The sequence below is a fragment of the Kitasatospora sp. NPDC059160 genome (assembly GCF_042755465.1).
GTDB lineage: Bacteria > Actinomycetota > Actinomycetes > Streptomycetales > Streptomycetaceae > Kitasatospora.
Genome location: NZ_JBHZCN010000021.1, coordinates 1 through 57,141, shown reverse-complemented (window position 1 = coordinate 57,141; position 57,141 = coordinate 1). Strand labels below are relative to the sequence as shown.

At 73.4% G+C, this 57,141-nt stretch carries 47 protein-coding genes, 1 tRNA gene, 1 pseudogene and 2 riboswitches (1 of these 51 only partly in view); of the genes and pseudogenes, 21 read left to right on the top strand and 28 right to left on the bottom strand.

All coding sequences use genetic code 11. From position 1 onward, the window contains the following. Together ACFXOZ_RS11655 and ACFXOZ_RS11650 are read right to left on the bottom strand one after the other, a co-directional pair. Positions 1-1,771 carry the 5' portion of an ABC transporter ATP-binding protein gene (locus ACFXOZ_RS11655; RefSeq protein WP_380589604.1) on the bottom strand. It extends 8 nt beyond the left edge of the window, so 1,771 of the gene's 1,779 nt are visible here — the first part of the coding sequence; it begins with the start codon at positions 1,769-1,771; its stop codon lies beyond the left edge, outside the window. Between the two features lie 43 nt (positions 1,772-1,814). Next, the gene (locus ACFXOZ_RS11650; protein WP_380589601.1) at positions 1,815-3,575 is read right to left on the bottom strand and encodes an ABC transporter transmembrane domain-containing protein; all 1,761 of its coding nucleotides are present in this window, start codon (positions 3,573-3,575) and stop codon (positions 1,815-1,817) included. A 452-nt stretch (positions 3,576-4,027) separates the two neighbouring features. Here ACFXOZ_RS11650 and ACFXOZ_RS11645 point away from each other — a divergent pair, with 452 nt between their 5' ends. After that, a complete protein-coding gene (locus ACFXOZ_RS11645; protein ID WP_380589598.1) occupies positions 4,028-4,891 on the top strand; it encodes an aldo/keto reductase in 864 nt (287 codons plus the stop codon). Positions 4,892-5,111: 220 nt separating this feature from the next. Here ACFXOZ_RS11645 and ACFXOZ_RS11640 read toward each other — a convergent pair whose 3' ends face one another. Next, positions 5,112-5,978, bottom strand: coding sequence for a MarR family winged helix-turn-helix transcriptional regulator (locus tag ACFXOZ_RS11640; RefSeq protein ID WP_375885276.1), 867 nt, complete (start codon positions 5,976-5,978; stop codon positions 5,112-5,114). A 402-nt stretch (positions 5,979-6,380) separates the two neighbouring features. Here ACFXOZ_RS11640 and fabG point away from each other — a divergent pair, with 402 nt between their 5' ends. Both fabG and ACFXOZ_RS11630 read left to right on the top strand, forming a co-directional pair. Further along, positions 6,381-7,148, top strand: coding sequence for a 3-oxoacyl-ACP reductase FabG (gene fabG / locus ACFXOZ_RS11635; RefSeq protein ID WP_380522623.1), 768 nt, complete (start codon positions 6,381-6,383; stop codon positions 7,146-7,148). A 231-nt stretch (positions 7,149-7,379) separates the two neighbouring features. Continuing rightward, complete coding sequence (locus ACFXOZ_RS11630) at positions 7,380-8,138, top strand: phosphatase PAP2 family protein (protein ID WP_375885269.1); 759 nt, start codon at positions 7,380-7,382, stop codon at positions 8,136-8,138. A gap of 52 nt (positions 8,139-8,190) precedes the next feature. Here the strand turns inward: ACFXOZ_RS11630 and ACFXOZ_RS11625 are convergent, their stop codons facing one another. Further along, the gene (locus tag ACFXOZ_RS11625) at positions 8,191-8,409 is read right to left on the bottom strand and encodes an I78 family peptidase inhibitor (RefSeq protein WP_375885266.1); all 219 of its coding nucleotides are present in this window, start codon (positions 8,407-8,409) and stop codon (positions 8,191-8,193) included. A gap of 77 nt (positions 8,410-8,486) precedes the next feature. Here ACFXOZ_RS11625 and ACFXOZ_RS11620 point away from each other — a divergent pair, with 77 nt between their 5' ends. After that, entirely contained in the window at positions 8,487-8,759 is a 273-nt protein-coding gene (locus ACFXOZ_RS11620) for a DUF6343 family protein (protein ID WP_380589595.1), read from the top strand. Positions 8,760-8,839: 80 nt separating this feature from the next. Here ACFXOZ_RS11620 and ACFXOZ_RS11615 read toward each other — a convergent pair whose 3' ends face one another. The 15 genes from ACFXOZ_RS11615 to ACFXOZ_RS11545 all read right to left on the bottom strand — a co-directional run bounded on the left by ACFXOZ_RS11615 (position 8,840) and on the right by ACFXOZ_RS11545 (position 26,513). After that, positions 8,840-10,240: an aspartate aminotransferase family protein gene (locus ACFXOZ_RS11615; protein WP_380522621.1), complete on the bottom strand. Its 1,401-nt coding sequence runs from the start codon at positions 10,238-10,240 to the stop codon at positions 8,840-8,842. Then, positions 10,230-12,140 (bottom strand): 1-deoxy-D-xylulose-5-phosphate synthase, encoded by a 1,911-nt coding sequence (dxs, locus tag ACFXOZ_RS11610; RefSeq protein WP_380589592.1) that lies wholly within the window; start codon positions 12,138-12,140, stop codon positions 10,230-10,232. The genes ACFXOZ_RS11615 and dxs overlap by 11 nt, the downstream gene beginning before the upstream one ends. Positions 12,141-12,276: 136 nt before the next feature. Next, positions 12,277-13,305, bottom strand: coding sequence for an adenosyl-hopene transferase HpnH (gene hpnH, locus ACFXOZ_RS11605; RefSeq protein ID WP_360238793.1), 1,029 nt, complete (start codon positions 13,303-13,305; stop codon positions 12,277-12,279). Between the two features lie 2 nt (positions 13,306-13,307). Then, positions 13,308-13,988, bottom strand: a complete 681-nt coding sequence (locus ACFXOZ_RS11600; RefSeq protein WP_380400457.1) for a 1-hydroxy-2-methyl-2-butenyl 4-diphosphate reductase — start codon at positions 13,986-13,988, stop codon at positions 13,308-13,310. Further along, positions 13,985-16,066, bottom strand: a complete 2,082-nt coding sequence (gene shc / locus ACFXOZ_RS11595; protein ID WP_380589589.1) for a squalene--hopene cyclase — start codon at positions 16,064-16,066, stop codon at positions 13,985-13,987. Before shc ends, ACFXOZ_RS11600 begins: the two co-directional genes overlap by 4 nt. 7 nt (positions 16,067-16,073) lie before the next feature. After that, on the bottom strand, positions 16,074-17,162 hold the full coding sequence (locus ACFXOZ_RS11590; RefSeq protein WP_375885251.1) for a polyprenyl synthetase family protein: 1,089 nt from the start codon (positions 17,160-17,162) through the stop codon (positions 16,074-16,076). Positions 17,163-17,344: 182 nt separating this feature from the next. After that, positions 17,345-18,787 (bottom strand): hydroxysqualene dehydroxylase HpnE, encoded by a 1,443-nt coding sequence (gene hpnE, locus ACFXOZ_RS11585; RefSeq protein WP_380589586.1) that lies wholly within the window; start codon positions 18,785-18,787, stop codon positions 17,345-17,347. A 139-nt stretch (positions 18,788-18,926) separates the two neighbouring features. Next, entirely contained in the window at positions 18,927-19,784 is an 858-nt protein-coding gene (gene hpnD, locus ACFXOZ_RS11580; RefSeq protein ID WP_375885318.1) for a presqualene diphosphate synthase HpnD, read from the bottom strand. Positions 19,785-19,825: 41 nt separating this feature from the next. Next, positions 19,826-20,773, bottom strand: coding sequence for a squalene synthase HpnC (gene hpnC / locus ACFXOZ_RS11575; protein ID WP_380522616.1), 948 nt, complete (start codon positions 20,771-20,773; stop codon positions 19,826-19,828). A gap of 316 nt (positions 20,774-21,089) precedes the next feature. Continuing rightward, the gene (locus tag ACFXOZ_RS11570) at positions 21,090-21,899 is read right to left on the bottom strand and encodes an ABC transporter ATP-binding protein (protein WP_375885244.1); all 810 of its coding nucleotides are present in this window, start codon (positions 21,897-21,899) and stop codon (positions 21,090-21,092) included. Beyond that, positions 21,892-22,833, bottom strand: a complete 942-nt coding sequence (locus ACFXOZ_RS11565; RefSeq protein WP_375885242.1) for an ABC transporter permease — start codon at positions 22,831-22,833, stop codon at positions 21,892-21,894. The genes ACFXOZ_RS11570 and ACFXOZ_RS11565 overlap by 8 nt, the downstream gene beginning before the upstream one ends. 141 nt (positions 22,834-22,974) lie before the next feature. Next, positions 22,975-23,883: a glycosyltransferase family 2 protein gene (locus ACFXOZ_RS11560; protein ID WP_375885241.1), complete on the bottom strand. Its 909-nt coding sequence runs from the start codon at positions 23,881-23,883 to the stop codon at positions 22,975-22,977. Beyond that, positions 23,880-24,617: a CDP-alcohol phosphatidyltransferase family protein gene (locus ACFXOZ_RS11555; protein ID WP_375885317.1), complete on the bottom strand. Its 738-nt coding sequence runs from the start codon at positions 24,615-24,617 to the stop codon at positions 23,880-23,882. Before ACFXOZ_RS11555 ends, ACFXOZ_RS11560 begins: the two co-directional genes overlap by 4 nt. Positions 24,618-24,708: 91 nt before the next feature. Then, complete coding sequence (locus ACFXOZ_RS11550; RefSeq protein WP_375885238.1) at positions 24,709-25,770, bottom strand: iron-containing alcohol dehydrogenase family protein; 1,062 nt, start codon at positions 25,768-25,770, stop codon at positions 24,709-24,711. Next, entirely contained in the window at positions 25,758-26,513 is a 756-nt protein-coding gene (locus ACFXOZ_RS11545) for a sugar phosphate nucleotidyltransferase (protein WP_375885235.1), read from the bottom strand. The genes ACFXOZ_RS11550 and ACFXOZ_RS11545 overlap by 13 nt, the downstream gene beginning before the upstream one ends. Before the next feature lie 494 nt (positions 26,514-27,007). On the opposite strand from ACFXOZ_RS11545, the gene idi reads away from it, so the two are divergent. Then, on the top strand, positions 27,008-27,655 hold the full coding sequence (gene idi / locus ACFXOZ_RS11540; protein ID WP_380522615.1) for an isopentenyl-diphosphate Delta-isomerase: 648 nt from the start codon (positions 27,008-27,010) through the stop codon (positions 27,653-27,655). An 89-nt stretch (positions 27,656-27,744) separates the two neighbouring features. Here idi and ACFXOZ_RS11535 read toward each other — a convergent pair whose 3' ends face one another. Then, positions 27,745-28,254 carry an ATP-binding protein gene (locus ACFXOZ_RS11535; protein WP_375885231.1) on the bottom strand — a complete coding sequence of 170 codons (510 nt, stop codon included), beginning with the start codon at positions 28,252-28,254 and terminating at the stop codon, positions 27,745-27,747. Positions 28,255-28,673: 419 nt separating this feature from the next. Here ACFXOZ_RS11535 and ACFXOZ_RS11530 point away from each other — a divergent pair. Together ACFXOZ_RS11530 and ACFXOZ_RS11525 are read left to right on the top strand one after the other, a co-directional pair. Continuing rightward, a tRNA-Leu gene (locus tag ACFXOZ_RS11530) sits at positions 28,674-28,758 on the top strand. 296 nt (positions 28,759-29,054) lie between these two features. Next, positions 29,055-30,704: an APC family permease gene (locus tag ACFXOZ_RS11525; protein ID WP_380589583.1), complete on the top strand. Its 1,650-nt coding sequence runs from the start codon at positions 29,055-29,057 to the stop codon at positions 30,702-30,704. A gap of 96 nt (positions 30,705-30,800) precedes the next feature. Here ACFXOZ_RS11525 and ACFXOZ_RS11520 read toward each other — a convergent pair whose 3' ends face one another. Then, positions 30,801-31,772, bottom strand: a complete 972-nt coding sequence (locus ACFXOZ_RS11520; protein ID WP_380589580.1) for a class I SAM-dependent methyltransferase — start codon at positions 31,770-31,772, stop codon at positions 30,801-30,803. A gap of 280 nt (positions 31,773-32,052) precedes the next feature. Between ACFXOZ_RS11520 and ACFXOZ_RS11515 the strand changes: the two genes are divergently transcribed. Further along, positions 32,053-33,483, top strand: a complete 1,431-nt coding sequence (locus ACFXOZ_RS11515) for an aldehyde dehydrogenase family protein (RefSeq protein ID WP_380522611.1) — start codon at positions 32,053-32,055, stop codon at positions 33,481-33,483. Between the two features lie 140 nt (positions 33,484-33,623). Here the strand turns inward: ACFXOZ_RS11515 and ACFXOZ_RS11510 are convergent, their stop codons facing one another. Then, positions 33,624-35,090 carry a glycine hydroxymethyltransferase gene (locus ACFXOZ_RS11510; protein WP_380589577.1) on the bottom strand — a complete coding sequence of 489 codons (1,467 nt, stop codon included), beginning with the start codon at positions 35,088-35,090 and terminating at the stop codon, positions 33,624-33,626. A gap of 21 nt (positions 35,091-35,111) precedes the next feature. Next, a riboswitch (ZMP/ZTP riboswitch) is annotated at positions 35,112-35,206 on the bottom strand. A gap of 305 nt (positions 35,207-35,511) precedes the next feature. Here ACFXOZ_RS11510 and ACFXOZ_RS11505 point away from each other — a divergent pair. The 6 genes and pseudogenes from ACFXOZ_RS11505 to ACFXOZ_RS11480 all read left to right on the top strand — a co-directional run bounded on the left by ACFXOZ_RS11505 (position 35,512) and on the right by ACFXOZ_RS11480 (position 42,060). After that, on the top strand, positions 35,512-36,495 hold the full coding sequence (locus ACFXOZ_RS11505; protein WP_380589575.1) for an ABC transporter permease: 984 nt from the start codon (positions 35,512-35,514) through the stop codon (positions 36,493-36,495). A gap of 94 nt (positions 36,496-36,589) precedes the next feature. Beyond that, positions 36,590-38,344: an ABC transporter substrate-binding protein gene (locus ACFXOZ_RS11500; protein WP_380589572.1), complete on the top strand. Its 1,755-nt coding sequence runs from the start codon at positions 36,590-36,592 to the stop codon at positions 38,342-38,344. Positions 38,345-38,442: 98 nt separating this feature from the next. Then, positions 38,443-39,435, top strand: coding sequence for an ABC transporter permease (locus tag ACFXOZ_RS11495; RefSeq protein ID WP_380522607.1), 993 nt, complete (start codon positions 38,443-38,445; stop codon positions 39,433-39,435). Positions 39,436-39,482: 47 nt separating this feature from the next. After that, positions 39,483-41,162: a dipeptide ABC transporter ATP-binding protein gene (locus tag ACFXOZ_RS11490; RefSeq protein ID WP_380589569.1), complete on the top strand. Its 1,680-nt coding sequence runs from the start codon at positions 39,483-39,485 to the stop codon at positions 41,160-41,162. A 23-nt stretch (positions 41,163-41,185) separates the two neighbouring features. Then, positions 41,186-41,359 (top strand): annotated as a pseudogene (locus ACFXOZ_RS11485) (cytidine deaminase); the annotation flags it as partial. Between the two features lie 137 nt (positions 41,360-41,496). Continuing rightward, the gene (locus ACFXOZ_RS11480) at positions 41,497-42,060 is read left to right on the top strand and encodes an EF-hand domain-containing protein (protein WP_380522605.1); all 564 of its coding nucleotides are present in this window, start codon (positions 41,497-41,499) and stop codon (positions 42,058-42,060) included. A gap of 114 nt (positions 42,061-42,174) precedes the next feature. Here the strand turns inward: ACFXOZ_RS11480 and ACFXOZ_RS11475 are convergent, their stop codons facing one another. Beyond that, entirely contained in the window at positions 42,175-43,236 is a 1,062-nt protein-coding gene (locus ACFXOZ_RS11475; protein WP_380589566.1) for an EamA family transporter, read from the bottom strand. A gap of 133 nt (positions 43,237-43,369) precedes the next feature. On the opposite strand from ACFXOZ_RS11475, the gene ACFXOZ_RS11470 reads away from it, so the two are divergent. The 6 genes from ACFXOZ_RS11470 to ACFXOZ_RS11445 all read left to right on the top strand — a co-directional run bounded on the left by ACFXOZ_RS11470 (position 43,370) and on the right by ACFXOZ_RS11445 (position 47,980). Beyond that, complete coding sequence (locus ACFXOZ_RS11470; RefSeq protein ID WP_380522603.1) at positions 43,370-43,813, top strand: gamma-glutamylcyclotransferase family protein; 444 nt, start codon at positions 43,370-43,372, stop codon at positions 43,811-43,813. A gap of 185 nt (positions 43,814-43,998) precedes the next feature. Beyond that, positions 43,999-45,240 carry a precorrin-6y C5,15-methyltransferase (decarboxylating) subunit CbiE gene (gene cbiE, locus ACFXOZ_RS11465; RefSeq protein WP_380589563.1) on the top strand — a complete coding sequence of 414 codons (1,242 nt, stop codon included), beginning with the start codon at positions 43,999-44,001 and terminating at the stop codon, positions 45,238-45,240. Beyond that, complete coding sequence (cobM, locus tag ACFXOZ_RS11460; RefSeq protein WP_360238836.1) at positions 45,237-45,998, top strand: precorrin-4 C(11)-methyltransferase; 762 nt, start codon at positions 45,237-45,239, stop codon at positions 45,996-45,998. Before cbiE ends, cobM begins: the two co-directional genes overlap by 4 nt. Continuing rightward, on the top strand, positions 45,995-46,762 hold the full coding sequence (locus tag ACFXOZ_RS11455) for a cobalt-precorrin-6A reductase (protein ID WP_380522601.1): 768 nt from the start codon (positions 45,995-45,997) through the stop codon (positions 46,760-46,762). The genes cobM and ACFXOZ_RS11455 overlap by 4 nt, the downstream gene beginning before the upstream one ends. A gap of 129 nt (positions 46,763-46,891) precedes the next feature. Then, positions 46,892-47,395, top strand: a complete 504-nt coding sequence (locus ACFXOZ_RS11450) for a DinB family protein (RefSeq protein ID WP_380589560.1) — start codon at positions 46,892-46,894, stop codon at positions 47,393-47,395. A gap of 78 nt (positions 47,396-47,473) precedes the next feature. Then, positions 47,474-47,980, top strand: a complete 507-nt coding sequence (locus ACFXOZ_RS11445) for a protein phosphatase (protein ID WP_380522600.1) — start codon at positions 47,474-47,476, stop codon at positions 47,978-47,980. 25 nt (positions 47,981-48,005) lie between these two features. Here ACFXOZ_RS11445 and ACFXOZ_RS11440 read toward each other — a convergent pair whose 3' ends face one another. Both ACFXOZ_RS11440 and ACFXOZ_RS11435 read right to left on the bottom strand, forming a co-directional pair. Next, positions 48,006-49,535 (bottom strand): UDP-N-acetylglucosamine 1-carboxyvinyltransferase, encoded by a 1,530-nt coding sequence (locus ACFXOZ_RS11440; protein ID WP_375885038.1) that lies wholly within the window; start codon positions 49,533-49,535, stop codon positions 48,006-48,008. Positions 49,536-49,709: 174 nt separating this feature from the next. Then, positions 49,710-50,891: a cobalt-precorrin-5B (C(1))-methyltransferase gene (locus ACFXOZ_RS11435; RefSeq protein ID WP_380589557.1), complete on the bottom strand. Its 1,182-nt coding sequence runs from the start codon at positions 50,889-50,891 to the stop codon at positions 49,710-49,712. A gap of 302 nt (positions 50,892-51,193) precedes the next feature. Here ACFXOZ_RS11435 and ACFXOZ_RS11430 point away from each other — a divergent pair, with 302 nt between their 5' ends. After that, positions 51,194-52,933 carry a TIGR03767 family metallophosphoesterase gene (locus ACFXOZ_RS11430; protein WP_375885033.1) on the top strand — a complete coding sequence of 580 codons (1,740 nt, stop codon included), beginning with the start codon at positions 51,194-51,196 and terminating at the stop codon, positions 52,931-52,933. Positions 52,934-53,012: 79 nt separating this feature from the next. Here ACFXOZ_RS11430 and ACFXOZ_RS11425 read toward each other — a convergent pair whose 3' ends face one another. Genes ACFXOZ_RS11425 through ACFXOZ_RS11415 form a run of 3 tightly spaced genes read right to left on the bottom strand, consistent with a single transcriptional unit; the run spans position 53,013 to position 56,454 of the window. Then, a complete protein-coding gene (locus tag ACFXOZ_RS11425) occupies positions 53,013-54,551 on the bottom strand; it encodes a precorrin-2 C(20)-methyltransferase (RefSeq protein ID WP_380589553.1) in 1,539 nt (512 codons plus the stop codon). Further along, complete coding sequence (locus ACFXOZ_RS11420; RefSeq protein WP_375885028.1) at positions 54,548-55,174, bottom strand: precorrin-8X methylmutase; 627 nt, start codon at positions 55,172-55,174, stop codon at positions 54,548-54,550. Before ACFXOZ_RS11420 ends, ACFXOZ_RS11425 begins: the two co-directional genes overlap by 4 nt. Continuing rightward, positions 55,171-56,454 carry a hypothetical protein gene (locus ACFXOZ_RS11415; RefSeq protein WP_380589550.1) on the bottom strand — a complete coding sequence of 428 codons (1,284 nt, stop codon included), beginning with the start codon at positions 56,452-56,454 and terminating at the stop codon, positions 55,171-55,173. Before ACFXOZ_RS11415 ends, ACFXOZ_RS11420 begins: the two co-directional genes overlap by 4 nt. A gap of 283 nt (positions 56,455-56,737) precedes the next feature. After that, positions 56,738-56,823, top strand: a riboswitch (cobalamin riboswitch). Positions 56,824-57,141: the final 318 nt, after the last annotated feature.

Here is a 57,141-nt window from a genome sequence, read left to right as displayed (position 1 = left end):
GGCGCTCGTCCCGCCAGGAGCGCCAGAGCGCCGCGTACGGGCCGCCGGCCGCGACCAGCTCCGGGTGGCTGCCGTACTCGCTGATCCGCCCGCCCTCGACCACCGCGATCACGTCCGCGTCGTGCGCGGTGTGCAGCCGGTGGGCGATCGCGATGACCGTACGGCCCTCCAGCACCCGGGACAGCGACCGCTCCAGGTGCCGGGCGGCCCGCGGGTCCAGCAGCGAGGTGGCCTCGTCCAGCACCAGGGTGTGCGGATCCGCCAGCACCAGCCGGGCCAGGGCGAGCTGCTGCGCCTGCGGCGCGGTCAGCGCGGTGCCGCCGGAGCCGACCTCGGTGTCCAGGCCGTCCGGGAGGGCGTCCACCCAGGCCCCGGCGTCCACCGCGTCCAGCGCGGCCCGCAGTCCGGTGTCGTCCGCCTCGGGCGCGGCGAGCCGCAGGTTGTCCCGCAGGGTGCCGACGAACACGTGGTGCTCCTGGTTGACCAGGGCGACCTCCGCCCGCACCCGCTCCGCGGGCATCCGGGACAGCGCCGCCCCGCCGAGGGTGACACTGCCGCGGCCGGGCGCGTAGATCCCGGCCAGCAGCCGCCCGAGGGTGGACTTGCCCGCCCCGGACGGGCCGACCAGCGCGACCCGGCTGCCCGGGGCGACGTCCAGGCTGATCCCGTGCAGCACGTCCGCGCCCTCGCGGTAGCCGAAGCGGACGTCCCGGGCCTCGACCCGGCGGCCCTCCGGGCGGGCCGACTCGTCGCCCTGGTGCTCCGGCACCTCGTGCACGCCGACCAGCCGGGCCAACGAGGCCTGCCCGATCTGCAGTTCGTCGTACCAGCGCAGGATCAGGTCGACCGGGCCGGTGAGCATCTGCGCGTACAGCACGCCGGTGGTCAACTGGCCGACGGTGAGCCAACCCCGGAGGGTGAGCAGCCCGCCGACCACCAGGGTGGCCAGCACCGCCAAGGTGTAGACGGCGTCGATGGTCGGGAACCAGACCGAGCGCAGCCACAGGGTGTAGCGCTCCCAGGCCAGCCACTCGCGCAGCTTGCGGTCCGTCAGCCGGACCCGCTGCTCGCCCAGGCGCAGTGTCTCGACCGTCCGCCCGGCGTCCACCGTCTCGGCCAGCACGTTGCTGACCGCCGCGTACCCGGCCGCCTCGTTGCGGTAGGACTGCGGGGCGCGCCGGAAGTACCAGCGGGAGCTGGCCAGCAGCAGCGGCAGCCCGACCAGTGAGGTCAGCGCGAGCAGCGGCGAGGTGACCAGCAGGGCGCCGAGCACCAGCAGCAGGGACACCACCGCGACGGCGAGTTCGGGCACCGCCTCGCGCACCGACTTGTCCAGCCGGTCGATGTCGGTGGTGCCGCGGGAGACCAGGTCCCCGGTGCCGGCGCGTTCCAGCACGCCGGTCGGCAGCGCGACCGAGCGGACCAGGAAGTCCTCGCGCAGGTCGGCCAGCACCCGCTCGCCGAGCACCGCGCCGCGCAGCCGCGACCAGCCGGTGAACGCGGACTGCACGACCAGCGCCAGCAGGTACCAGCCGACCGCCACCGCGATGGTGGCCCCGGCGGTGCCGGTGGCCAGCGACTCGACCAGGTTGCCGAGCACCCAGGGCCCGACCAGCCCGGCCAGGGTGGCCACCGAGTGCAGCGACACCACCGTGGCGAACCCGCCCCGGTGCCGCCGGGCCAGCACCCCCAGGTAGCCGCGCACGGCGGCCGGGGAGCCGACCGGCAGGGTGGTGACCGGCCCCTGCTCCTGGTGGACGGGGGGCTTCATGACGTACTCCTCGCGTACGGGATGGGACGGTTGACGGCGGTGCTCATACCTGCGCGGCCTCCTCGTCCCGGGTGACCACGGCCCGGTAGGCCGGCTCGGTGCGCATCAGTTCGCGGTGCCGCCCGGCCGCCACCACCCGCCCCTCCCGCAGCAGCACCACCCGGTCGGCCCGGTCGAGCAGCAGCGGACTGGTGGCGAACACCACGGTGGTGCGCCCGGCCCGGGTGTCCCGCAGGCCGGCGGCGATCCGGGACTCGGTGTGGGCGTCCACCGCGCTGGTGGGCTCGTCCAGCACCAGGACGGGCGGGTCGGCCAGCAGCGCGCGGGCCAGGGCGAGCCGCTGGCGCTGCCCGCCGGAGAGCGAGCGCCCGCGTTCGGTGATCCGGGCCCGCATCGGGTCGCCCTCGCAGTCCGGCGAGCCGTCCACCAGCGCCTCCAGCACGTCCTCGGAGCGGGCCGCGGCGAGCGCGTCCGCGACCGGAACCCGGCCGGAGGAGGGCACGTCCAGCAGTTCGGCCAGCGTGCCGGAGAGCAGCACCGGCTCCTTGTCGTGGACCAGCACCGCCGCCCGGGCCTCGGCCAGCGGCACGGTGTCCAGCTCGGTGCCGCCGAGCCGCACCGAGGGCAGGGCCCGCTCGCCCTCGGCCAGCGGGACGTGGCCGCCGAGCCGCTCGGCGAGCGCCCCGGCGAAGTCCGGGTCCCCGCAGACCACCGCGGTCAGCTCGCCGGCCCGGACGGTCAGCCCGGTGGTCGGGTCGTGCAGGTCGGACCGGCCCGGACCGGTCAGCACGCCGTCGGCCCCGCCACTGGTCCGGCTGAGCGAGAGCACCCGCACGGCCCGCCCGGCGGAGACCCGGGCGACGCTCCAGGCGTGCGCCGCCTCGCCCAGGATCCGCAGCGGTGCGGCCAGGAAGGCGGTCGCGCCGTACACCCCGATCAAGGTGCCCACGCCGAGCTCGCCGGAGGCCGCCAGCCGGGCGCCGTACCACGTCACCCCGACCACGAACAGCCCGGGCAGCAGCACCTGTTGGGCCTGCATCAGCGACCACAGCCGGGCCGAGCGGACGGCCGCCGCCCGGACCTTCTGGGAGGCCGCCCGGTACCGCTCCAGGAAGAGGTCCTCGCCGCCGATGCCGCGCAGCACCCGCAGCCCGGCCACCGTGTCGGCGGCCAGCTCGGTCGCCTTGCCGCCGAGCTCGCGCTGCTCGGTGTAGCGCCGCTCGAACGGCCCGATCAGCGGCCACACCGAGGCCGCCAGCACCGGGACGCCGAGCAGCACCCCGATCCCGAGCACCGGTTCGACCACCAGCACCACCGCGCTGACGGCCAGCCAGACGATCACCGCGGCCCGGACCCGGGCGACCAGTTCGACGTACCAGCCGATCCGCTCGACGTCCCCGCTGCCGACCGCGACCACCTCGCCGGTGGCGATCCGCCGGGACAGCCCGGCACCCAGGTGCGAGGCCTGCCCGGCGACCAACTGCCGCACGTGGCAGGCGGCGTGGATCCAGTTCCAGACCGCCTGCCGGTGCAGCAGCACGGTGCCGACCGAGGCGGTGGCGGCCAGCAGCAGGGCCAGCGCGCCGGCCCGCCAGATCCCGCCGGCGTCACCGTCGACGGCGGCCTGGACGCCGCGCCCGAGCGGCACCGGCAGGGCGGCCTGGGCGCCCATCTCGATCAGCGCCCAGCAGGTGGCACGGACCTGCCCGCGCCGCTGGGCGCGCTGCAGCCAGCGCAGGAAGGCCAGGGGCGAGGAGAGGTCGGGACTGCCGGGGTCGGCCAGCGGCAGTGGGGTGAGCGGCATGACACTCCGATGCGAGGGGTGCGAGGGGTGCTAGGGGTGCGGATGGTGCGAGGTGTGCAAGACGTGCGCGGGGCGCGGGAGTACGGGAGGCACGGGCGGCCCGCGGTCGCGCGGGAACGGACACCCGGAGGCGCGGCGCGACGGCGCGGCGACATCGGCGCGTCCGGCGGCGGGCGGCCGGACGGGCAGCGCATGGGTACGAAGGACCCGGATCTCAGGAGGTCATGTCCGCGAGCCTGCCAAGCCCACTGTGATCCACGCAACAGGTTTTCCGCCGCCCCCGCCGCACGCCCGCCGCACGCCCTGGCGCGCACCCCCGTGGCACGGGCCCGGCGCACGCCACGCCGTCGTAAAGCTTCCCCAAAGATTCGCCCGAACGGCGGGAACAATCGTGCCGGGGCACCGGTTGCCCCCTCTGGAAACAACGGACGACCAGGAAGGCACCCCTTCCCGTGAGCAACATCCCCAGCGTCACCCTGAACGACGGCGCTCAGATCCCCCAGCTCGGCTTCGGCGTGTGGCAGGTCGAGGACGCCCGGGCCACCCCCGCCGTGCGCGAGGCGATCGCGGCGGGCTACCGCTCGATCGACACCGCGGCGATCTACGAGAACGAGGCCGGCACCGGCGCGGCCGTCACCGAGGCACTGGCGGGCGGCCTGGCCCGCGAGGACCTCTACGTCACCACCAAGCTGTGGAACTCGGGCACCCGCGACTGGTCGGGCGAGCAGGGCCGCGACGCGGTGCTGCGCGAGTTCGACGCCTCGCTGGACAAGCTCGGGCTCGACTACCTCGACCTGTACCTGATCCACTGGCCGCGCCCGATGCACGGCACCTTCCTGAACGTCTGGAAGGCCCTGGAGCAGTTGAAGGAGGGCGGCCGGGTCAAGTCGATCGGCGTCTCCAACTTCGGCCAGGAGCAGCTGACCCGCCTGCTGGACGAGGCCTCGGTCGTCCCGGTGCTGAACCAGGTCGAGCTGCACCCGTACTTCCCGCAGGAGGAGCTGCGCGCCTTCCACGCCGAGCACGGCATCGCCACCGAGGCGTGGAGCCCACTGGGCCAGGGCGGGGAGCTGCTGGCCGAGCCGGCGCTGGTGGAGATCGCCGGGAAGCACGGCCGCACGGTCGCCCAGGTGGTGCTCCGCTGGCACCTGCAGAGCGGCGTGATCGCCATCCCGAAGTCGGTCACCCCGTCCCGCATCCGGGAGAACCTGGACGTCGCCGGCTTCGAGCTGGACGCCGAGGACCTCGCGGCGATCGCGGGCGTGGCCACCGGCAAGCGGATCGGCCCGGACCCGCAGGGGTTCGACTGGAACTGACGGGCGCCGCGGGGGCGCCGGCCGACCAGGCCCGGCGCCCCCGACAACGACGACAGCGATCCTGACTGTCGGTCATATCGAAGTACCGCTCATTCCGGAGAGGGACGAGCGGTACTTCGGCGTGCCCGGATTCACCGACCCCGACCATCGGTCGCTACCGACGGCCGTGGGCCTCAGGAGACTTGGTGAATCGTTTTGGCTGTTGTTACCAAAGCTTGGGCTAGAGCCTGGCCGCCTTGGCGATGAGCGCGAGCGCCGTCGCGTGCTCCTCCTCCGCGAGCGAAGCGAGCAGCAAGCGCTGGACTTCGGCCACTCCGGCGGCCGAGCGGTGCAGCAGGTCCTGACCCGCCGGTGAGAGCGAGAGCAGGTTGCGCCGCCCGTCCGAGGGGTCGCGCCGGCGCTGCACCAGACCGCGGCGCACCAGCCGGCTGACCATCTCGGCCATCGTGGCCTTGTCCAGCGAGGCCAGCTCGCCGACCGTGCGCTGGTCCGCGCCCGGCTCCAGCTCCAGCGCGTCCAGCACGGCGTACTGCGGGGCCGTCAGGTCCGCGCCGACGTGCTCCGACCAGAGCTTGGTGTGCACCTGCTGGCCGACCCTGATCAGGTAGCCGATCGCCCGCTGGGCGTCCAGTATCGGCCGCGCGTCGGTGAAGACGGCCACGGCCGCGGGTTCCAGCCTGGCTATCTTGGCCATCACCCGGACGATTTCGACCTGCTCGTCCGGCGTGAGCGGCTCGAACAGCACCCGCTGGACGCGGACCACACCACCGGTGGCCTCGCGCACCGCCTGGGCACCGCTCTGCGAGAGGGCGAGCAGTTTGCGCCGGCCGTCGGCCGGGTCGCGCCGTCGCAGCACGAGGCCGCGGCGGACCAGCCGCGCGACCATCTCCGCCATCGTGGCCTTGTCCAGCGAGGCTCGCTCGCCGACGGTCCGCTGGTCCGCCCCCGGTTCGAGGGCGAGGACCAGCAGGACCGCGAACTGCGGAGCCGTGAGATCGGCTCCGACGTGCTCGGACCACAGACGGGTGTGAACCTGCTGTGCAACGCGAATGAGGTGTCCGGGCGACTGCTGCAGTCGCGCGGACACGCGGGTTGTCGGGATCTCCCCCAGCACCATGTATCCGTCCCGATGTCACACCCGGTGTGTGTGGGACACCCGGGTGGGGCAGTAACGGCGAGTGGGCGTCCAGCTATGAGGGAGGGCGCTCCAGCCGTGCAGCCGGTGGCTGCTGGCGGACACTATACAAACGGCAGGCCCTTGCTGGCAGGCAGGGGCGGATAGTAGACGCAGGTTCGGCAACATTGGCATATTTACGCGCTGCCACACCCTTGCAGTAACCCGTTCTCAGCAGAAAGCCGACCGGTCGGTCCTTACCGACCGTCACCTGCGCCTCTCCACCCTGGCCGCCTCCCCTACCCGCCGGTAGGGTATGGGCACCCTCCCCGGGGCCACTCCCCCGGAGGCACCCCGAGAGAGACGAGAGCGAGCATGACCGAGCAGAGCACCGCCACCCGGGTGGCGGTCGTCACCGGCGCCGCCCGCGGCCTCGGCGCCGCCACGGCCGTCCGACTGGCCGCCGACGGCTACGCGGTGGCCGTCCTGGACCTGGACGAGGCCGCCGGCAAGGACACCGTCGACCGGATCACCGCCGCCGGCGGGCGCGCGCTGGCCGTCGGCGCCGACGTCGCGGACGCCGAGCAGGTCCAGGCCGCCGTCGACCGCGTGGCCGCCGAGCTCGGCGCCCCCGTCGTGCTGGTCAACAACGCGGGGGTGCTCCGCGACAACCTGCTCTTCAAGATGTCCGAGTCCGACTGGGACACGGTCATGAACGTCCACCTCCGCGGCGCCTTCCTGATGACCCGCGCGGTGCAGAAGCACATGGTGGACGCCGGCTTCGGCCGCATCGTCAACCTGTCCTCCTCCTCCGCCCAGGGCAACCGCGGCCAGGCCAACTACTCGACCGCCAAGGCCGGCCTCCAGGGCTTCACCAAGACTTTGGCCATCGAGCTGGGCAAGTTCGGCATCACGGCCAACGCGGTGGCCCCCGGCTTCATCGCCACGGACATGACGGCGGCCACCGCCGCCCGGGTCGGCATGGACTTCGAGGACTTCAAGCGGGCCGCGGCCTCCCAGATCCCGGTCCAGCGCGTCGGAGAGCCCGAGGACGTCGCCAACACCATCTCCTTCCTCGCCGGCGAGGCCGCCGGCTTCGTCTCCGGCCAGGTGATCTACGTCGCGGGTGGCCCCCTCGACTGAGCACTGAACCTACACAGGGTTACCACGGAGTGGGAAGCCGGTCGAACCGGCCGCCCACTCCGTTTTCTTTACCGGGGCTTTTGCAGAATCATTCGAAGACCACACGGGCATTCGATCCAGGAATAGCGGAAATCACTCCCCGGGTCGCCCGGGGCAGCCCCAATTGTCGATTTCCCGGGAAAATGACAATTCCCTCAGGAATGGCCTCGCCCAGATGGGTATGGTCACCCCGTGCAATCCAGAAGTACCGCCGCTCGCATTCCGCGACAGGGGCCGGATCGCCGCACCGCCGACCGCCGGGAGCTCCCCCGCCCCGACCGCGGCGAGCCCGGCTGGCCACCGATGAGCCGCCGCCGGGCCGCCCTGTTCGCCGCCACCCTCGCCGCCTACCTGCTCGTCCTGGCCGGCGTCCTGCTCAACACCGACCTGGTCGACCTCGACTGGTCGGTGCGCCTGCTCCGCCCGTACGAGCGGTGGCCCAGCCTGGAGCCGCTGCTCGACACCTGGGTGATCGCCGGGCAGCGCGGACCCAGCGCCATCGCCGCGTTCGCCTGGCTGCTCTGGCGCGCCCACCGCCTCGGGCGGCTGCGCCCGCTGCTGGTGATGGGCGTCGCCCTGCTGCTCCTCAACATCACGGTCGGCGCCGTCAAGATCCTCACCGGCCGGCTCGGACCGCACTACGCCCAGTACGTCGGCTCCCCCGAGCTGTTCTCCGGCGGCACCATCTTCCCCTCCGGCCACACCGCCAACGCCGTGGTGACCTGGGGCGTGCTCGCCTACCTCGCGGTCCGCTGGCAGCGCACCGGCGCGCTGATCGCCGCCGCCACCGCCTGCTCGATCGGCCTGACCACCGTCTACCTGGGCACCCACTGGGTCTCCGACGTGCTGGCCGGCTGGGCCGCCGGGCTGCTGGTGCTGCTCTCCCTGCCCCTGCTGGAGCCGCTGCTCGCGGTGGCCGAACAACGGCTGCACCGCCGGTTCGCACGCTGAACCCCGCCACCGCCGCCGCCACCACCGACGCCGCCGCCGCCGCGAGCGGGCGCTACCCCTCCCAGCTGCGCTCCACCACACCGTCCCGCACCGCGAGGTTCAGCCGCCCCTCCCGGTACTCCATGGTCATCAGCTGCCCCGGTTCCAGCACCCGGACCGAGGCCCAGCCGTGCCGCCGGGCCAGCTCCCGGGCCCGCTCGATCCGCAGCCCCGCGTAGCCCTCGGCGTCCTCCCCCGTCGTGCCCGCCCCCACGGCGTCCGCACCCGTCACAGCGCCTCCCCGGCTCTCCCCCTCGGACGTACGCTGGAATCGTAGCCCCCACCCGCGCGGCCCGGAGGTGAACGCGCATGCGTGCCACGACGCCGCGGCGGTGGCGCAGCGGCACCGAGCCGGCCACCGCCCGCAGCGACCTCAAGCTCCGCTACCTGCTGTCGCTGACCTTCACCCCGCTGTTCGCCCTGGGGACGGCCGGCTTCGCGTACTGGGCGGCCTCCTCCCCGGTGGACGGCGCCCCCGGCCGGGGCACCCTGACCGGCTTCGCCGTCGCCCTCGGGCTGCTCACCCTGTTCGCCGTCGTCGATCTCGTGGTGGTCATCCGGCGCCGCCGGACCGAGCTCTGACGCGGTGTCTCCCACGGAGTGGGAAGCCGGCCGGGCCGACTTCCCGCTCCGAGCCGCGGGCGGGAGCGGGAAGAGGGGCCCTACCGGTTGCCGACCGCCTGCTTCACCAGCGTCCGGCCGAAGTCCCACATCAGGCCGTTGCCCCGGTGGGCCTCGTCCATGATCTCGGTGAACGCGTCGACGAACCGGTCCACGTCCCGGTCGGTGATGATCAGCGGCGGGATCAGCTTGATCACTTCCAGGTGGTCCCCGGACACCTGGGTCAGGATCCGGTGCCGCTGCAGCAGCGGGACGACCACCATCTGCGCGAACAGCCCCTTGCGCGCGGCCTGGAGGGCCGTCCAACCGGTGCGCAGCTTCAACGACCTGGGCCGGCCGAACTCGATGCCGATCATCAGCCCGCGACCGCGCACCTCGGCGAGCAGCTCGTACCGGTCGATCAGGGCCGTCAGCCGCTCGCGGAAGCGGTCGCCGACCTGCCGGGCGTTCTCCACCACCTTCTCCTCGCGCATCACCTCCAGGGTCGCCAGCCCGGCCGCCATCGCCTGGGCGTTGGACCCGAAGCTGGCCGAGTGCACCAGCACCCGGTCCATCGAGGAGTACACCTTCTCGAAGATCCAGCTCTTGCCGAGCGTGGCCCCGACCGGCACGTACCCGCCGGAGAGCGCCTTGGCCGCGCACACCAGGTCCGGCAGCACGCCCTCCTCGTGCTGGTAGGCGAAGAACGCGCCGGTGCGGCCGATCCCGGTCTGCACCTCGTCGCAGATCAGCAGCGCCTTGTGCTCGTGCAGCAGCGCCTGGGCCGCCCGCAGCCAGCCGGGCGGCGGCGCCTGGACGCCCTTGCCCTGGATCGGCTCGACGATCAGCGCGGCGACGTCCCCGCGCTTCAACTCCTTGGCCAGCGCCCCGATGTCGCCGAGCGGGATGGCGGTGTCCGGCAGCAGCGGGTCGAAGCCCTTGCGGAAGCCGCTCTCCCCGTTGACGGACAGCGATCCGGTGGTCAGCCCGTGGAAGGCGTGGTCGGCGTAGAGGACGCGCCGGCGGCCGGTGGCGTACCGGGCGAACTTCAACGCGGTCTCCACCGCCTCGGTGCCGCTGTTGCCGAAGAACACCCGGTCCAGTCCGGGCGCGTACGAGAGCAGCCGCTCGGCCAGCAGCCCGGGCAGCGGCGAGCAGTCGAAGCGGACCAGGTCCGGCAGGTCCAGGTCCATCACCTGCCGGACCGCCGACCGCACCACCGGGTGGTGCCGGCCGAGCGCGAAGATGCCGAAGCCGGCCAGCATGTCGAGGTACTCGTTGCCCTCGGCGTCGTAGAAGTACTGGCCCTGCGCCCGCTCGTAGTACTTGTCGAAGCCGATGGTGCGGAGCATCCGCGGCAGCTGCGGGTTGAGGTGGCGGCTGTGCAGCTCGTACCGCTCACCGCCGCGTTCGGCGAGGAGGGCGGCGAGGTCGAAGGCGGGGCGGTCGGGGTCAGCCGGCATGGCGCGGGTTCGCTCCTCGGGTCGGTAGCAGGTTCTTGGCGAAGACGGCGGTCTGGGCCGCGACCCCGGTGCCGGTCAGGCCGGTCTCCTCCAGGATCTCGCCGCGGGCGGCGTGGCCGAGGAACTCCTGCGGCAGGCCGAGCACCCGCACCGGGACGTCCACGTCGGCGTCGCGCAGCGCCTGGGCGACGGCCGAACCGACGCCGCCGGTGCGGCCGCCGTCCTCGACGGTGACCACCAGCCGGTGGGCGGCGGCGAGCCGGGCCAGGGCCGGATCGACCGGTTTGACCCAGCGCGGGTCGACCACGGTCGCGGTGAAGCCCTCGGCGAGCAGCAGCCGGGCGGCGTCCAGGCAGGCGGAGGCGGTGACCCCGACGGCCACCAGCAGGATCTCCGGCGCCGGTCCGGTGCGCAGCAGCACGTCTGTCCCGCCGATCCGTTCGACCGCCTCGACGACCGGCCCGACGTTGCCCTTGGGGAAGCGGACCACGGTCGGCGCGTCCTCGACCTCGACGGCCTCCCGCAGCTGGGCCCGCAGCTGCTCGGCGTCGCGCGGCGCGGCGAGCCGCAGCCCGGGGACGACCTGGAGCACGGACAGGTCCCACATGCCGTTGTGCGAGGCGCCGTCCGAACCGGTGACCCCGGAGCGGTCGAGCACGAAGGTGACGCCCAGCCGGTGCAGCGCGACGTCCATCAGGACCTGGTCGAAGGCCCGGTTCAGGAAGGTCGCGTAGACCGCCACCACCGGGTGCAGCCCGCCGGTGGCCAGGCCCGCCGCGCTGGTGACGGCGTGCTGCTCGGCGATCCCGACGTCGAAGGTCCGGTCCGGGTACGCCTTGGCGAACGGCGCCAGCCCGACCGGCTGGAGCATCGCCGCGGTGATCGCCACCAGGTCGGGCCGCTCGGCGCCGAGCGCGAGCAGCTCCTCCCCGAACACCGAGGTCCAGGAGACCCCGGCGCTGGGCGAGATCGGCAGGCAGGTGTACGGGTCGATCGGGTTGACGGCGTGGAAGCGGTCCGCCTCGTCCTGTTCGGCGGGCCGGTAGCCGCGCCCCTTGACGGTCAGGCAGTGCACGATCACCGGGCCGCCGAAGTTCCGGGCCTGCCGCAGCGCCTGCTCGACCGCGCCCAGGTCGTGGCCGTCGATCGGGCCCAGGTACTTGAGCCCGAGGTCCTCGAACATGCCCTGCGGGGCGAAGGCGTCCTTGAAGCCCTTCTTGGCGCCGTGCAGCGCGTCGAAGATCGGCTGGCCGACCAGCGGGGTGCGCTGCAGCGCCTCCTTGCCGAGCGCGAGGAAGCGCTCGTAGCCCTGGGTGGTGCGCAGGGTGGCCAGGTGGTGGGCCAGTCCGCCGACGGTCCTGGCGTAGGAGCGCTCGTTGTCGTTGACGACGATGACCAGCGGCCGGTCGCGGGCCTCGGCGATGTTGTTCAGCGCCTCCCAGGCGAGTCCGCCGGTGAGCGCGCCGTCGCCGATCACCGCGACGGTGTGCCGGTCGTACTGGCCGAGCAGCTGGGTGGCCTTGGCGAGCCCGTCGGCGTAGGAGAGCGCGGTGGAGGCGTGCGAGTTCTCCACCAGGTCGTGCTCGGACTCGGCCCGGGAGGGGTAGCCGGACAGGCCGCCCTTCATCCGTAGCCTGGAGAAGTCCTGGCGGCCGGTGAGCAGCTTGTGGACGTAGCTCTGGTGGCCGGTGTCGAAGACGATCCGGTCGTACGGCGAGTCGAAGACCCGGTGCAGCGCGATGGTCAGCTCCACCACGCCGAGGTTGGGCCCGAGGTGGCCGCCGGTGCGGGTGACGGCGTCGATCAGGAAGTCGCGGATCTCGTCGGCGAGCAGCGGCAGTTCGGCGGCCGGGAGCTTGCGCAGCTCGGCCGGGGACGTGACGCGGGAGAGCAGTGACATGGGTACACCTCACGACTCGGAGCGGTGCGGTGGTGCCTCCGCCCACCGGGGCGGGGCCGGCCCGGGCACGACGGCCCGGGCCGGACGGGAGCTCAGGACGCGGGATGGCTGCGGTACCGGGCGGCCCGGCCCGGGCTCAGCGCCCCCGGTTGGAGCTGACGGTCTCGGTGATGGCGCGCAGCGACTGCTGGAGCGAGCCCATGGTGGCCAGGACGGCGGTCGGCTCGTAGCCGCAGTGGGCCATGCAGTTCTCGCAGCGCGGGTCCTTGCCGCGCCCGTACTTGCTCCAGTCGGTCTTCTCGACCAGCTCGCGGTAGGTGGGCACGTAGCCGTCGGCCATCAGGTAGCAGGGCCGCTGCCAGCCGAACAGCGAGTAGTTGGGGATGCCCCAGGGGGTGCACTCGAAGTCGGCCTTGCCCTCCAGGAAGTCCAGGAAGAGCGGGCTGTGGTTGAGGCGCCACCGCTTCCGGTTGCCCCCGGCGAAGGCCTTTCGGAAGAGCTCCCGGGTCTGCTCGACGCCGAGGAAGTGCTCCTGGTCGGGGGCCTTCTCGTAGGCGTAGGCCGGGGAGATCATCATCTCGTCGACCTTGAGCTCGTCGTTCAGGAAGTCCAGGACGTCGATGACGGTCTGCGGGGTGTCGGTGTTGAAGAAGGTGCTGTTGGTGGTGACCCGGAAGCCGCGCCGCTTGGCCTCCTTGATCGCCGCCACCGCCTCGTCGAAGGTGCCCTCCTTGGCCACCGACTCGTCGTGCCGCTCGCGCAGGCCGTCGATGTGCACGGCGAAGGTGAAGTACGGCGAGGGCTTGAACTTGTCCATCTTCTTGCGCATCAGCAGCGCGTTGGTGCAGAGGAAGACGTACTTGCGGCGCTCCACCAGCTGTCGGACGATCTCGTCGATCTGCGGGTGCATCAGCGGCTCACCGCCGGCGATCGAGACCATCGGGGCACCCGACTCCAGGACCGCGCCGACCGCCTGGGCGACCGGCATCCGCTGCTTGAGCACACCCGCCGGGTGCTGGATCTTGCCGCAGCCCTCGCAGGCGAGGTTGCAGGCGAACAGCGGTTCGAGCTCGACGATCAGCGGGAACTTGTCCCGTCGCTTGAGCAGCTTCTGCTGCATCAGGTAGGTGCCGACCCGCACGGTCTGGCGCAACGGCATGGCCATGGCTAGCTCGCCTCCTGGGGGAGCGTCGAGGATGTGGGGTGGTTCAGGACTGCGGAGCGGGTGTCGAGCTCCTGCCGGTACCAGTCGACCAGGGCGGGTACCGCCGCCCGCAGGGTCCGCCAGGCGCGCACCCCGGCCGGGAGCGTGCCCGGCCGCAGCAGCTCGTGCTCGGGGGTGTCCACCACCACCCGCAGCACGGCCACCGGCAGCGCCGGGCGCACCTCCCGCAGTGCGGCCAGCACGGCGGCGGCCTCCATGTCGACGGCCAGCGCCCCCTGGAGGTGCAGGGCGCGCCGCTCGATGCCGCGCACCACGTGGTCGGCGGTGTGGTGCACCCCGGTGTGCGCGGTCAGGCCGTGTTCCTTGAGCGCCCGGGCCAGCTCCGGCCCGGAGTCGACCGGGTAGAGGTGGCCCTCGGCGTCGCGCACGCCGTCCGCGGCCACCACCTCGCCCGGCGCCACTCCCGGCCCGACCGCGGCGCCGAATCCGGCCACCACGACCGCGCCGTAGCCGCCCGGGGCGGAGCCGAGCAGGCGCCGTACGGCCGTCCCGGCGCGCCGTCGGCCGACCCCGGTGCGCACCAGCACCGGGGGTCCGCCGGCCGAGCCGCGCCAGTCGCCGCCGCGCAGGGCCCACACCTCGGGGCCCAGCGCGCAGAGCACCAGCAGCGGGGCGGTGGTCACCGGTTCGCCCCGATCGACGGCGTGCCGCCCGGCCGCACCATCCCGGGGCCGCCGTTGAGGTAGCGGCCGAGCGCGGTGACCGGGAAGACCAGCCGGTACAGGTGGTAGTTGATGGAGAAGTCCCACGGGAAGCCGGTCCCGGTGAACTGCGGCTCGTCCCAGGTGCCCTCGGGCAGCTGGGTGCGCACCAGCCACTCGACCCCGCGCTCCACCGCCGGGTTGGAGCGGCCCTCCGGGCCCTCGCCCGCCGCGAGCAGCGCCATCAGCGCCCACGCGGTCTGCGAGGCGGTGGAGTCGCCGCGCCCGGCCCAGCGCGCCGGGTCGTCGTAGGAGCGCATGTCCTCGCCCCAGCCGCCGTCGGTGTTCTGCCGGTCCTCCAGCCAGCGCACCGCCCGGCGGATCGCCGGGTGCTCGTCCGGGACGCCGGCCGCGACCAGGGCGGGCAGCACCGAGCCGGTGCCGTAGATGTAGTTGGTGCCCCAGCGGCCGAACCAGGAGCCGTCCGCCTCCTGGTCGCGCAGCAGCCACTCGATGCCGCGGCGGGTGCGCGGGTCCCGGGCCCGGCCGGTCTCGGCGAGCATCTCCACCACGTGGGCGGTGACGTCCGCGGACGGCGGGTCGACCACCTCGCCGAAGTCGCAGAACGGCAGCTTGTTCGGCAGCAGGCTGGTGTTGTCGACGTCGAAGGCGCCCCAGGCGCCGTTCTTGGACTGCATGCCGAGGTTCCACAGCACGCCCCGGTCCACTGCCGCGTCGACCTTGGCCTGGTCGGGGTGGGCGACCCGGCGCAGCGCCAGCACCACCTCGGCGGTGTCGTCGATGTCGGGGTAGGTCTCGTTCTCGAACTCGAAGGCCCAGCCGCCGGCCGGCAGGGCGGGCCGCTGGACGGACCAGTCGCCGCGCTTGCGGATCTCCTCGCCGAGCATCCAGTCGACGGCGCTGACCAGGGCCGGGTGGTCGGCCGGGACGCCGGCGTCGACCAGCGCGATGGTGGCCAGGCAGGTGTCCCAGACCGGGGACTGGCAGGCCTCCATCCAGCGCATGCCGTCCTCGGTGTGCACGGTGAAGCGGTCGAAGGAGGAGAGCCCGGCCTTCATCACCGGGTGCTCCAGCTCGTAGCCCTCCAGGTGCAGCGCGATCAGCGAGTAGACGGCGGGCGGCTGGATGCCGCCCCAGCAGCCGTCGGCCTCCTGCCGTTCGACGATCCAGCGGCAGGCCTGGGCGACGGCGAGCCGGCGCAGCGGCCGGAAGGCCCGGCGGTGGTAGGCGTGCAGCAGCTTGTCGAGGCGCTCGAACAGGCCGTCCCAGCTGGTGGCGGGGGCGAGCGGCCGGTCGGGGTACGGGTGGTCCGGGTCGGTGTGCAGCTCGGTGATCGCGAAGGGGGCCGGACGGACCGGGCGGTGCGAGGAGACCACGGTCAGCGGGACGATGGTCTGCCGGGCCCAGCAGCCGAAGGCGTAGATGTTCAGCGGCAGCCACTTGGGCAGGAAGATGATCTCGGGTGGCATCTCGGGCAGGCGGTCCCAGGACCACCAGCCGAAGAGCGCGAGCCAGATCCGGGTGAACACCCGGGCGGCCGCGATGCCCCCGGCGGAGCGGACGTAGCGCGCGGCGGCCAGCATGTGCGGGGCGTCCGGGTCGTCGCCGGCGAGCTTGAGGGCGACGTAGGCCTCGACGGTGGTGGAGAGTTCGGGCGGTCCGCCGTGGAAGGTGGCCCAGGTGCCGTCCTCCCGCTGCTGGGAGCGGATCCACTCGGCGGTGGCCCGGGTCTGCTCCTCCGTCCTGATGCCCAGGAACTGGCGGAGCAGTAAGTCCTCGGCGTCCATGGTGACGTTGGTCTCCAGGTCGCCCTTCCACCAGCCCTCGGAGGACTGCAGCGAGAGCAGGTGGGTGGTGGCGCGCGCGAGGGCCTCGCGCGCGTCGCCGGGCTGCCGGTCCGCCTCACCGGCCGGCCGGGGCCGGTCGGTGTCCTCGGGCTGCCACCGCCCCGCACCCAGCAGGGTCGGGGGGCGGTCGCCCACCGCGACCGGCTCGGAATCGTACTCAGGGTCGAGCCGGCCGTCCGCGGTTGCTGTCAACGTAACGTCACCTCTCTCGTACCACCACGAATTCGGCGAGTGCGACGAAGTGCTCGCGCACCTCGTCGGACATGGGCACCTCGTCCAGGGCGGCGAGGGCAGTCGTGTGCTGGCGGCGGGCCTCCTCCTGGGTCCAGGCCCGGCCGCCGGCCTCCTCGATCAGCGCGGCCCGGGCGGCGAGCTCGGGCTCGCCCTCCTCGCCCCGGCCCTTCGGGTCCGCGAGCTGCTCGGCCAGCCGGCGCGAGGCGGCGCCGCCCTCGGCGAGCGCCGCGGCGACCGGCAGGGACTTCTTGCGCTGGCGCAGGTCGCCCCAGTGCGGCTTGCCGGTGACCTCGGTCGCGCCCCAGATGCCGAGCAGGTCGTCCACCGCCTGGAAGGCCAGGCCCAGGTGGTGGCCGTAGCGCTGGAGGGCGTCCGAGACCTTGTCGTCGGCCCCGGCCAGGACGGCGCCGATCGCCGAGGCGGCGGCCAGCAGGGCCGCCGTCTTGCCGCCCTCCATCTCCAGGCACTCGGCGACGGTGACGCTGTCGCGCTGTTCGAAGGCGACGTCCATGGCCTGGCCGTCGATCAGTCTGCGGGTCGCGGTGGTGAGCAGCCGGACGGCGCGCGCGGCGTCGGTGGGGCTCGCGCCGCCGGTCACCCCGGCGTCGAGCAGCACCTCCGTGCCGAGCGTCGCCAGGGCGTCGCCGACCAGGATCGCCTGGGCCGGGCCGAAGACCGTCCAGGCGGTGGCCCGGTGCCGTCGGGTCTCGTCACCGTCCATCAGATCATCATGGAGCAGGGAGAAGTTGTGCACCAGTTCAACGGCGACCCCGCCGGGCACCCCGACCTCGGGCGCCGCACCGGCCGCCTGGGCGGACAGCAGGGCCAGCGCGGGGCGCACGGCCTTGCCGCCGTCGCCCTCCACCGGGGTGCCGTCCCGGTCGATCCAGCCGAAGTGGTACGCGGCGACGGTGTCCATCGGTGCGGCCAGACGGGCGACGGTGGCCCGTAGCGGCGGGGCGCAGAGCGTCCGGCTGCGGGCCAGCAGCTCCGGCACCGAGACCGGTTCGGCGTGCGCCGTGCCTCCGACGGCGATGCCGGTGCGTGACTCCACGTGCGTTCCCTCTCCCTCGTGGTGCCGGACCGCACGGGGCGGCCGGGTACTGTCGGTGCGGCTGGTGTCGAAGCGGGCGGCGCCGAAGCGGGTGGTGCCGCGGCGCTCGGTGTCGGTACGGCCGATGGGGCCGACGGTACGCCCGTCGGCTCTGGCGGGCTCTCCGGCCGCAGGCCCCGCCGTCACCTGGGCCACCGCCCGTCGCCCCGGTCCACCGGCACCCTGGCACCGGCCGCGGCCAGCGCGGCGTCGGCGGCGGCGTGGCCGCTGCGCACCGCGCCCTCCATGGTCGCGGGCCAGCCGGTGGCGGTCCACGCGCCGGCCAGCAGCAGGCCGGGGACGCCGGTCGTGGCCCCGGGCCGCAGCGCGGCGCTGCCGGGCGCCCCGTCGAAGGTCGCGGTGCGCTCCCGGGTGACGAAGAAGTCCAGCACCTCGGCGCCGGCGGCGGCCGGCAGCAGCCGGGCCAGCTCGGGCAGGTAGCGCTCGCGCAGCTCGGCGACCGGCAGGTCGATCTCGTCCTGGACGGCGGACTGGGACAGCGCCAGGTACTGGGCGCCGGGGTGGGCGCGGCCGATCGGGGTACCGGCCAGCCCGGAGTGGGTGGTGCGGTCGAAGACCCACTGGACCGGGCTGCCGAGCGCGGCGAAGAACGGCCGGCGCAGCACCTTGCGGTCGTAGACCACGTGCACGTTGAGGATCGGCGTGGTGCCGAAGTCCTCCAGCCGGTGGGGGACGGCGCCCGGCGGCAGCAGGGCGGCCGCGGTGTCCTGGGCGCCGGCCAGCACCACGGTGTCGGCGGTGAGCAGCTCGCCGGTGCCCGACTGGCCGCCCTCCAGCCGGACGGCGTGCTGGGGCGCGGCCGGCTTGAGCTCCGCGACCCGGGCGCGCAGCAGCACCCGCACGCCGGCGCGTTCCAGCTCGGCGAGCGCCCGGTCGTGGTGGATAGCGCCGAGCGGGACGGCGGCGATGCCGATGTCGGAGGCCCCCGGGTCGGAGAGCAGCCCGGTCTTGAAGACCATCGCGGCGAGCGCCAGGGACACCTGGTCGGCCCGGGCGTTCAGGGTGGCGACGCCGACCAGGTCCCAGAGCGCGGCCGTGGTGGCGGCGTTCTGCCCGTTGCGGCGCAGCCACTCGCCGAAGGAGAGCCCGTCCAGCGCCGGGTCGGCGAGGTCCAGGCCCTTGAGGGCGAGCGCGCCGCGGACCACCCGGGCGCGGTCGGCCGGGGACAGGTGCGGGTAGCGGGCGAGGCTGCCGGCCAGGTGCAGCGGGACGGGCAGGCCGGCCCGCCGCAGGCGGCCGAGGGTCCGCACCGGGGCCCCGGCGGGGCCGGTGACGGAGAGCACCGGGACGTCCAGCCGGTCCTGGAGGTGGGTCATCCGGGTGGCGCCCAGGCGCTCCAGCAGCCCGCGGTAGGCGGTGCAGCAGCGCAGGAAGACGTGCTGGCCGTTGTCGACGGTCAGGTCGCCGCGCTGGAAGGAGAAGGCCAGGCCGCCGAGCCGGGGGCGCCCCTCGGCGAGGGTGACCCGGTGGCCGGCCTCGGCCAGCCGCAGGGCGGTGGTGATCCCGGCCAGGCCGCCGCCGACCACGACGGCGGCCGGGCGCGCGGCATCGGCTCGCCCGGTCATCGGCCCTCCCCCTCGCAGTCGCCGGACCGCCCGGCGACGGTCGCTGCCGCCGGCGCGCTCACGGCCGGCGCCGCGGTCGACACGGCGCCACCCTGATGTGATTCCCCGCTGACACAGCGTGACAGAACCGTGGCGAGAATCAAGAACGCCCCCCGGCGAGCCCGGAAAGCGCCACGTACGCCTTCTCCCAGCCCGGGAGCGACACCCGGCCGCGCAGCACCGACTCCGGGTCGGCGGCGATCCGGCCGAGCAGCCGGTGGTAGATCCCGGCCATCGCGGCGGTGCAGGCGCGGCTGCGGCGGTCGAGCAGGGGCAGCAGCCGCAGGCCCTCCTCGAAGGCGGCCTGGGCGCGGGCGGCCTCGAAGGCCACCAGCCCGGTGAAGTCCGCGCCGACCGGCGGCTTGGGCAGCGCGAAGCCCTGCTCGCAGCCGAACCTGGCCAGGTCCTCGGTGGGCAGGTAGGTGCGGCCGGTCAGGGCGTCCTCGCGCAGGTCGCGCAGGATGTTGGTGAGCTGCAGGGCCAGGCCCAGGGTGTCCGCGTACTGCGCCCCGCGCTCCGGGTCCTCGCAGCCGTAGACGCCCAGCGAGAGCCGGCCGATGGCGCCGGCCACGCAGCGGCAGTAGACCTTGAGCTCCTCGTAGGTCTGGTACTCGGCGCCCTTGAGGTCCATCTCCACGCCGTCGATCAGCTCGTCGAAGCCGCCGAGCGGGATCGGGAAGCGCCGGGCCGCGTCGGCCAGGGCGACCTTGATCGGGTCGGTGTCGTCCTCGGCGACCGCCCCGGAGCGGACTTCGTCCACCAGCTCCCGGGTGCGCACCAGGGCCTCGGCCTTGCGGTCGGCCGGGAGGTCGCCGTCGCCGATGTCGTCCACCCGGCGGGCCAGCGCGTACAGGGCCGACATGGCCAGTCGCTTGGGCTCGGGCAGCAGGCGGATGCCGTAGCTGAAGTTGCGTGCCTGCAGTCCGGTGACTGCCTCGCAGTACCGGTACGCCGCCATGACCGGGGCCGACGCCAGTGGTGATGCCGCCACTCGGGCGTTCACCTTCCCTTCGCGAAGATGGCCGCCGCCTTCGCTGCGAGGCGGCGCTTGTCCGGCTTCGCCTGCCGGGCGAGCACGTCGTACCCGGCGTCCTCGACGGCCGCCAGGGCCGCGTAGCCGCCTGCGGTGAATCCCGCCAGGAGCAGTCGAAGCCTTCCCCGAACCGTACCTACCAATGGTGCGCCGCGGTCGAGCAGGGTGCGGGCCCGTTCGGCCTCGAAGGCGATCAGTTCCCGGACCGCACCGGTCGCGGTGGGTTCGGCGAGCTCCTCCTCGGTGACGCCGAAGCGCTCCAGGTCCTCGGCGGGGAGGTAGATCCGGCCGCGCGAGAGGTCCTCGGCCACGTCCTGGAGGTGTTCGACCAGCTGGAGGGCGGTGCAGATGGCGTCCGAGAGGGCGATCCGCTCGGGGGTGGAGACGCCGGCGATGGACAGCACCAGGCGGCCGACCGGGTCGGCGGAGAGCGTGCAGTAGCCGACCAGGTCGTCGTAGGTGGCGTAGCGGGCGGTGGTCTGGTCCACCCGGTTGGCCTCGATCAGACGGCGGAACGGCTCGGGCGTCAGGCCGTGCCGGTCGACCAGCGGGACGAGGGCGCCCAGCAGCGGGTGCCGGGGCTGCTCGGCACCGGCGGAGCGCAGCGCGGTCTCGAACACCCGGTCGAGGTCGCGCTCCAGCCCGTCGAGCAGGGCGAGCCGGAAGGAGACCTCCGCCGGGCCCGGCGGGCCGGACTGGGCCGAAGGAGTGGCGGGGGGCCGCTGCTCGATCCCCAGCAGGCCCGCGGTGGCGGCCGGATCGGCCAGGTCGCCGTCGCCGGAGTCGTCGACCAGCCGGGCGAAGCCGTAGACCGCCATCAGGTCGTCGCGCCAGGCCGCGGGCAGGAAGAAGGGGGCGACCGGGAAGTTCTCCGCGCCCGCCTTCTCCAGGGTCTGTCCCGCGGAAGGGTTCACCGGCGTATCTCTGGGCTGGGCCGAAGCCGACACTGCAGTCACTCCCCCGTTCTACACCGCTCGGTACCACCGGTCCGACTCGGACACGCGTCCGAGCGCGGGCGTCACGTACGGCACACCGCCCCCGCGCCCCCAGCCTGACACCACGCGCCGCGCCCGAGAAGAGCGCCCCGCCCGGCGCACGGTGGCGCTCACCCCCGCGGCGGCGGGCCACCCGGGGTAGCGGCGCACGCCGAAGGGCCGGCTCCGGGGTGTTCCCGGAGCCGGCCCTGGAGTGCCGGGGCCCTGCGGTGCCAGGCGCTGCGACGGCTGGGCGTTACGGGCGCTCGCCGCGCTCGTAGCGGCCGACGACCTCGTCGGTCGGGCCGTCCATGACCAGCTCGCCGGCCTCGATCCAGATGGTCCGCTCGCAGACCTCGCGGATCGAGTTGTTGTCGTGGCTGACCAGGAAGACCGTACCGGCGGAGCCGCGCAGCTCGTCGATGCGCTTCTTGCTGCGCTGCTGGAAGGCCTGGTCACCGGTGGCCAGGGCCTCGTCGATCAGCAGCACGTCGTGGGTCTTGGCGGCGGCGATGGAGAAGCGCAGCCGGGCGCCCATGCCGGAGGAGTAGGTGCGCATCGGCAGGGAGATGAAGTCCCCCTTGTCGTTGATCCCGGAGAACTCGACGATGTCCTGGTAGCGCGCCCGCACGTCGGCCGGCGACATCCCCATCGCCAGGCAGCCCAGGACGACGTTGCGCTCGCCGCTCAGCTCGTTCATCAGGGCCGCGTTGACGCCCAGCAGCGAGGGCTGGCCGTTGGTGTAGATGCCGCCCTTCTCGGTCGGCAGCAGGCCCGCGATGGCGGCCAGCATGGTCGACTTGCCGGAGCCGTTGGAGCCGATCAGACCGACCGCCTCGCCCTTGTAGGCGGTGAAGCTGATGCCCTTGACCGCGTGCACCTCGCGCACGCCGGAGGAGCGCTTGCGGCTGATGATGCGGCTCAGCGCCGAGGTGGCGCTGCCCTTGCCGGAACCGGCGCCGTGCACCCGGTAGACGATGTGCACGTCGTCGACGACGACGGTGGGCTCGCGGGCGATCTTGGTGTCGGCCACGGCGTCGCGCTTGCTCAGGTCGGTGTCAGCCACGGCCGTACTCCTCCTCGGCCTTCCAGAAGAAGACGTATCCGATGACGAAGATCCCGACCGCCCAGGCGATGCCGTAGGTCCACTGGTGCGGCGGCAGCGACTGGTGCGCGGGCAGGTGCTTGTTGTAGATCACCGGCGCGAAGGCGTGCCGGAGCAGGTCCATGTAGACCGAGGCCGGGTTGACGGCCATGATCGTCTGGAGGTAGTGCGGCCAGGTCGAGACCTTGTCCTGGATGCTGAACATCACGCCGGACAGGAACATCCAGGCCCGCATCACGAACGGGATCAGCTGGGAGATGTCGCTGGTCTTGGAACCGATCCGGGCGAAGATCAGCGAGACGCCGATGTTGAACAGGGTCTGGAGGAACAGCGCCGGGACGATCAGCAGCCAGGTCTTGCCGGGGGTGATGCCGGCGGCCAGCACGGTGATGACCAGCACCACCATCGAGATCAGCAGCTGCTGGAGCTGGATCACGGTGAAGGCGATCGGCAGGCTGGCGCGCGGGAAGTGCAGCGCGCGGATCAGGCCGAGGTTGTCGGAGATCGCCCGGGTGCCGGACTGCACCGCGTTCTGGGTGAACTGGAAGACGAAGACGCCGATGCAGAGCCAGGCGATGTAGGTGTTCGGCGGGAAGTTGTCCTTGCTCTTCAGGATCACGCCGAAGACCAGGTAGAACACGCCGCAGTTGAGCAGCGGGGTCACGACCTGCCAGAGCTGCCCGAGCTTGGCGTCGGTGTACTGGGCCACCAGGCGGGCGGTGGCGAAGGCCCAGATGAAGTGGCGCCTGGCCCAGAGCTGCTTGGTGTAGGCGAACAGACCGGGGCGGGCACCGCTCACCGACAGACCGTACTTGTCCGCAAGCTGCTTCGGGGTCAGGCCCGCGTCCGCCCCCCTCGGGGCTGAGAGGCTGACGGGTTCACTCACTGTCGACACATTCGTCCTTCGCGCGGGATCGGTCGGAGCGGCCGGTCGGCGGGGGTCCGCCGGCCTTGCGCCGATGGGGATCCTGGGGTCACGGGGGGGGTTCCGGCCGGTGTGTGGTCACCGGCCACGGCGATCGATCCTCTGATCCAATCAGATGATCGGAGGACGTCCCATCCTGGTCAGTCGCCAGACGGTACGCCATCGCATGGGCTTCCGCGGACCGCAGGGTTCGCGGAAGCCCGCCCGGAAACCGCTCAGCCAGGCCTTCAGCCCCTCCGCGGAGGGACGTCGGGCCAGGGTCAGCAGAAACCAGGTTCCCAGATAGAGAGGCACCAACGGGGCCGGAAGGTTCCGCCTCGCGAGCCAGACCCTGTTACGGGCCACGTTGTGGAAGTAGGCGGCGTGCCGGGCCGGCGAGGTGGCGGGGTGGTGCAGCACCACGTCCGCCCGGTAGTCGATGGCCCAGCCCGCGTCCAGGGCGCGCCACGCGAGGTCGGTCTCCTCGTGGGCGTAGAAGAACTCGGCCGGCAGCTGCCCGGCCTGCTCGAACACCTTGCAGCGCACGGCGCTCGCGCCGCCCAGGAAGGTGGTCACCCGGGAGGAGCGCATCGGGTCGCTGGCGCGCAGCCGGGGGACGTGCCGGCGCTGGGTGACGCCGGTGTCCGGGTCCTCGATCCGGAAGGAGACGATGCCCAGCTCCGGGTCGGCGGTGAAGGCCTCGCGCAGCAGGCGGGCGGAGTCGGTGCGCGGCAGCAGGCCGTCGTCGTCCAGGAAGAGGACGGCGTCCACCTCCCGGCCGTCCGGCCCGAACAGCTCGATGCCGACGTTGCGCCCGCCCGGGATGCCCAGGTTCTCCGGCAGCTCGACGCTGCGCACGCCGGCCGGCAGCGACGGCAGCTTCGCGCCCTGGCCGACCACGGCGAACTCGACCTCCGGGCCCTCCTGGGCGCGGACGGAGTCGATCAGGGCGTTGAGCTCGGCGGGCCGGTTGCCCATGGTGATGATGACGACGCCGAGGCGGAAGTTCTCCGCGGTGGTGGAGGACGTGGAAGTGGTCATCGGAGCCTGCTCGAAAGGACGATGCTCAGCAGGTGCAGCACGGTCTGCAGCATGGCGATGGCCGCCAGCACCACGACCGCGATCCGGGTGAAGAACAGTCCGCCGTGGACCGCGTCGGCGATCCCGGCCGCCAGGATGAACAGCGAGGCCTCGACCGCGCCGACCAGGCGGTGGAACTTGAGCAGCGAGGCGGCCCGGCGGGCCTTGGCCACCGAGGCGGACCGCGGCACCGAGGCGCTGTCCTCGACGGCCGTCAGGCCGCTGCGGGCGCGGGCCACGTCCACCAGGTCCGTCTCGGACTTGATCAGGATCGCGCCGAGCGCGGCCAGCGTGCCCAGGAACGCCCACTCCCAGTGCGAGCCGCCGCCCTCGCGGTGCAGCAGGTCGGTGGCGCGCAGGCCGAGGCCGGTCAGCAGGGCCGCCTCGGACATGTAGTGCCCGACCCGGTCCAGGTAGACGCCGGTGAGCGAGGTCTGCCGGCGCCAGCGGGCCACCTCGCCGTCCACGCAGTCCAGCAGCAGGTAGACCTGGATCAGCAGCGCGCCCAGGACGGCGCCGGTGATGCCCGGCACGACCAGGGCGGCACCGGCCAGGATGCCGGTGAGCATCATCAGGTAGGTCAGGCCGTTGGGCGTGATCGCCGTCATGGTGGACAGCACGCGGGTGATCCGCAAGGAGATCTTCCGCATGTAGAGGCGCCCGGCCCAGTGCTCGGCGCTGCGGCGCTGGAGCATGCCCTCCGGGTGGATCACCGCCCGCAGTTCCTCGATCGAGGGCCGGCGGGTCAGGTCCACCGGGGGCCGCTCGGCGCCCGCGGTGGAGGGGTCAGCTGTTGACGGCTTGGACATAGTCGGCGTACGCGTCCCTGATTGCGGAAGGGGAGAGGTCGAGGTGTTCCAGGATGGTGTAGCGGCCCGGGCGGGTGTTCGGAGCGTAGTGCACCGCCTCGGTGAACTCCGCTTCGGTGAAACCCATCTGAGCCGCGGTCACCGGCAGCCCGTGGCTCGCCAGGCGCTCCACGATCAGACCGGTCAGCTCGCGCTCGCCCCGCAGGAAGCTGGCGAACGCCGCGCCGAGGCCGACCTGTTCGCCGTGCTGGGCGGAACGCTTGGGGTACAGCACGTCCAGGGCATGCGAGATCTCGTGGCAGGCGCCCGACGAGGGTCGGGTGCTGCCCGCGATGTTCATCGCGATGCCGGACAGTACCAGGGCTTCCGCGAGGGCCGTCAGGAGGTCCTGGTCCTGAATGTTCCCTGGGTGCCGGAGCAGGTTCTCACCGGCCGAGCGGGCCATCGCGACGGCCAGCCCGTCCACCGGTTCGCCGGTGACGGTGTGCGACAACTCCCAGTCCGCGCAGGCCGAGATGTTGGAGACGACGTCCCCGATCCCGGCCGCCACGAAGCGCTGCGGGGCCTGCCGGATCACGTCCAGGTCGACGATGATGCCGATCGGGCCGGGGACCCCGTAGGAGCCCCGGCCGGCGTCGTTGTCGAGGGTGGAGACCGGGGAGCAGATGCCGTCGTGGGCGAGGTTGGTGGCCACCGCGACCACCGGCAGGCCGACCCGGGCGGCGGCGTACTTGGCGGCGTCGATGATCTTGCCGCCGCCGAGGCCGACGACCGCGTCGTAGTGCTTGCCGCGCATCTCCTCGGCGAAGCGCACCGCGCTGTCGAGGCTGCCGTCGTCCACGTTGTACCAGTCGGCGCCGGGCAGGGCCGGCTCCAGGCGCGCGCGCATCGCGGCGCCGGAGCCGTTGCTGATCGCCACCGCGATCCGGCCCGAGGCCGACAGCCTCTGGTCCGCGAGGATGCCGCCGAGCGCGTCCAGCGCGCCCGGGCGGATCTCCGCGAACAGCGGCGACGGGACCAGTCGGGTCAGTACTGGCACGCGATCTCCCGGGCCTTCGCCAGGTCGTCGTGGTTGTCGACCTCGACCCAGGAGACCTCGCCGATCGGCTGGACGTCGATCCGCAGGCCCCGGTCGACCATCTCCTGGTAGCCGTCCTCGTAGTACAGCTGGGGGTCGCGCTCGTAGGTGGCGCGCAGCGCGTCGGTCAGGTCGGCGGCGGCGGCCGGGTTGATCACCGTGACGCCGATGTACTCGCCGGTCGCCTCGGCCGGGTCCATCAGCTTGGTGATGCGGCGCATGCCGGCGGCCGGGTCGACGACGACCTTCATCTCCTCGTCGGCGAGCTTCTTCACCGTGTCGAGGGCGAGCAGGATGCCGGGGGCCCGGCCCTCCTCGACGAGGCGCTGGTTGCCCTCCAGCATGGTGCGCTGGACGGAGGCCGGGTGGACGGTGTCGCCGTTGGCCAGCAGCAGGCCCTCGGCGAACAGCTCGCGGGCGCACCAGAGCGAGTAGGCGTTGTTCCACTCCTCGGCCCTGTCGTTCTCGACCAGGTGGAGCTTGACCCCGTACTTGCTCTCCAGGGCGTCCTTGCGGTCGTACACCGCCTCCTTGCGGTAGCCGACGACGATCGCCGCGTCGCGCAGTCCGACCTCGGCGAAGTTGCCCAGGGTGAGGTCCAGGACGGTCCGCTCCCCGTCGACCGGCACCAGCGCCTTGGGCAGGGTGTCGGTGTACGGGCGCAGCCGGCGGCCGGCGCCGGCTGCCAGAACGAGGCCGATCATGCGGGGTCTCCTGATCCGTGGTGCGTCGTGCGGTCCGCGCGGGGATGTGCCGACGGGCCCGGCGGCGCTGTCGCCGGTCGGCCCGGCGTACGGCCGGGCCCGGCGGCGGCGCGCCGGACCGGCACAGATCCGGGCAGCGTGTCGTAAGCGATGGTAGGCGACCCGGGCGACGCACCCGAACGCGGCCGGAGGCGCCGGGGTGACGACACGGTGGAGGTGCGGTGATCGAACAGGATGGGAACGGATACCGAACTGGCCTTCGGGACGAATGACCCTTCCGGGGCGTCCCGGACCGATTCCGGTACGGATCCGGACCGCCCCGCGTCATGATCCGCCCGGTTGTGCGTGGGACCCGTCCGGACCGCCACCCATACGGCAGACTGGAGCCCGACGACGGCGCCGGTGCCCGCGCCGCGTCCCGAGCCCCCCGACGGGTGCCCACGACGCGCTCGACGCTCCCGTTGCTCCCGCTCCCCCCTTCCGAAAGAGGCCCCATGCCCCAGAGTCCGCCGACCGACCCGACCCACTTCGCCGCCGAGATCGACAGCGGCCTGGACGTGGAGACAGACGTGACGGTCGACCCCCGGGCCACCGCCCCCGCGAGCACCGGGATCCTGCTGGAACTGGTCGACGACGAGGGCGTCACCATCGGCACCGGCGAGAAGCTCTGGGCCCACCAGCAGCCGGGCCGGCTGCACCGGGCCTTCTCGGTCTTCCTGTTCGACCGCCAGGGCCGGATGCTGCTGCAGCGCCGGGCGCTCGGCAAGTACCACTCCCCCGGCGTCTGGTCGAACACCTGCTGCGGGCACCCGTACCCGGACGAGCCGCCCTTCGTGGCCGCCGCCCGGCGCACCGCCGAGGAGCTGGGCCTCGCGCCGGCGCTGCTCTGCGAGGCCGGCACCGTCCGCTACGACCTGCCGGACGAGGCCACCGGGCTGATCGAGCGGGAGTGGAACCACCTGTTCGTCGGGCTGGTCACCGCGCCGGTGCGGCCGAACCCGGAGGAGGTCGAGGACTTCGCCTTCGTGACCGCGCAGGAGCTGCGCGAGCTGCGGGCCGAGCGGCCGTTCTCGGTCTGGTTCGAGACCGTCTTCGAGGCCGCGCTGCCGGGGATCCGGGAGATCGCCGGTCGGGACTGGTAGCGGACGGGAGTCCGTGGGGGTGGCCGTCCCCGGCCGGGGGCGGCCGCCCTCGTGCGAGGGGGCGCCGTCCCCGTGCGGGAGGGCGCCCGTCAGGACCCGGGCTCCGGGGGGACGGGCAGCGAGGCCCAGATGACCTTGCCGCCCTCCCCCGTGTGCTCGACGTCGCACACCCCGCCCGCCTGGAGGGTGACGCTCTTCACCAGCAGCAGGCCGCGCCCGCCGGTACGGCCGGTGTCGCTCTCCAGGGCCTTCGGCCGGTACGGGTCGCCGTCCTCGACCGAGACCCGCACCCAGCCCCGGCGCACCGACAGCTCGGTGGTCACCTCGGGCGACAGCTCGGCCGCGTGCTTCACCGCGTTGCCGACCAGCTCGGAGACGATCAGCAGCACGTCGTCCACCAGCTCCTGGTAGCGCACCCCGGTCATGCCCTGGGCCAGCAGGCGGTCCCGCACCGCGTGGCGGGTGCGCGGCACGGAGGCCTCGACGGCGGGCACCCGGAAGCGCCACACGCCCTCGACGGGACCGTCGGCCGTCGGTCGGCGGCCCGACCGGGCGCCGCGTCTCGGCTCGGCCTTCGCCGCCCCGCTGATCTGCTCCACGTCCAGCCGCCCTTCGTCCGCGACCCGGGAATCAGGCGATCCGCATCATGGCGCCCTCGGTCCACAGAGGCTAGGAGAGCGGTCGGTGCCTCCGTGGCAGCGTCGACAAGTTGCCCGTGTCGGATCGGTTCCGACCGGAATCGATCGCGGGCGGGGGCTTAACGGATCGTTTGCTTCGCCCTCGCCACCGCTTCGCCCGGTGTTCGAGCCCCCTCGCGAGCCGGCCCGGCCGGTCCGGACGGGCCGGGCGTCCCACGGCCCCGGCCCCTCGGACGGGGGCGTGGCGGGGACGGCGGTGGGGGCCGAGGTGGAGGCCGCGGTGGGGCCGAGGAAACGCAGGTGAGAAGCACTCCGGAAGCCTGGTAATGTTCTCTCTGTCGCCGAGGGGGCGAGAGAAAAGCCCCCGAAGCACACACCCTGTCCGGGTGGCGGAATGGCAGACGCGCTAGCTTGAGGTGCTAGTGCCCTTTATCGGGCGTGGGGGTTCAAGTCCCCCCTCGGACACAATCGAAATTCCCCGTGGAATCCGAAAGGATCCCGCGGGGAATTTCTTTTTTCCGGCCCACGGCCGACTCCCCCTCGCGATCCACCGCCGACGGCGGTGTGGCGCCGGTCTCGTTGAGCGGTCCCGGCCGTCCGGAAACCGGACACGAGATGGCAACGATCGGGCGGTTTGAGCTTCCTCTGAGGTATTCGCCCCATTTGGAACCATAGGCTGCTGGGGTTTGTCCGGAATACCGACCCAAAACCGTAAAAGCGCCGACACCATCCGCTGAACCCCGAGCGAGAGGACCGATACGTTGAGTGAGCCCGATTCGCCCAAGGCATCACACCAGAACTACCGCCGATCGCTCGGCACGATCAGCCTGACCGCGGTCGGGCTCGGCTCGATCATCGGCTCCGGCTGGCTGTTCGGCGCCGAGCGGGCCGCCAGGCTGGCCGGCCCCGCCTCGATCCTCGCCTGGGTGATCGGCGCCGCCGTGGCGCTCACCATCGCGCTCACCTACAGCGAGCTCGGGTCGATGTTCCCCAAGGCCGGCGGCATGGTCCGGTACGGCCAGTACTCGCACGGCTCGCTGGCCGGCTACCTGGCCGCCTGGGCCAACTGGATCGCCATCGTCTCGGTCATCCCGGGTGAGGCCACCGCGTCCGTCCAGTACATGAGCTCCTGGCACTTCGACTGGGCCAAGGGCCTGTACGACGGCAAGGAACTCACCCTCAGCGGGGTGGCACTGGCCAGCGTGCTGCTGGTCGTGTACTTCGTCCTCAACTGGTTCGCGATCACGCTGTTCGCCAAGACCAACACGGCGATCACCGTGTTCAAGGTCGTCGTGCCGACGCTGACCGCCGGCGCGCTGCTCCTCGCGCACTTCGACACCTCGCACTTCACCCAGCCGGGCGGCTTCGCCCCGAACGGCTGGAGCGCGGTGTTCACCGCCGTCGCCGTCTCCGGCATCGTCTGGGCCTTCAACGGCTTCCAGTCGCCGCTCAACCTGGCCGGCGAGGCCCGCAACCCCGGCAAGTCGCTGCCCAAGGCCGTCATCGGCTCGATCCTGATCGCCCTGGTGATCTACGTCGCGCTGCAGATCGCGTTCATCGGCGCCATCCCGGCCGCCGACCTGTCGAACGGCTGGAGCAGCCTCTCCTACACCTCGCCGCTCGCGGACCTCGCGATCGCCTGGGGCATCAACTGGCTCGCGCTGCTGCTCTACGCGGACGCCTTCGTCTCGCCGTCCGGCACCGGCATGATCTACGCCGCCACCACCTCGCGCATGATCCACGGCGTGCAGGAGAACGGCCACCTGCCGAAGCTCTTCGGCAAGGTCGACGCCAAGACCGGCATCCCGCGCCCGGCGCTGCTGCTCAACCTGGTGGTCGCCTTCCTGTTCCTCGCGGTCTTCCGCGGCTGGGGCTCGCTGGCCGAGATCGTCTCCGTCGCCACGGTGATCTCGTACATCACCGGCCCGGTCGCCGTGATGGCGCTGCGCCGCCTCGCGCCGGACCTCCAGCGCCCGGTGAAGCTCAAGGCCATGCCGGTGATCGCGCCGGTCGCGATGGTCTTCGGCTCGCTGGTGCTGTACTGGGCCCGCTGGCCCCTCACCGGCAAGGTCATCCTGCTGATGGCCGCCGGTCTGCCGATCTGGGCCTGGTACGAGCTGCGCAAGCCCTTCGAGCAGTTGAAGCCGCACCTCAAGGCGGGCGCCTGGATGATCGCCTACCTGTTCGTGATGGCCGGGGTCTCCTGGGCCGGCAGCTCCGACTTCGGCGGGCACGGCTACCTGCCGGAGGGCTGGGACCTGCTGATCGTGGCCGCGATCGGCCTGGCCTTCTACTACTGGGGCGTCGCCAGCGCCTGGGCCAACCCCTCGCTGGCCGAGGTGCGCCGCGAGCTGGCGGCCGAGGCGGAGGCTGAGGCGTCCGCCGGGGCCGCGGAGCCTTCGCGGGTCTGAGCGGGTACACAGCAAGGAAGGGCCGGTCGGGTTTCCGACCGGCCCTTCGGCGTCGCCGGGGCGGGAGACCTGGGCGGGAGGCCGGGGCGGCCCGGGTCAGCCCCGGCGGGCGCGGCGGATCGCCGAGGTGAGCAGCGGGGGCAGCAGGTCCTTGGCGGCGCGCTTGGCGACGTTGACCGGGCGGCGCGCCTCGGCGGCGCGGGCGCGGCGGGCGGCGAGGTCCAGCGCGGCCTCGTCCCGGGCCGTCCGGTACGCGTCCTCGGGCGCCGGCGCCCCGGCCGCCCCCGGCCGGTGCCGGGAGGGGCGGAACGGCCGGATGCCCTCCGTACTGCCGGTCATCCGCAGCACCTGCCGGTGGTTGAGGGTCTCGGCGCTGAGCTCGCAGCCGACGGCGAGGTCCACCCGGTCGAGCAGGTCGCGCTGGAACGGCTCCGGGTCGCCCCAGGTGCCGTAGAACTTGCACTCGGTGAGCACGATCGGCCTGAGGCCGTGGTTGAACACCGCCTCCCAGGTCGCCGCGGCGACGCCGGGGGTGTGCTGGGACCGGTAGTCGTCCAGGACCACGACGCCCTGGTCCTGCAGCGCGGTCCGGGCCACCTGGAGGTCGCCCACCACGTGCTCGTACAGGTGCGAGGCGTCGATGTGGACGAAGCGGTAGGCCCCCGCCGGGACCCGTCCGCCCGCGAGCGCCGAGGTCGGGGCCTGGACGATGTCCGGCAGCCGGTCGTGGAAGGACAGGTAGTTGGCCTCGAAGGCCGAGCGGGTCAGCGTCTTCCGGTAGGAGTGGTCCATCTCGCTGGAGTTCTCGTCGTCCGGCGCGTCCGAGTCGAACAGGTCACAGACGGTGAACGTCTCCCCGGGCCGGAGGTGCTCCCCGATCACGATCGCGCTGCGGCCGAGGTAGGCGCCCATCTCCATGAGGTGGCCGGTGACGCCCCGCTCCGCCTGGCGCCCGAGGAACCACTCGAAGGAGTGCCGGTCGTGGTCCCAGAACCATCCCGGTACGTCCTCCAACACGGCCGGCCCGACGGGCTGCTGCGGTTCGCCCTTCAACGCGGTGTCGGTCACGGGATGCTCCTTAGCAGTGCGGATGACCTGCGGGTTCCGAGCCGCACCTCGGCGCGGTGGCGGCCTGCCCGGCCCCGGGCACGGACCGGATCACCGCTCGTGCACGAGGCGCCCCCCATCGACAGTAGGCCCCCGCCGCGGAGTCCGCCGCCCACCGCGACGGGTGCCCTGTCCGGCCGAGGCGGGATCGGCTCTTGTGCGCGGCCGTCCGGCCGCCTTGACTGACCTTCCGACTCGCCCTGTCGGCCGAACGGCGGCTGACCAGTGGAAAGGACGATCCGTGGAGCAGGAGTACGCGGAGTACGGCGACCAGTACATCGACGGCGCCTGGCGGCCCTCCCGGGACTCCGGCACGATCGCCGTGCTCAACCCCGCCACCGAGCGGGTGCTCGCCACCGTACCGGCCGGTGCGGCGGCCGACGTCGACGCCGCGGTCGCGGCGGCCCGCCGGGCGGCCCGGGGCTGGGCCGCCGCCACCCGCGAGGAGCGGCTGGCGCCGCTCACCCGGCTGCGGGACGGACTGGCCGACGCCCAGGCCGAGATCACCTCGACCGTGGTCGCCGAGCTGGGCGCCCCGGTCGGCTTCGCCGGGGCCGTGCACGCCGGGCTGCCGCTGACCGTGGCGACCTCGTACCTGAGCCTGCTGGCCGGCTACCCCTTCGAGGAGCGGATCGGCAACTCGGTGGTGTTCGCCGAACCGGCCGGGGTGGTCGCGGCGATCACGCCGTGGAACTACCCGCTGCACCAGATCGTGGCCAAGGTCGTCCCGGCGCTGGCGGCCGGCTGCCCGGTGGTCCTCAAGCCGGCCGAGGACACCCCGCTGGTGGCCCGGCTGTTCGCCCGGCTGGTGGACGAAGCCGGCTTCCCGGCCGGGGTGTTCAACCTGGTGACCGGCACCGGGGCGGTCGCGGGCGCGGCGCTCGCCGCCCATCCGGAGGTGGACGTGGTGTCCTTCACCGGCTCCACCGCCGTCGGCCGGCAGGTCGCCGAGGCGGCCGGGCGCGGGCTCAAGCGGGTCGCGCTGGAGCTGGGCGGCAAGTCCGCCAACGTGGTGCTGCCGGGCGCCGACCTGGCCCGGGCGGTGAACGTGAACGTCGCCAACGTCTTCGCCAACTCCGGCCAGACGTGCAGCGCCTGGACCCGGCTGCTGGTGCACGCGGACCAGTACGAGGAGGCGGTCGCGCTCGCCGCCAAGGCCGCCGAGAAGTACGTCCCGGGCGACCCGGCCGACCCGCGGACCCGGATCGGCCCGCTGGTCAACGCCCGGCAGCTGGAGCGGGTGCGCGGCTACCTGGCGGACGCGCTCGCCCAGGGCGCCCGGCTGGTGGCCGGCGGTCCGGAGCCACTGGCCGAACTCCCCACCGGCCACTACGTCCGGCCGACCGTCCTCGCCGACGTCACCCCGGAGATGACGGTGGCCCAGGAGGAGGTGTTCGGCCCCGTCCTGGTGGTCCTGCGCTACGACGACGAGGACCACGCCGTCGAGATCGCCAACGGCACCGCCTACGGGCTGGCCGGCGGCGTCTGGGCGGCGACCACCGACACCGCCGCCGCCTTCGCCCGCCGGCTGGACACCGGACAGGTGGACCTCAACGGCGGCCGGTTCAACCCGCTGGCCCCGTTCGGCGGTTACAAGGACTCCGGGCTCGGCCGCGAGCTGGGGCGGCACGGACTGGAGGAGTTCCTGCAGTACAAGTCGCTCCAGTACTAGGAGACTTGACGGCCGGGGCGGGGCGCCCGACCACCGGGCCGCCGAACGGAAGGTTCGGCGGCCCGGTGTCACGGCGGGCTCCTCCGGCCCGGTCGGAGCAGGGGCCGGCCGGAGCAGGGACCGGTCGGGCCAGGGGCCGGTCAGGCCAGGTCGACGCCCGGGTAGAGCGGGAACGGTGCCAGCAGGTCGGCGGCGCGCTTGGCGATGCCGTCGCGGAGAGCCTCGTCGAGGGCGTAGTTCGCCTTGGAGGGAGCGCCGTTGGCCGTGGTGGTGGGGGTGGTGCCGCGCAGGACGGTGTCGATCAGGGCGGCGATCTCGTCCATCTCGGCGGTGCCCAGGCCGCGGGTGGTGAGCGCCGGGGTGCCGAGCCGCACGCCCGAGGTGTACCAGGCGCCGTTCGGGTCCTGCGGGACGGAGTTGCGGTTGGTGACGATGCCCGAGTCCAGCAGCGCCGCCTCGGCCTGACGGCCCGTCAGGCCGTAGCCGGAGACGTCGGCGAGCACCAGGTGGTTGTCGGTGCCGCCGGCGACCAGCTTGCCGCCGCGGCGCAGCAGGCCCTCGGCGAGCGCCCGGGCGTTGTCGACCACGGCGCGGGCGTAGGTGCGGAACTCGGGACGGCGGGCCTCGGCGAGGGCGACGGCCTTGGCGGCCATCACGTGCGAGAGCGGGCCGCCGAGCACCAACGGGCAGCCGCGGTCCACGTGTTCGGCCAGGGCGGCGGTGCTGAGCACCATGCCGCCGCGCGGGCCGCGCAGGGACTTGTGGGTGGTCGTGGTGACGATGTGGGCGAACGGCACCGGGTCGTGGTCGCCGGTCAGCACCTTGCCCGCGACCAGGCCGGCGAAGTGCGCCATGTCGACCATGAGGGTCGCGCCGACCTCGTCCGCGATCTCGCGCATCCTGCGGAAGTCCACCAGCCGCGGGTAGGCGGAGTAGCCCGCCACCAGGATCAGCGGGCGGAACTCGCGGGCGGTCTCGCGCAGCGCGTCGTAGTCGATCAGGCCGGTGACCGGGTCGGTGCCGTAGCTGCGCTGCTCGAACATCTTGCCCGAGATGTTGGGCCGGAAGCCGTGGGTGAGGTGGCCGCCGGTGTCCAGCGACATGCCGAGCATCCGCTGGTTGCCGAGCTCCTGGCGCAGCTCGGCCCAGTCCTGCTCGGTGAGGTCGTTGACGTTGCGCACCGCGGCCCGCTCCAGGGCCGGGCTCTCGACCCGCTGGGAGAGCACCGCCCAGAAGGCGGTGAGGTTGGCGTCGATGCCCGAGTGCGGCTGGACGTAGGCGTGTTCGGCACCGAACAGCTCGCGGGCGTGCTCGGCGGCGATCGCCTCGACGGTGTCGACGTTGCGGCAGCCCGCGTAGAAGCGGCGGCCGACGGTGCCCTCGGCGTACTTGTCGCTGAGCCAGTTGCCCATGGTGAGCAGGACGGCCGGGGAGGCGTAGTTCTCGCTGGCGATCAGCTTGAGCGAGGCGCGCTGGTCCTCCAGCTCCCGGCCGATGGCGGCGGCGATCCGGGGCTCCACGCCGGCCACCACGTCCAGGGCGCTGCGGAAGGAGGTGTCGGCGGCGGGGCTCGCGGTGGTGTGGGGCGTCTGCTCGGACTGGGCCATGGCGGTCTCCTGGTGGGGATGCGGGGCGGCCCAGGCGCTCGGCAACGACGTGAGGATCCACGGGACCGCTTCCCGATGGTCGATTCCATCCCTACGCGCCAGTCGCGGTCCTCCGGGATCGTACCAATACCCCGGGGACTGTGGCGGAGGTCTCAGAATGCGGAACGGGCCGTCCGCTTCGGTGCGGTATGTCCGTTCTCCTGCAACGGCCGTGTTGCGGGGAAATGAAGCCGCCACAATTCCCGAAACAGTCCGGCAGGAATTCCCGTGGAGTGCCTTCCGGTGATTTGCGGAAGGCCGGACGCATCCGATCTGATGGCGCTCGAACGGCCGCCGGGAAACCCCCGGGAGCCGGTTCGGAAATGCCCACCAGCGCACCCTCACCCATGGGGCGGCGGAGAATTCGGGGAGTACGCCTCTCATGGCAGCGGTCGACACAGTCGCAGTTACCGGTCCGGCCCCCGGGCCGACCCCCGGACCGGCCGCACCGAGCCTGCTGCGCCGGGTGCTGCGCGACCGGGTCGGCGCCGCCGCCTCCGCCGTCGTCCTGCTGTTCCTGCTGCTCGCCCTGGCCGCGCCGCTGGTCGCCGCCCTGTACGGGAAGAACCCGGTCGAGCACTACGGCCAGAACACTCCCGGCCTGCTCAGCGACGGCGGCCTGCCGATGCTGCCGAACGGCGGGATCTCCGGCGAGTTCTGGTTCGGCCTGGAGCCCGGCCTCGGCCGGGACGTGCTGACCCAGCTGCTGTACGGCATCCGCACCTCGCTGCTGATCGCCTTCGCCGCGGCCGCCGTGACCACCACGCTCGGTGTGCTGGCCGGGGTCACGGTCGGCTACCTCGGCGGGATCGCGGACCGGCTGTTCGGGTTCCTCGCCAATGTGCTGCTGGCCTTTCCGACCCTGCTCCTGCTGCTCGCGCTCAGCCCGGTGATCCAGTCCCGACTGGTCGATCCGGGCGCCGCGGAACCGGAGTGGATGCAGTTCCTGGTGCTGATCCTGGTCTTCTCCGCGTTCGGCTGGATTCCGCTCGCGCTTTCCCTCCGGGCCACCGTCCGCTCACTCCGGGAAAGGGATTTCGTGCAGTCCGCCCGGGCGCAGGGGGCGAGCCGCCTCCACATCGTCGTCCACGAACTGCTGCCGAACGTCCGCTCCCAGCTGATCGTGCACGCCACCATGGCCGTACCGACCTTCGTCGCGTCCGAGGCCGCGCTGTCCTTCCTCGGCGTCGGCATCACCGAGCCCGTCCCCGACTGGGGGCGGATGATCTCGCGCGGCTCGGAGGTCTTCCAGGCCGACCCGACCTACCTGGTCTTCCCGGGCGTGGCCCTGCTGGTGTTCGTGCTCGCCTTCAACCTGCTCGGCGACGCCCTCCGGGACGCGCTGGACCCGCGCCGCGCCCGCTGAGCCCCCCTTCCGCTTCCGCTTCCCGTTCCGCTTCCCCTGATCAACCATCCGAGCCCGCCCCGACCGGACGTGTCGGGGCAAGGAGGGATTCGCCATGCGCTGGACCAAACCGTCGCTCGCCGTCATCGCCACCGCCCTGCTGGCGACCTCCTGCTCGGCAGGCGCCGGCAGCACCGGCTCCGCCGCCGGCGGGGCCCCGGCCAAGGAGACCTCGCCGCTGACCGCGGCGCTCGGCACCGAGAAGGACAGCGCGGGCCCCGCCCCGGCCGTCCCCGGCGCCCGCCCGGGCGGCACGGTCAACGTGTACAACAGCGTCGAGTTCCGCCACCTGGACCCGCAGAAGGTCTACGCGGGCGCCTCGTACAACGCCTCGCTGCTCTGGGGCCGCCAGCTGACCCAGTACCAGGTCGTCGACGGCAAGGCCAAGCTGGTCGGCGACCTGGCCACCGACACCGGCACCCCGACCGACGGCGGGCGCACCTGGACGTACCGGCTCAAGGAGGGCGTGGCCTGGGAGGACGGCAAGCCGATCACCGCCCAGGACGTCAAGTACGGCATCGAGCGCACCTTCGGCAAGGGCTACGAGGTCGGCCCGCCGTACTGGCCGCAGTGGCTCACCGGCGAGGCCAGCTACGAGGCCGCGCGCGCCAAGTACGCCGGACCGCAGGCCGGTGACCTGGACGCGATCGGGACCCCGGACGAGTGCACCCTGGTCTTCCACTTCCCGCAGCCGCAGGCCGACGTGCCGTACATGGCCGCGCAGTCCTCCTCCTCGCCGGTGCGCCGGGACAAGGACACCGGGACGGACTACGACCGGCTGCCGTTCGCCAGCGGCCCGTACCGGATCGTCGAGCACGTCCAGAACACCCGCATGGTGCTGGAGCGCAACCCGGCCTGGAAGGCGGAGACCGACCCGATCCGCAACCAGTACCCGGACAAGTTCGTGTTCACGTACGGCAAGGAGGCGCTCAACGGCAACCAGGAGATCCTCTCCGGGCGGGACGGCGGCGCCAACGCCACCACCGCCTCCGACGAGCTCTCCCCCGAGCTGTACCGGTCCGCCGACACCGACCCCAAGGCCAAGGACCTGGTCGTCTCCGGCCGCCGGGGCGCCTTCGTCACCCAGCTGGTGATCAACAACGAGCGGGTGCCGGACGTCGAGGTGCGCAGGGCCCTCAACCTCGCCTACCCGCGCCAGCAGGCCCGGCAGGTCCAGGGCGGCTCCCGGACCGGCGAGCTCGCCACCACGCTCAGCTCGCCCGCGCTGATCGACTGGCAGAAGTACGACCTCGACCCGGCCAGGCCCGAAGGCGACCCGGAGGCCGCCAAGGCCGCGCTCGCCAAGGCCAAGCAGGCGCCGGCCAGCCTGACGTACGCGTACAAGAACACCCCGGACGGGCAGCGCGTCGCCCAGGTGCTGGTGGACGGCTTCGGCAAGGCGGGCATCACCGTGGTGCCCAAGCCGATCGACCCCAAGGCCTTCCTGGACGAGGTGCACCGGGCGGACTCGCCGTACGACCTGTTCGAGGAGACCAGCTCCGTCGACTGGCCGACCCCGTCCACGCTGATCCCGTTCTCCTTCGACGGCCGGGCCGGCAGCGACATCAACTCCGCGCGCTACCGCAACCCCGCGGTCGACAAGGAGATCGACCGGATCAACCAGATCGGCGAACCGCGCGCCAAGGCCAAGGAGCTGTACGCGCTGGAGCAGACCGTGATGAAGGACCTGCCGGTGCTGCCGCTCACCTACCCGACGGTCAACCAGCTGCGCGGCAGCAACGTCGGCGGGGCGTTCATCCACCCGATCTACGGGGCGGTCGGGCTGACCTGGCTGTACCTGAAGTCGTGACGGCTCGGGGGCCTCTGAGGCTGACACTCCGAGGCCCCCGGCTCCCGGCCCGTCCCCGTTTCCGTTTCCGTTTCCGTCCCGTCGACCCCGGACCGGCCATGCTCTCCTTCGCCCTGCGGCGGACCCTCCAGGCGCTCGGCGTCCTGCTCGCGGTCTCCGCCGCCGCCTTCGCCCTCTTCTACGCCGCGCCCGCCGACCCCGCCCGCGCCGCCTGCGGCCCGCGCTGCGACAGCGGACAGATCGCGGCGGTGCGCCAGAGCATGGGCCTGGACCAACCACTGCTCGCCCAGTACACCGACTACCTGGTCGGCGTGGCCGCCGGGCGGGACATCAACGACGTGGACGGCTCGGTCATCCACTGCGCGGCCCCCTGCCTCGGCTACTCCTACCGACTGCACCAGCCCGTCACCGAGGCGCTGGCCGAGCACCTGCCCGTCACCTTCTCGCTGACCGCCGGGGCGCTCGCCGTCCTGCTGGTCCTCGGCCTCGGCACCGGGTTCGTCTCCGCGCTGCGGCACGGCCGCCGCACCGACCGGCTGCTGTCCGCCTTCACCCTGGTCGGCGCGAGCGTGCAGATCTACTTCCTCGGCTACCTCGCGCAGTGGGCGCTGGTGTACTCCACGGGCCTGCTGCCGCTGCCCTCCTACACCCCGCCCGGCGAGGACCCGGCGGCCTGGGCGGGCGGGATGCTGCTCCCCTGGCTCGTCCTCGGCTTCGTCAACTCGGCCGTGTTCGCCCGGCTCTCGCGCTCCCAGCTGCTGGAGACCATGAACGAGGAGTACGTCCGCACCGCCCGCGGCAAGGGGCTGGGCCGGCTGCGCGCCCACCTCAAGTACACCTCGCGCGGGGCCGCCGGGCCGCTGGTGCAGCTGCTCGGGCTGGAGGCCGGGGTGCTGCTCGGCGGGGCGGTGATCACCGAGACGGTGTTCGGGCTGAACGGGGTCGGGCGGTTCGCCGCCCAGGCGGTGTCCGGGCAGGACCTGCCGGCCGTGGTCGGCGCGGTGCTGCTGGCCGCCTGCTTCGTGGTGCTGTTCGTCGCGCTGGCGGACCTGGCGGTGGCCTGGCTCGACCCGCGCATCCGACTGGGCTGAGAGGAGCCGCAACGATGAAGTCTCCCGAATCCCAAGGTGGTCGTGCGATGGATGCCGAACCGGTGCTCAGTGTCAGGGACTTGACGGTCCAGTTCGCCGATCCGCGCGGCGGCGCCCCGGTGACCGCCGTCCGGGGCCTGTCCTTCGACCTCGCGGCGGGTGAAGTCCTCGGCCTGGTCGGCGAGTCGGGCTCCGGGAAGTCCACCGTCGGACTGGCCCTGCTCGGCCTGCACGACCCGCGGACCACCACCGTCACCGGCTCGGTCCGGCTGGACGGAACGGAGTTGGTGGGCGCCCGGGAGTCCGTGCTGCGCGGAGTGCGGGGTGCCCGGGCCGCACTGGTCTTCCAGGACGCGCTCACCTCGCTCAGCCCCTTCCACGGCGTCGGCGCCCAACTCGCCGAGATGTACCGGCTGCACCACCCGGCGGCCGGGCGGGCCGAGGCCAGGCGACGGGCGGCCGCGATGCTCGACCGGGTCGGCATCCCCGCCGCCCGCCTGCGCGACTACCCGCACCAGTTCTCCGGCGGGATGCGGCAACGGGTGATGATCGCGATGGCGCTGATGAACGACCCGAAGGTGCTGGTCGCGGACGAGCCGACCACCGCGCTGGACGCCCGGGTCCAGCGCCAGGTCCTCGACCTGCTGGGCGAGTTGCAGCGCGAGCACGGCACGGCGGTGCTGCTGGTCAGCCACGACCTCGGCGTGGTCGCCGGAACGACGGACCGCACCCTGGTGCTGCGCGACGGCGCCGAGGTCGAGTCCGCGCCGACCGGCGAACTGCTCGCCGCGCCGCGCCGCCCGTACACCCGCGCCCTGGTGGGCGCGGCGCTGCGGCTGGACTCGGTACCGGGCAGCGCACTTCCGACGGTCGACGATCCCTCACCCACCAGGACGTTCACGCCCAGGCCGACGGCGGCCGGGCGCCCCGAGCGCCCTGAGCGACCCGAGCGGTGGCTGGTGGAGGTGGAGGAGCTCTCCGTGCACTTCCCCGGGCGGCGGCGCCTGCCCTCGCTCCGGGCCGAACCGGTCCGGGCCGTGGAGGGGGTGAGCCTGCGGATCGCCCCGGGCGAGACGCTCGGGCTGGTCGGCGAGTCCGGCTCCGGCAAGTCCACCACCTCCCGGGTGCTGGCCGGGCTGCAACGCCCCACCGGCGGACGCGTCCGCTACGACGGCCAGGACGTCACCCGACCGGACCGGGAGCTGCGCCGCCGGCTCAGCCGGGAGATCCAGCTGGTCTTCCAGGACCCGTACGCCTCGCTCAACCCGCGCCGCACCGTCGCCCAGACCCTCGACACCCCGCTGCGGCTGCACACCCCGCTGGACGCGGCGCAGCGGCGCGAGCGCGCGGCCGAACTGCTGGAGCAGGTCGGGCTGCCCGCCGGGCACCTGGACCGCTACCCGCACGAGTTCTCCGGCGGGCAGCGGCAGCGGATCGGCATCGCCCGGGCCCTGGCGCCCGAACCGCGGCTGATCATCGCGGACGAGCCGGTCTCGGCGCTCGACGTGTCGGTGCAGGCGCAGGTGCTCAACCTGCTGATGGAGCTGCGCGAACGGCTCGGCGTCGCCTTCCTGTTCGTCTCGCACGACCTCGCGGTGGTGCGGCACTTCTGCGACCGGGTCGCGGTGATGCACCGGGGGCGGCTGGTGGAGTCGGCCGACCGGGAGCGGCTGTTCGAGGCACCGCACACCGAGTACACCCGGGAGCTGCTGGCGGCGGCGCACTGAGCGGCGGTCGGAGCGGCGCGGGGGTGGGTTGGCGCGACCGGGGGGTGATCCCGCCCTGCGGGCGCTGCCGCCAGGTGCTGCTGGACTACTTCCCGCAGGTGCGGATCATCGTCGGACGGGGTTCCGGGCTGCGCACCGTGCCGGTGCCGGAGCTGTTGCCGGAGTCGTACGTCTGGGCCGACCACCAGGAGGGCTGAGCGGGCGGCCGGGCACCGTCGTTCGGCTTTCGTTCTGCTGCGCGAGCACGGCTCCAGGCGTTAGCGTGCTGGCGACGTGACGTCGCTCACCGCGCCGCGGACGTGGAGCCGCAGCGCCGGCCACCGAAGGGGGCACATTGTCGGACGACCTGCTCATCGCGAAGATCAATCACGGTTTCGACCACCTCGACGCCGACGGGGACGGTCTGCTCACCGAGCGGGACCATGTGCTGATGGGCCACTCGGTGGCCCGCTCGCTCGGCCACCAGGAGGGTTCGGAGGCGGAGGCCGTGATCGTCCGCGCCTATCTGACGGTCTGGCACGACCTGCACCTCGCCGGAAGGCCCGCCGGAACGGAGGCCATCACCCGCGAGCAGTTCGTCGCCTCGACCGGCGCGCTCGCCGACGACCCGGAGGCCGCCCGGGAGATCCTCGGCGCCCTGGCCGAGGCCTTCCTCACCGTCGCCGACGCCGACCGCAGCGGCACCGTGGACGCCGGAGAGTTCTTCGTGTTCCAGCGCGGCCACTTCGCGGGGCTCTGCCGCGACGACGCGGACGAGGCCTTCCGCCGGCTCGACCTCGACGGGGACGGGACGCTGTCGGCCGCCGAGTTCACCAGCGCGATCGTCGAGTACTGGACCAGCCGCGACCCGGAGGCGCCGGGCAACTGGTGGACGGGGAAGCCGCCCGCCTCGCTCTGACCGCGCGGACGCGGGCGTGGGCGCGGACGCGGGCGTGGGCGCGGACGCGGGCGTAAACGCGGGCGGATCGTCCCGGTCGGTCGGCCGGGACGATCCGCCCGATCGCGGTGCCGATCAGCGCCGACCCGCCCTCGAGGGACGCCGACTGACGCTCACCACCAGACAGACCCCGGCCACCACGATCGCCCCGCCCGCCAGGGTCGGGCCGGTCAACGGCTCGGCCAGGATCAGCCAGCCCAGCAGCACCGCGACCACCGGGTTCACGTACGCGTAGGTCGCCACCAGGGTGAGCGGGGCCGAGCGCAGCAGCCAGGCGTACGCGGTGAAGGCGAGCAGCGAGCCGAACACCACCAGGTAGGCGAGGGCCAGCCAGGACCGGCCGGAGACGGCCGCCGGGTCGAACCCGTGCTGCTCACCGCGGGCCAGCCCGACCAGCAGGTCGCACAGGCCGCCGGCCAGCATCTGGTACGCGCTCGCCGCGAGCACGTTGCCCGGCATCGGGATCTTCTTGCTCGCGAAGGAGCCGGCCGCCCAGCAGAGCGTGGCGCTGATGATCAGGACCACGCCCAGCGGCTCGATCGACCCGCCGATCGCGGGGGCGGACAGCACGCCGAGGCCCACCAGGCCGAGCAGCACCCCGGCCAGCTCGGCGCGCTTCGGACGCTCCCCGCCGCCGAAGGCCGTCAGCAGCACCATCCAGAGCGGCACCGCCGCCACCAGCAGGGCGGCCAGCCCGGAGGGGACGGAGGTCTCGCCCAGCACCACCAGGCCGTTGCCGCCGGTCAGCAGCAGCAGGCCGACCAGTGCCGAGGAGGCCAGCTGGCGACCGCTCACCCGCAGGGCCGCCGGGCCCTGGCGGACCAGCAGGAAGCCGACCAGCAGCAGACCGGCGGTGAGGAAGCGGGCGGAGGCGGAGAAGAAGGAGGGCATCGTCTCGACGACGATCCGGATCCCGAGGTAGGTCGAACCCCAGACCGCGTAGACCACGGCGAGGGCCGCCCAGACCGCGCCGGAGAGCCGGGCGGGGGCGGGGGCGGTGGCGGACGCGGGCTCGGTGGCGGGGGCTGCGGCGGGCGCGGCGTCGGTGGCGGGGGCTGCGGCGGGGACTACGTCGGTGGGACCGGACTGGGTGCTGCCGGGGGTCGCCGCCGGTGGCGGGGAGGCGGGCGATGTCATGTGTGTCCCCCTAGGACGGTGCTGGCTGAACATTCGATATGACAGCGCATCGGCGGCCCGGAGCGCCAGTGGGTTCCACGGATCGGTTGGCGGCACGTACCGTGGGCGCTCCCCCAGCGAGGAGGTCGAACCCGTGTCCGCGCCCGAGCAGGCCCCACCGGCGGAAGCGGCGCTGCCGTTCTTCGTGTACGGCACCCTGCGCAGCGGCGGCCGCAACCACGCCGTCCACCTGGCCGGACGCTGCGCCGCGATCCGCCCGGCGGTGCTGGAGGGCGCCGCCCTGCACGAGGGGCCGGGGTTCCCGTACGCGGTGCCGGACCCGACGCCCGGCCGCCGGGTCGTCGGCGAACTGGTCACCGTACGCCCCGGCGCATACCCCGGAGCGCTCGCGGCGCTGGACCGGCTGGAGGAGTGCCGGGCGGACGGCACGGGGCTGTACGTACGGCGCCGGCTGGTGGTCCGGACCGCGGCGGGCGAGCCGTGCGAGGCCTGGGTGTACCTCGCCGGGCCGGCGGCCGAGGCACGGCTGCGCGCCCGGCCCGCGCTGATCGTCTCGGGGGACTGGGCCGACCGGTAGGGCCGACGGCCGGCGGGCGACAGATGACAGATGACAGATGACAGAGTTCAACTTTCAGATTTCAGATTTCAACATCTGAAAGTTGAAAGCTGAAAGTTGAACCCTGTCAGCCCACCGGGCTGCCGCCCGCGGACCGCCAGGTAGGCTGCCCCGGCCAGCAGGAACGAACCACGAGGAGCCACCCGGTGCCCGAGCTGCCCCCTCCGATCACCGTCGTCGGGATCGGGGCCGACGGCTGGCCCGGCCTCGCCGCCGGATCCCGGGCCGCGCTGCAAGCCGCCGAGGTGGTCATCGGCGGCCCCCGACAGCTGGAACTGCTCCCCCGCGACACCGTCCCCGCCGAGCGCCTCGCCTGGCCGTCCCCGCTGCGCCCGGCCGTCCCGGGGCTGCTCGCCGAGCACGCCGGGCGCCGCATCGCCGTCCTGGCCAGCGGCGACCCGATGTTCTTCGGCATCGGCCGCACCCTCGCCGAGACCGTCGGCGCCGAGCGGTTGCGCGTCCTGCCGCACCCCTCCTCCGTCTCCTACGCCTGCGCCCGGCTCGGCTGGCCGCTGGAGGCGACCGAGGTAATCAGTCTGGTCGGCCGACCGCCGGCCACGCTCGCCCTCGCCCTCCACCCCGGCCGCCGGCTGCTGGTGCTCAGCGCCGACGCCGGCACCCCCGCCACCGTCGCCGCCCTGCTCACCGAGCACGGCTTCGGCACCGCCCGGCTGCGCGTGCTGGAGCAGCTCGGCGACAACACCCGCGAACGGGAGCTCGACGGCCGCGCCGACGACTGGCCGCACCCGCCCGGCGACCCGCTGAACCTGATCGCCGTCGAACTCGGCGACGGCCCGCGCGGCTCGCTCGTCCCCGGTCTGCCGGACGAGGCGTACGAGAGCGACGGCCAGCTCACCAAGCGGCACGTCCGCGCCGCCACCCTGGCCACCCTCGCCCCCTCCCCCGGCGAACTGCTCTGGGACGTCGGCGGCGGCTCCGGCTCGATCGCCGTCGAGTGGCTGCGCGCCCACCGGGACTGCCGGGCCGTCAGCGTCGAGCGCGACCCGGTGCGGGCCGACCGGATCGCCCGCAACGCCGCCGCGCTGGGCGTGCCCCGACTCCGGGTGGTGACCGGCCGCGCCCCCGAGGCGCTCGCCGAACTCCCCACCCCCGACGCCGTGTTCATCGGCGGCGGCCTCACCGCCCCCGGCCTGCTGGAGGGTTGCTGGGCCGCGCTGCGCCCCGGCGGACGGCTGGTCGCCAACACCGTGACGCTGGAGTCCGAGGCGCTGCTCACCGAGTGGTACCGGCGCCACGGCGGGGAGTTGGTCAAACTGGCCGTCGCCCACGCCGTCCCGGTCGGCGGTTTCACCGGGTGGCGGCAGGCCATGCCGGTCACCCAGTGGTCCGCCGTCAAGCCCAACACCCCCCAGGAGGACGCCTCGTGACCGTCTACTTCATCGGAGCCGGCCCGGGCGCCGCCGACCTGATCACCCTGCGCGGCCAGCGCCTCCTGGCCCGCGCCGAGGTCTGCCTCTACGCCGGCAGCCTCGTCCCGCGCGAGCTGCTGGACGAGTGCCCGCCCGGCGCCCGGCTGGTCGACACCGCCCAGCTCAACCTGGACCAGATCGTCGCCGAGCTGGTCGCCGCGCACGAGGCCGGCCGGGACGTGGCCCGGCTGCACTCCGGCGACCCCTCCGTCTTCTCCGCCGTCGCCGAGCAGATGCGCCGGCTGGACGCGGCCGGGGTGCCGTACGAGGTGGTCCCCGGCGTTCCCGCCTTCGCCGCCGCCGCGGCCGCGTTGAAGCGGGAGTTGACGGTGCCGACCGTCGGCCAGACCGTCATCCTCACCCGGATCGCCAAGCGCGCCACCCCGATGCCCGAGGGCGAGGACCTCGCCACCCTCGGCCGCAGCGGCGCCCTGCTGGTGCTGCACCTGGCGGCCGGCTACGTGGACGACGTGGTCGAGCAGCTGCTCCCGCACTACGGCGCCGACTGCCCGGCCGCCGTGGTCGCGATGGCCAGCCGCCCCGACGAGCTGGTGCTGCGCGGCACGCTGGCCGACATCGCCGGGCAGGTCAAGGCGGCGGGCGTGGTGCGCACCGCCGTCATCCTGGTCGGCCGCACCCTCGCCGCCGAGCAGTTCCGCGACAGCCACCTCTACTCGGCGGACCGCGAGCGGCCGCACGAGCCCTGCGGCGCATGAGCCCCGACGGCCGTACTCGCACCCCCGCCCACGTACTGGTCCTCGGCGGGACGACCGAGGGGCGGGCGCTGGCCGCCGCACTGGACGGCCGGCCGGGCCTGCGGGTCACCAGCTCGCTGGCCGGTCGGGTCGCCCAACCCCGGCTGCCCGTCGGCGAGGTGCGGATCGGCGGCTTCGGCGGCCCGGACGGGCTGGCCGACTGGCTGCGGGCCGAGGCGGTGGACGCCGTGGTCGACGCCACCCACCCGTTCGCCGCCGGGATGTCGCACAACGCCGCGCTCGCGGCCGCCGCCACCGGCGTGCCGCTGCTGGTGCTGCGCCGCCCCGGTTTCGCACCCGTCGCCGGGGACCGCTGGCACCTCGCCCCTTCCCTGACGGCCGCCGCCGCGCTGCTGCCCGGTCTCGGCCGCCGGGTCTTCCTCAGCTCCGGCCGCCAGGGCATCGCCGCCTTCGCCCACCTGGACGGGCTGCACTTCCTGGCCCGCTCGGTGGACCGGCCGGAGCCGCCGCTGCCGCTCTCGCTCGAAGTCCTGCTGGACCGCGGCCCGTTCACCCTCGACGGCGAGCGGGCACTGCTGCGCGAGCACCGGATCGACGTGGTCGTCACCAAGGACAGCGGCGGCGCGGCGACCGCGCCCAAGCTGACCGCCGCCCGTGAACTCGGGCTGCCCGTGGTCGTGGTGGAACGCCCACCGGTGCCGGCCGGCCTGCCGGTGTCACCGGACGTGGCGGGCGCGGTGCGCTGGCTGGAGCAGCGGGCCTGAGTCCGGGCCTGAGTCCGGGCCTGAGTCCGGGCCTTGTTCCGGGCGGGAAGCCGGTCGGGCGTCCGGGTACGTGTCCGGTCAGTGGAATATGGCGCGCGGGCACGCCGGTGGGACTGCCAGAGTGGCCGGATGACCGATGATCAGCGCACCATCACCCTGCAGACCGCCGACGAGCGGGCCACTCTGACCAGCTTCCTCGACCACCAGCGCGACACCCTGGCGATGAAGTGCGTCGGCCTCAGCACCGAACAGCTCCGCACCCGCGTGCTGGAGCCCTCCGCACTCTCCCTGCTCGGGCTGGTCCGCCACCTCGCCGAGGTGGAACGCGGCTGGTTCCGCAACGTCCTCAACGGCGAGGACAGGCGCGGCTTCTGGAAGCACCCCAACGACACCTCCGCCGAGTGGGACGTCGAGACCGCCGACCCGGAGGAGGCCTTCGCGGTCTGGCGCCGCGAGTGCGACCACGCACGGGAACTCGTCGCCGCCGCAGAGTCGTTGGACGTCCTGGGCCACTACGGCGAGGAGGCGTTCTCGCTGCGCTGGATCCTCACTCACATGATCGAGGAGTACGCCCGCCACAACGGCCACGCCGACCTCCTGCGCGAGCACCTCGACGGCAGCACGGGCGAGTAGCCCCGGCAGCGAGTCCCGGGGAGAGCGGCCGCACGGGCGCGCAGGCACGCGGGGGCCGGCGGGCCGGAAGGAGCAGGAATGCGGACCCGCCAGAAGGACCGCGACGCCCACGGGCCGCAGGAGCCCTGGAACGAGATCGTCCCCGGGCTCTGGATGGGCGGGCACTACTGCACCCCGCCCGGCGGTGAGCTCCAACCCGTCGTCGCCGGGCGGCAGTTCGACCTGGTCGTCAGCCTCTTCACGCTCCCCGGCCACGGCCCGGCCCCGGGGGTCGAGCACGTCGTCCGGGAGGTGCCCGACGAGCCGCTCTCCCCCGGTCAGCTGCTCGCCGTCCAGGAGGCCGCGGAACTCACCGCCGCCGCCGTGCGCCGGGGCCGCCGGACGCTGGTGCGCTGCCACTCGGGCTACAACCGCTCGGGCCTGGTGGTCGCCCAGGCGCTGGTCGCCCTCGGGCACGAGCCGGACGGGGCGGTCCGGCTGATCCGGGAGCGGCGGTCGCCCTGGGCGCTGAACAACCCGGTGTTCGTGGACTACCTGAACACCGGGTTGGACGTGGCGATCCTGCTGACCGGCCTCAGCGGTTGAGGCAAGCGCGGAAGGTGACGGACCATCAGATGTCGCGGAAGGTCTCGATCTGGGCGCCGATGGAGTTGAGGCGCTCGGCAAGGTCCTCGTAACCGCGGTTGATGACGTAGACGTTGCGCAGCACCGAGGTGCCCTGGGCGGCGAGCATCGCGAGCAGGATGACCACGGCCGGACGCAGGGCCGGCGGGCACATCATCTCGGCGGCGCGCCAGCGGGTCGGGCCCTGGACCAGGACGCGGTGCGGGTCGAGCAGCTTGACGTCCGCGCCGAGCCGGGTCAGCTCGGTGAGGTAGATCGCGCGGTTGTCGTAGACCCAGTCGTGGATCATCGTGGTGCCGTGCGCGGCCGCGGCGATGGCGGCGAAGAACGGCACGTTGTCGATGTTGATGCCGGGGAACGGCATCGGGTGGATGGTGTCGATCGGCGCGGTCAGCTTGGAGGGGCGCACGGTGAGGTCGACCAGCCGGGTGTGGCCGTTGTGGGCCCGGTACTCCGGGGTCCGGTCGTAGTCGAGGCCCATGCCCTCCAGCACCGCGAGCTCGATCTCCAGGAACTCGATCGGCACCCGGCGGATCGTCAGCTCGGAGGAGGTGACGACGGCGGCGGCGAGCAGGCTCATCGCCTCGACCGGGTCCTCGGCCGGGGTGTAGTCGACGTCGCAGCTGATCTCCGGGACGCCGTGGACGGTGAGGGTCGTGGTGCCGATGCCCTCGATCTTCACGCCCAGCTTCTCCAGGAAGAAGCAGAGGTCCTGGACCATGTAGTTGGGCGAGGCGTTGCGGATGACGCTCACGCCGTCGTGCCGCGCGGCGGCCAGCAGGGCGTTCTCGGTGACGGTGTCCCCGCGCTCGGTCAACACGATCGGGCGGTCCAGCGGGGTGCCCGGCTCGACCGAGGCGTGGTAGGCGCCGCCGGTGGTGGCGACCTCCAGGCCGAAGCGCCGCAGCGCCGTCAGGTGCGGCTGGACGGTACGGGTGCCGAGGTCGCAGCCGCCCGCGTACGGGATCGCGAAGTGCTGGGCGCGGTGCATCAGCGGGCCGAGGAACATCAGCACGCTGCGGGTGCGGCGGGCGGCCTCGACGTCCATCGCGGCGAGGTCGAGCTCGGCCGGCGGGGTGAGTTCGAGGTCGCGGCCCTCGTTCAGCCAGCGGCTCTTGACGCCGATGCTGGTGAGCACCTCGAGGATGCGGTAGACCTCCTCGATCCGGGCGACGCTGCGGATCGTGGTGCGGCCGGTGGTCAGCAGCGAGGCGCAGAGGATCGCGACGCAGGCGTTCTTGCTGCTGCGGACCTCGATCGCGCCGGAGAGGCGGGTGCCGCCGGTGACCCGGAGGTGCATCGGGCCGGAGTAGCCGAGGGAGACGATCTCGCTGTTGAGGGCATCGCCGATGCGCGCGATCATCTCAAGGCTGACGTTCTGCTTGCCCTGTTCGATGCGGTTGACGGCGCTCTGGCTGGTGCCGAGCGCCTCGCCGAGCTGCGCCTGGGACCAGCCGCGATGCTGACGCGCGGTACGGATGAGGGTGCCGATACGGGTGAGGTAGTCGCCTGTCACTCGGCAGACCATATCTCATGGTTGAGATGGCGCCAGAATCAAGAGCGGGCGCGGCACCACTTTTGTCCGTTTCTCACCCCGTATGAGCCCTGGATCTTCACATCACCGCACGACAGTTCTGAGGTTCCGCTGCACGGGTGAGTCGGCCGACCCCGGGCGCCGACTGGGCGCCGCTCAGGGGCCGAGCGGCTCCGCCCGACCGACGACGGCGCCCGAGCGGTCGATGCAGATGACGTCCACCGCGACCGGTGAACCGCGCAGCACCCCGAGCGCCGTCGCCCGGGCCGCCTCGGCGACCAGGTCCCCCAGCGGCACCCCGGCCGCCCGACACAACTGCACTGCCTCCAGGCCGGTGTTGGCCGCCGCCACCGCCGCGGCCAGCTCCTCGTCCGCCCCGCCCTGCCGGGCCAGTTCGGCCAGGTAGCCCTTGTCCACCTGGGAGCGCGCCGAGTGCAGGTCGAGGTGCCCGTGGGCGAGCTTGGACAGCTTGGCGAAGCCGCCCGCGATGGTCAGTCGCGGCACCGGGTGGCGCTTGAGGTACTTGAGGACGGCCCCGGCGAAGTCACCCATGTCCAGCAGGGCGTCCTCGGGCAGTCCGTGCACCGCGACCGCGACCTTCTCCGAGGTCGAACCGGTGCAGCCCGCGACGTGGGTGCGCCCGGCCGCCCGGGCCACGTCCACCCCGCGACGGATCGAGTCGATCCAGGCCGAACAGGAATAGGGGACGACGATCCCGGTGGTGCCGAGGATCGACAGCCCGCCGAGGATGCCGAGCCGGGGGTTCCAGGTCGAGCGGGCGATCTCCTCACCGTGGTCGACGGAGACCTCCACCACCACGTCCCCGCCACCACCGTGTGCCGCCGCCACCTCGGCCACCGCGTCGCGGATCATCTGCCGGGGCACCGGGTTGATCGCGGGCTCACCGACCGCCAGCGGCAGGCCGGCCTTGGTGACGGTGCCGACCCCGGGACCGGCCCGGAACACCACGCCGGTGCCGGGCTCGCCGAGCCGTACGGTCGCGCGGATCAGGGCGCCGTGGGTCACGTCGGGGTCGTCGCCGGCGTCCTTGACCACTCCGGCCGTGGCGGCGACCGGCCGCTGGGCGGCGGCGCGCGAGCCGTCGGCGGCGGCCGGCTCGGCGGCGAGGACCAGCTCCTCGACCGCGAGGGCGAAGGCGGGCTGCTGGCCCTTGGGGAGGGTGATGGTCACCGGGTCCGGGAACTCGCCGGTGAGCAGCGCCGCGTACGCGGCCTTGGTGGCGGCGGTGGCGCAGGCGCCCGTCGTCCAGCCGTGCCGCAGACCGCTGCTCTTCAGCTGACCGGCCCGGCCTCCCGCCCCGCCTCCCGCTGCGGCCACCTGCGCCTCGCTTCCGCAATCCGATCACGCCCGCCCCGACCACCGCGGTCGCGCCCGCCGATTCTCCCCCATCCACCCCGCCGCACGGCGCCCGGGGGCGTGCGCGCGGCCGAGGCCGGTACCCGGCCAGCGGCCAGCGAGGAGAGCCCCCCGCCGTTCTCGAACTGTTCTCCGCACGGGTCTCGCTCCGTGCGACTACCAGCGAGTAATCTGTCGCTCCGTTATTTAGCGGGTTCATGACGTGGTCCGGCGACCGGGGCACCCGGCCGGGCCGCCAGTATGTGGGGGTTTCTGTGGCAGGCATGAGACGTCGTACGTTCCTGACCGGCACCTCGGTGGCCGCCGCCTGGTCGGCCCTGTCCCTGGGCGGCGCCCAGCTCGCCTCGGCCGCGGGCCGGGACCGGGCGCTGGCGACCACGGCCGCGCGGGCCGTCAACGTCACCGGGACCACCCTGGAGCAGGTGGCCACGCCGACCGGGGCCGGCCCCTACAAGCGGCTGGCGGCCGGGCCGGGTTGGCCGCTGGTGGTGCGCGGGGAGCTCGCGGCCCCCGGCAGCGGGCGGGACGACCGCCGCACCGGGCTGGCCAGCTTCGTCCAGTTCAGCGACCTGCACCTGGTGGACACCGAGTCCCCGGTGCGCTTCGAGTTCCTGGCCAAGTTCAACGACAGCGCCTACCGGCCGCAGGAGGCCCTGAACGCCCGTGGCGTCTCGGCCCTGGTCGAGCGGGTCAACTCGCTCGCCGGCGGCCCCTACACCGGCATGCCGTTCAGCCTGGTGATGGCCACCGGTGACAACACCGACAACCACGAGCTGGCCGAGCTGGACTGGTACCTCACCGTCATGGGCGGTGGGCGGATGGCCCAGAACACCGGCGACCCGACCCGCTACGAGGGCGTGCAGAACTCCGGCAACTCGGCCTTCTGGAACCCCGAACTCGCCTACGCCGACGTCTACAAGGCGAAGGGCTTCCCGCAGGTGCCCGGCTTCCTGTCCGCGGCCGGCCGCCCCTTCGACGCACCGGGCCTCACGACCCCCTGGTACACCACCGTCGGCAACCACGACGACAGCATCGAGGGCTCGCTGCCCGACTTCGGACTGCTGAACGACCTCTACACGGGCGGGCTCAAGCTGGAGGGCTGCGACGACGCGACCGCCGCCCAGCTGATGGACTCGCTGCGGCGCGACCCGGCGGGCGCCGTCCTGCTGCTGGGCAAGCTGCTCGCGAACGGCGAGGCGGTGCGCCGGGTCACCCCGGACGAGCGCCGCCACCCGTTCACCCTCAAGCAGTTCGCCAAGGCCCACCTCGACCCGGCCGTCACCGGGGCCGGCCCCTACGGGCACGGCTTCACCTCGGACATGGTGAGCAGCGGCAAGCTCTACTACACCTTCCGGATCTCGGAGAAGGTCCTCGGCATCAGCCTGGACACCACCAACCAGGCCGGATTCGCCGACGGTTCGCTCGGCACCGCTCAACTGCGCTGGCTTGAGCAGCAGTTGAAGAACCACAGCGGGCACTGGTACGACACCAACGGGAACCGGGTGACCGGTGGCAGCACCGACGACGTGATCATGGTGTTCAGCCACCACACCAGCGGCTCGATGGGCAACCTGCTGCCCGACCCGCGCAACATCTTCGAGAAGCGGCACGACGGCAACGAGTTGACCGCCCTGCTGCAGCGCTACCCGAACGTGGTCGCCTGGGTGAACGGGCACACCCACATGAACAAGATCACCGCGCACGGCCACGCGGTGCCGGAGCGGGCGTTCTGGGAGATCAACACCGCTTCGCACATCGACTACCCGCAGCACGGGCGGATCATCGAGGTCGCGGACAACGGCGACGGCACCCTGTCGCTGTTCACCACGCTGATCGAGTCCTCCGCACCGTACGCGACGGACTTCGGCAGCACCTCGGACACCAACCTGGCGGCGCTGTACCGCGAGCTGTCGTACAACGACCCCAACGGCCGGGTCTCCGCCCTGCTCGGCGCCGGGGAGGACCACAACACCGAGCTGCTGATCACCAAGCCGACCCGGTGACGGCCGCCGGCTGACAGCTGACAGAGAACAGAAAACAGCTGACAGATTTCATCATCTGTCAGCTGTTCTCCGTCATCCGTTACACGTCCTCCGGGTACCGCCGGGGCGTCCAGACGACCTCGACCCCGCCGCCCCGCTCGACCGCCCGGGTCTGCGAGGAGCCGATCAGCAGGATGGTCCGCATGTCGACCAGCGCCGGGTCCAGCTCGCCCAGCCGGACGATCCGGACCCGCTCGGTCGGCCCGCCGACGTCGCGGGCCATCACCACCGGGGTCTCCGGCGCGCGGTACTCCAGCAGCAGGTCCCTGGTCAGGCCGACCTGGGTGGTGCGGGACTTCGAGCCCGGGTTGTACAGCGCCAGCACCAGGTCCGCCTCGGCGGCGGCGCGCAGCCGCTTGGCCACCACGTCCCAGGGCTTGAGCCGGTCCGAGAGCGACACCACCGCGTAGTCGTGCCCGAGCGGGGCGCCCGCCCGGGAGGCGGCCGCGTGGGCGGCGGTCATCCCGGGGACGATCCGCACCGGCACGTCCCGGTAGTGCGGCTCGCAGGCGACCTCCAGCACGGCGGTGGCCATCGCGAACACCCCCGGGTCGCCCGAGGAGACCACGCAGACCCGGTGCCCGCGCCGAGCGAGGTCCAGGGCGAACTCGGCGCGCTCCGACTCGACCTTGTTGTCCGAACCGTGCCGCCGCTGCCCCGGCCGCTCGGGCACCCGGTCCAGGTAGGTGGTGTAGCCGACCAGGTCGGTGGCCTCGGTCAGCGCACCGCGCGCCTCGGCGGTGAGCCAGAGCGGCCCGGCCGGCCCGGTGCCGACCACGGTCACGCTGCCGACGCCGTCCGCGAGCCGGACGGTCGGCTCCAGCGGTGCGACCTTGCTCGGCAGCACCGCCACCGAGAAGTAGGGGACGCTCTCCCCCTCGACCTCGGCGAGCGGCGCGATCCGCTCCCCGTCCATGAAGGCCCGCTCCACGTACTGGGCGTCCTCCAGCCGGCCGGCCCGCTCCAGCGCCCGCCAGACGGTCGGGAAGGTGCGGCCCAGCTTCATGATCACCGCGGAGTCGGCGGCAGCGATCCGCGCCGTGAGCTCCTCCTCGGGCAGCGTGCCGGGGATGACGGTGAGGGTTTCCTCGGCCTCGGTCAGCGGCTGCCCGAGTCGGGCGGCGGCCGCGCTGACCGAGGTCACGCCGGGCACCACCTCGGTCGGGTAGCGGTGCGCAAGGCGCTTGTGCATGTGCTGGTAGGAGCCGTAGAACAGCGGGTCGCCCTCGGCGAGGACGACGACGTCGCGGCCGGCGTCCAGGTGGGCGGCCAGCCGGGCGGCGGCCTCCTCGTAGAACTCGTCCAACGCGCCACGGTAGCCGCCGGGGTGGTCGGTGGTCTCCACGGTGAGCGGGTAGACCAGCTTCTCCTCGATCTGACCACCCGTCAGGTAGCGTTCGGCGATCGAGCGCGCGATGGAGCGGCCGTGCCGGGCGCTGTGGTAGGCCACCACGTCGGCCTTGCCGATGAGTTCGGCCGCGCGGACGGTCACCAGCGAGGGGTCGCCCGGGCCGAGCCCGACGCCGTACAGTCGGCCGGTCCCCTCGGGTCCGGCGGAGGCGATCTGACGGTCCGTCACTCTTCTTCGCTCGCAATCGCGTTGATGGCAGCGGCGGCCATCGCGCTGCCGCCGCGCCGGCCGCGCACCACCAAGTGCTCCAGGCCGGAGGGGTGTTCGGCCAGCGCCTGCTTGGACTCGGCGGCGCCGATGAAGCCGACCGGCACGCCGATCACCGCGGCCGGGCGGGGAGCGCCCGCCTCGATCATCTCCAGCAGCCGGAACAGCGAGGTCGGGGCGTTGCCGACGGCCACCACCGCGCCCTCCAGTCGGGGCAGCCACAGCTCCATGGCCGCCGCACTGCGGGTGTTGCCCATCGCGCGGGCCAGCTCGGGCACCGAGGGGTCGGTGAGGGTGCAGACCACCTCGTTGTCGGCGGGCAGCCGCTTGCGGGTCACCCCGCTCGCCACCATGTTGACGTCGCACAGGATCGGCGCACCGGCGTGCAGCGCCGCGCGCGCCGAGGCGACCACGCCGGGCGAGTACACCAGGTCCTCGACCAGGTCGGTCATCCCGCAGGCGTGGATCATCCGCACCGCGACCTGGGAGACGTCCGCCGGGAGGGCGGCCAGATCGGCCTCCGCACGGATGGTGGCAAAGGACTGGCGGTAGATGGACGCGCCGTCCTTCTCGTACTCGATCACTTCGTGGTCCTCCTGGCCTCGGCGACCGCCTCGGCCATCTCCTCGTTCGTCACGTCCACCGGAACGTCCGCGGGGGTTCCCGCGGTCGTGGCCGGCCCGTTCACCGTCACCCGGTAGCCGTGCCCCGTGGCGAGCACGTCCACCCACTGCCCGGCCGGGTGGCCGCAGCGCCGCTCGCAGCCCGACCAGTGGACGGGCAGTCCGCCGCCCCCGCCCGTCGGCGCCCCGCGGTCCAACGCCCGGGCCGCGTCGGCCCGTACGTCGGCCAGCGACTTGGCGCAGCCCGGCAGCCCGGTGCAGGCGGTGGCCCGCTCCCAGGCCGAGCCGGGCTCGGTCCGCAACCCCGCGGCCGCCAGCGCGGGCAGCCGGTCGGCGGAGGCGCCGGGCAGCACCGCGCCCCGCCAGGGGGTCAGCCGCAGTTCGCCGGTCGAGGCGGCGACCAGCGCGCGCCACTGGCCGGCGTCGGCCCGCCCGAAGCGCATGCCGACCGAGAGCCCGCCGGGCAGCGCGCCGATCCCGGGCCGTGCACCGGCCCCGGCGGCAGCGGGCCCGACGGCACCGGCCCCGGCGAAGGCGGGCAGCGGCACCGTGCCGGCCGGCAGCAGTTCGGGCACCTCGCGCAGGTGCCAGGCCTTGCGGCCGACGCCGCGCAGCGCGTCCAGGAAGGCGCGGGCCGCGTCCAGCACAGCCGTCACCTCCCGTCCGGCCTCGACCGGCTGCCCGTGGGCGGCCCGTCCGAGCCGCAGCAGCGCGGGGCCGTCCGAGGCTGCGATCAATGTCACATCGGCGTCGAGCGCGGCGACGTCGCCCCGCCCGTCGTCCAGCGCGAACAGGAACTTGCCGGAGAGTCCGGCCGCCCAGTCGCTCGCGCACAGCCGCGCGTCCAGTTCGCGGACCCAGGCCTGCACGTCGGCGTGCCCGGCCGCGTCCAGCCCGGCCAGCGGCGAGGCGACGATGTTGCGCACCCGCTCGTGGGTGTCCGAGGGCAGCAGTCCGACGACGCGCAGCCCGTCGGCGAGTTCGGCCCCGCAGTCCGCGGCCAGGCCGCGGAGTTGGACGTTGCCGCGCGAGGTGGTCTCCAACTCCCCGTCGCCCAGGGCCTCTGCGGCCTCGATCAGGGCCATTGCCTGACGGTCCGTCAGCAGTCCGCCGGGCAGTCGGACCCGGGCGAGGCCGCCGTCGTCGGCGGCGTGCAGGCGGAGCGCCCCGGGGCAGGCGTCGGCGCGCCCCCGGTCGGGCACGGCGGCGCCCGGCGCGGTGGCGTCGGGTGTCGGTGGCATGGCGGCGAGCATACAGATGATCCGATCGCTTGCCTCCGTCCGCTGCATCACACCGGCGGCACGCCGGGCAGCACGGCGGAGCACGCCGAACCGGCCGCCCGGCGCCGGTGAGCGCCGTACGCCGGGCGCCGTACGCCGGACAGTGCGCCCGCCCGTGCACCGGGCGGCGGCCCGCCCGTGCCCCGGGCCCGGCGAAGCCGCCCCTCCCCCAGGTCAGCCGTACCCCGTACGATGCTGGCGGGCGGTCCCCAGCGGGCCGCCCGACGCCAGCGACGGCGCAGGGGAGGAAACCGGTGCAAGCCCGGTGCGGTCCCGCCACTGTGACCGCGGTTCACCGGGAGACCGGTCGGCCGCGGGAGCCAGGAACTCCCGCCGTCCTCCACCGGCCCGGGGCGCGGACCCCGAGGAAGGCAGAAATGCACCAGCGCTGTCGCATGCCCGCGCCCGTTCCACCGGCCACCACCGCGGCCGACCCGGCCACCACCGCGGCCATCCTGGCCACCGAAGAGGCCGGGAGGTCCTTCGCATGATCCTGCTGCTGTCCACGTCCGACACCGACCTGCTCAGCGCCCGAGCCGCCACCGGACCGGTCCCGTACCGGCTCGGGAACCCGGCCCGGCTGACCCCCGAGGACCTGCCCGCACTGCTGGAGGGCACCGACCTGGTCGTGGTCCGCCTGCTCGGTGG

Bases quoted from the DNA above. Each gene is read 5' to 3' on its own strand.
- ACFXOZ_RS11650 (WP_380589601.1), bottom strand. From the start codon at position 3,575: ATGCCGCTCACCCCACTGCCGCTGGCCGACCCCGGCAGTCCCGACCTC.
- hpnH (WP_360238793.1), bottom strand. From the start codon at position 13,305: ATGGCCATGCCGTTGCGCCAGACCGTGCGGGTCGGCACCTACCTGATG.
- ACFXOZ_RS11615 (WP_380522621.1), bottom strand. From the start codon at position 10,240: ATGCCGGCTGACCCCGACCGCCCCGCCTTCGACCTCGCCGCCCTCCTC.
- ACFXOZ_RS11490 (WP_380589569.1), top strand. From the start codon at position 39,483: ATGGATGCCGAACCGGTGCTCAGTGTCAGGGACTTGACGGTCCAGTTC.
- hpnE (WP_380589586.1), bottom strand. From the start codon at position 18,787: ATGACCGGGCGAGCCGATGCCGCGCGCCCGGCCGCCGTCGTGGTCGGC.
- ACFXOZ_RS11455 (WP_380522601.1), top strand. From the start codon at position 45,995: ATGAGCCCCGACGGCCGTACTCGCACCCCCGCCCACGTACTGGTCCTC.
- ACFXOZ_RS11445 (WP_380522600.1), top strand. From the start codon at position 47,474: ATGCGGACCCGCCAGAAGGACCGCGACGCCCACGGGCCGCAGGAGCCC.
- ACFXOZ_RS11620 (WP_380589595.1), top strand. From the start codon at position 8,487: ATGCGTGCCACGACGCCGCGGCGGTGGCGCAGCGGCACCGAGCCGGCC.
- ACFXOZ_RS11510 (WP_380589577.1), bottom strand. From the start codon at position 35,090: ATGGCCCAGTCCGAGCAGACGCCCCACACCACCGCGAGCCCCGCCGCC.
- hpnD (WP_375885318.1), bottom strand. From the start codon at position 19,784: ATGGCGGCGTACCGGTACTGCGAGGCAGTCACCGGACTGCAGGCACGC.
- ACFXOZ_RS11545 (WP_375885235.1), bottom strand. From the start codon at position 26,513: ATGATCGGCCTCGTTCTGGCAGCCGGCGCCGGCCGCCGGCTGCGCCCG.
- ACFXOZ_RS11500 (WP_380589572.1), top strand. From the start codon at position 36,590: ATGCGCTGGACCAAACCGTCGCTCGCCGTCATCGCCACCGCCCTGCTG.
- ACFXOZ_RS11475 (WP_380589566.1), bottom strand. From the start codon at position 43,236: ATGACATCGCCCGCCTCCCCGCCACCGGCGGCGACCCCCGGCAGCACC.
- fabG (WP_380522623.1), top strand. From the start codon at position 6,381: ATGACCGAGCAGAGCACCGCCACCCGGGTGGCGGTCGTCACCGGCGCC.
- ACFXOZ_RS11560 (WP_375885241.1), bottom strand. From the start codon at position 23,883: ATGACCACTTCCACGTCCTCCACCACCGCGGAGAACTTCCGCCTCGGC.
- ACFXOZ_RS11415 (WP_380589550.1), bottom strand. From the start codon at position 56,454: ATGCCACCGACACCCGACGCCACCGCGCCGGGCGCCGCCGTGCCCGAC.
- idi (WP_380522615.1), top strand. From the start codon at position 27,008: ATGCCCCAGAGTCCGCCGACCGACCCGACCCACTTCGCCGCCGAGATC.
- ACFXOZ_RS11430 (WP_375885033.1), top strand. From the start codon at position 51,194: ATGAGACGTCGTACGTTCCTGACCGGCACCTCGGTGGCCGCCGCCTGG.
- ACFXOZ_RS11505 (WP_380589575.1), top strand. From the start codon at position 35,512: ATGGCAGCGGTCGACACAGTCGCAGTTACCGGTCCGGCCCCCGGGCCG.
- dxs (WP_380589592.1), bottom strand. From the start codon at position 12,140: ATGTCACTGCTCTCCCGCGTCACGTCCCCGGCCGAGCTGCGCAAGCTC.
- ACFXOZ_RS11555 (WP_375885317.1), bottom strand. From the start codon at position 24,617: ATGCTCCAGCGCCGCAGCGCCGAGCACTGGGCCGGGCGCCTCTACATG.
- ACFXOZ_RS11495 (WP_380522607.1), top strand. From the start codon at position 38,443: ATGCTCTCCTTCGCCCTGCGGCGGACCCTCCAGGCGCTCGGCGTCCTG.
- ACFXOZ_RS11450 (WP_380589560.1), top strand. From the start codon at position 46,892: ATGACCGATGATCAGCGCACCATCACCCTGCAGACCGCCGACGAGCGG.